The following is a 57,671-nucleotide window of genomic DNA, read 5'->3' as shown; positions in this document are numbered from 1 at the left end:
GGATGTTGACGGACTCTACATCGGCGGAGGATACCCTGAGCTCTTTTCAAAACGTCTCGCAGAAAATGAAAATATGCTTAAAGATATCAAGCAGTTCCACCTTGAAGACCGCCCGATATTTGCCGAATGTGGCGGTTTAATGTATCTTATGAATTCCATCCACGAAGACATGGTTGTAAATGTATATCCCTACAAGTCAGTTTTGACAAAACGTGTCCAGGCACTGAAATATACCATTGCCGAGGTAACCTGCGACAACATCATCTCCAAGAAAGGCGAAAGGTTCAACGGACATGAGTTCCACTACTCAAAGGTAATTGTGGATGACCTGAAACATGATATGGCATTCAAAATATTAAGGGGAAAAGGCTCATATAACCAGCAGGACGGATTCATGGAACGAAACACCCTTGCAAGCTATGTCCACACCCATGTGGCTGCAATGCCTGACTTTGGAGGAAACCTTGCAATCTCATCACGTGAACTTGAAGGATAGGATGAACCTTAAAGAAACTGACCTTTTTCAGCCGCTGATAGTGGTCGTTGCCATCCTTGCGTTTCTGGCAATGGGCTATATCGGATCGTTCAACTACAGATTTGAAGACCCCCTTGATTTGGAAGTGATTTTGACAATACTGTTTGCATGTCTGGCGTTTATGGCAGGCCTTGCTATCGTGAAGTTCAAAGTCAAAGTGGAAAACATTAAAAAAACAGATTTTTTATCTGAAAAATTGCTTGTCATTTGCGTTTTGATAGCCTTAATCCTGCAGGCAGTTAATCTGATTTTGATAGGCGGAATACCTCTTTTCAACAGCGTTTTAAAATCGAATGCAACCACAAACATCTGGAGAGTAGCTTATCCTCTGTTTTTAATAATGATCAACGTTCTTCTTGCAAAATACTATGACAGGAAATATCTTCTGCTGGTTGTTTTGGGTGCGGTGATATTTGCCCTTAACGGCTACAGGACTTCCGTTCTGGGAATTTTGGCCAGCGCATTCATTACCCTCTATTATCTGGGCAGAATCTCAAAAAAAGTGGGAATTGCATTTGTTGCGGCAATAATCATCACTGTTATGGCAATCGGCTATATTGCATCTCAATCAATCGCAACCCAGCAGTGGACATTAAATCCCATCGAATTGGTATTCTACAGAGCAGGATTTACGCTAGAGGTATTTGAAAGGATATTGCCTTTGGCCGGCACCACACACGGCCACATCCTAAGCATGATTTTTTCATCAGGAAGTCCAAGAACATTTGTTGGTCAATATGTATTATCAGATAACGTATGTCTGACATCAACCCTGTTCGGACCTGTAATGCTTGATTTTGGCCTAATCGGCCTTGCAGTTCAAATGTTATTCATGGGACTGTTCTTGGGTATGATGGATAAAATAAAAAAAGGAATCGGTATCGGCATTTATTCAATAATTCTAACACACACGTTGATTTGGATAGAAACCGGGCCGACCGACATCATGATTTGGTTTTTGTATCTGATAGGATTTGTCTTAATAGCGATTAATTTCACTCATATCAATCTAAACAAAGATTAATATGATCAATATTACCAGTGAAATGAAGAATATGAATGTTCCTTTGATTACAAAGTCACTGTTTCTTTCCGTGTATAGGGAAAGACCGTAAGACAGAAGTAACGCCACAATCATCTCAATCATTCCCGCAACTCCGGCATCAACACCTAAAAGGTTTCCGAAAATAAATGCAAGAGCATAGGAAATCACAACTACCATTATGATTAATATGATAGGGTTATTGATTAATGTAAATATTAACGATCCGTAATCCCGGCGATTGGAATATGAATCATAGTTGTAGAGATTTGTTTGGGTTTGTCGAATGCCGCCTGAAGGTTTGAATCTGTTTAAAAGGGATGATACGGAACCTATTCTAGGCTCATCCACCTGCCTGTACAATGAACTCTTGTAGACATGAGGATTTGCATCACGTCTCTGCATGATATATTCCATGTCTGAAGCATCATAGCCTTCATAACCCGGATATTCCTCCTCAATATATGCGGATGCGCCCCCGTCATAAGGGGTGTTATCCAAAGTGGTTTGAGAAGTGGTATCCTGATATCTCTTAGCCATTTCAAGCAGATTGTCTCTGTCTACCAGTTTTATGTTTTTCCTAAGCGCATAGTTCTTTGCCTGATTGGAAAAATAGGAAGAGGAAACAATAGTTACCTTGGATGCTTTAATACTTTGCTGAACATCTTCCATTTCCTTAAGGACATCTACACCAATTTCAAAGTCTTTGTCATAGTTTTTGCATGCTACAACAACACCAAAATCGCCTATTGTTGTTGGCAATACAGCATATATGTCTATGACTTTCTGTGAGGTTTTAAAGTTCTTGTATACTTTGAAACCGGAGTCCTCCATTACCTTTGCTATAAAATTAATCAATTGTGGTTTTTCCAAGTTTCCACCCTCGTGTGTATTTTATCAATAATTTCTAATATTATATTTTATAATTAAAATTATTATTAAAGTTTTTTATGACGTGAAAAATCATTCCATTTTCTAAAATCTGAAAGCATGTAAAAAAATATTCAAGCGCAAAAAGGGATTTGACAGCTCATTTTTTGCAGTTTATGCATCATGAACCGTTTTAAAAAGAAAAAAAAGAGTAGATGATATGACCAATTAGTTTTAAAACATTCCATGTGTAAAAATCACTATCAAAAATTATTTAAAAAAAGCAATACTTTATAGTAATATATGAAAGCATTGATAAGTAACGATGATGGGATAACCGCTTCTGGAATTCTTGCTGCAAAAAAGGCGGTTGACGGTTTATGCGATTCATATGTTGTTGCTCCCGAAGTGCAGCAGAGCGGAATAGGTCATGCATTAACATTATATGAGCCATTGAGGGTAAACGAACATGCATTGAGGGATGGAAGCAAAGGCTATGGAGTAAGCGGAACCCCGACCGATGCGGTAACAATAGGTTTGTTTGAAATTATGGACGAAAGGCCCGACATAATGATTTCCGGAATAAATACCGGGTTTAATATTGGTCAGGCCGAACTTACAACATCCGGAACCCTTGGAGCTGCAATTGAAGCTGCAAGCTTTGGCATTCCAACAATTGCAATTTCAAAAGAAGTGACACAGGACCATATAAAATTCGAAAATGGGGAAAACCAGATAGATTTTGATTTCGCAGGAAAAATGCTTAAAAAATTAGCCAAAATAGTATTGAAAAAAGGATTGCCTGAAGGAATTGATCTTTTGAATGTCAATATTCCCGAAAATCCAATCAATGAAGAATTTGAGGTTGTTCATTTGGGAAAAAGAATGTATACTCCAGTAATCGATACCCGTCTGGATCCCCGAGGAAAGCCATATTACTGGATTGGCGGTGAACTGTACGAATTGGACAAGCCCGGAAGTGATGGCTACGAACTGCGTAAATCACAAAAAACTACAGTAACACCATTAAAACTTGATTTAACTTCAGATATGAGTTTGTTAAAAGAATGGTTGGATTGAAATACTTATAAGTTTAAATCTTTAAGTATTTTTTCTCTTTCTTCTCTTAATTCGTTTAAAATTTTCTCATCAGTGCATCCGTCTTTTTTTAACTGTGCTATTGTACGAGTAATAGCTTCTAAATTACTTTCTAATTGATTAATTGCCATGATATTATTTTGAACATTAAAGTATTTAAAGTTGAAACATCAATATTAATGTAGAATATTCAAGGATTTGAAAAAATGAGTTTTGATAAAGATAATGTAAACAAACTTTTTGCACAGTTTAAAAACAAGTATGTAAGTGTCGATTTGAGAGATAACAATCAAAGCGAAGGAAAAGTAGTTGCAATTGACAACTATTTGAATCTTGTCCTTGAAAATGAAAACGGCCTTGAAACCATCAAAGGCGGAAACGTCGTCTTTGTAAGTCTAAAAGAAGATAAATAGAAGTTCAGATATCAACTTCTATACCTAAAATTTCCTTTTTACCATTGAAAACATCCATCGCTATTTGGGCAGCACCGATTGCTCCGGATTCTTTTGAAATAACTTTCAATTCATATTTGTTTTTGAAATATCTGTTGATTTCATCTTCAAAGTTGAATGGTTCTTTTGCAGAACCGACAGAACCTGTAAGGACAATTCCTTCAATTTCATTTTCACATACCACATCAAGGCCTGCAATTTCCATGGCAACTGTCATAATCAGGGTATCGATAGCCAGTTTTGCCTTTTCATCACCGTTAGTATAATTTTCCAAAAGCTGATCTTTCATATTGGCTACTTTACCATCAATTTCAGCTATCTTAATAGCTCCCGCATGTGAAAAGCATCCGTTGGCAGATGCGCCATTCTCATCAATGTCTCTAAGCATTTCCAAATCGAGAGGACCGTGAACAATACCCATTGCACCAAGACATGCGTCAATAGCTCCCTTGATTTTTCCGTCCTCGATTAGGATATCCACACTGTTTGATGAAATGTCTGCTACAATAAAATTGGACCATCCTGTTTCTTTTACAGCATTATAGGAAATGCTTACCTTTTCCGGACTTGCCTGGTGAGAATAGGCCGCCCTAAACAATTCATTTAAGGAAGTAGAATCCTTGTGAAGACCGGGAATCATTATAGAATCTATGTCCAGCTGTTCCAGCTCTGAAAACACTGATGTTCCACCGCCTGTAACCTTACCGGCTCCGTTGATTGATAAGATTCCTCTGTTTTCAACATTATCTGTCGGCAGGATTTTGCTTATGCCGTCACCCATCGCATAGGTAATTGCCATCAGTTTGACATCACTAAAATCAACACGTTTTTCAAGCTCTTCTGTTGCTGAAACAAGTCCTTTTTTACTTTCCTCTCTTCCGATTTTAAAAACATCGATAACTTCGCCATCATCAGACATTATGCAAAAGGAGATTCCAGTAGTTCCATGGTCCATTCCAATAAATACCACAATAACCACACTGTATAAAAATAATTTAATAAAAAAATAGTAAAAAGGATTAAAAAGACTTAATCGTCTTTTTGTAATCCACAAGCTTTTCTTAATCTTTCACCAACAATTTCAATTTCTTTTTGACCTTCAGCTGCTCTCATTTCTTTGAGGTTAGCTCCGTTGGTTGCGTTTTCATCAGCCCATTGTTTTTTGAAGGTTCCATCCTGGATTTCTTTTAAAACAGCTTTCATACCGTCTTTTGCTTCCTGAGTAATGATTCTGTTTCCTCTGGTTAAACCACCATATTCAGCAGTGTTACTTACATCAGTCCACATTCCGGCGAAACCTTTTTCGTAAATTAAATCCACAATGAGTTTTACTTCATGACAGGTTTCAAAGTAAGCGATTTCAGGTTGGTATCCTGCTTCAACCAAAGTGGTGAACCCTGCATTGATTAATTCTGTGATTCCACCGCATAAAACGGTCTGTTCACCGAAAAGGTCAGTTTCGGTTTCTTCCTGGAAGGTAGTTTCCAAAACGCCCGCTTTGGTTAAACCGCATGCTTTTGCCATACCCAATGCAAGTTGCATTGCGTCTCCTGTTGCATCCTGCTGTACTGCTACAAGTCCAGGGATACCGAATCCTTCTTCGTAAGTTCTTCTTACCATGGATCCAGGTCCTTTAGGTGCAAACATTACAATGTTTACGGTTTCATCAGGTTTGATTAATTCAAAGTGAATGTTGTAACCGTGAGAGAAGGAAATGGTGTTTCCATCTTCAACATAAGGAGCGATTTGTTCGTTGTATACTCTTTGCTGAATTTCATCAGGAAGTAAAATGTGAATAATATCTGCTTCTTTAGCTGCGTCTTCAATGGTTTTTACAGTCATGCCATCTTCTTTTGCTACATTCCAAGAGCTACCATTTTCTCTTAAACCAACAATAACGTTAGCTCCACTATCAGCCATATTTCTGGATTGTGCTCTACCTTGGGAACCATAACCGATTACAGCAATGGTTTTTCCTTGTAAAGCATCAGTATTTACATCTGCATCGTAATACATTTTCATTTAAAATCATCTCCTATAATAATTAAGATATATAATAAAATATCACTTAATAGGTTTGAATTTCAATATTAATAAAAGTAACTTTAAAAGTGGGTAATTTCTACAAAATTAATACACACTATCACCGCAATATTGCTTTTAATTCGTAAAATTGACCTCACAAGAAAGAAAATATATAAATAAAAGACAAAATATACCCTAATTACATCTTTTAAAAAATAATTGATGTGAAAAATGAAAATCACAATAAAAAATGTCAAAAGAGCAGCAGCACCCAATAGTGAACCTCAATTTGAGAATACAAATCTTTTAAAATTAATTGGAGATAACTTCAAAATACACGGCGATAATCCTAATAAGATATATTCTTTCATCAAAAAAGATAACGAGCTTGAAAAAATCATTTTTGATTTGCCAAATTTAATTAAAAAAGAATTTCCCCACGATAAACTCCAAATTAAATTTAATGAGACAGAATTAATCTTGGAAGTGGGTATTTTCACCTCTTTTGGAGAAAAAACATCATTTGAAAAAGAGAAAAAACTGGAAAATCAATTATATGATAATTATAACTGGGATTCTGCAGACAAAATCCTGATTGTTATGGAATACTAAAAAAAATAAATGAATAGATGATTAGTAACCATCTACTAAAACTTTCAACTCACCGGTTACGATGTCGATTATAAGACCGTGCACAGGCACATCAGGAATCAACGGATGGTTTTTGATTTTTTCAACGACATTTTTGACGTTTTCCTCTTCGTCTTCAAATCCGCCAATCCATGCTGCAAGGTCATATTTTGCAATGTCCTCTTCGGCAATACCACGGGCAAGCATCTTTTCTTTTAGTGCTTCAGCATCTGCACCTGCCATACCGCATTCAGTGTGGCCTACAACAAGTACCTCTTCACAGCCCAGGTTGTAAAGCGCTGCACCGATTGATCTGATTGCATCCTCACCTACGATTGAATTTCCTGCATTTCTGACAATTTTTGCATCTCCTCTTTCAAGGCCTAATGCTGGTTCAAAAAAGTCAATCAGTCTGCAGTCCATGCATGTTAGGATAGCTAACTTCTTTTGAGCATGGTGGGACATTTCTTCGCCTTCAAAATTTTCAACAAACTTCTTATTATCTTCCAAAACGTTTTCCAATATAGTCATTTTTATACTCCCCTTGCCATTGCGGTAAGGCCGGTTCTTGAAATCTTTTTGATTCCATAACCTTTCAATAAAGATACGAATGCATTTATCTTTTCCATATCCCCAGTCAGCTCAATCATCAGTGTTTCCTCTGAAACGTCAACGATTTTTGCCCTGAAAATATTAGTATATTGCATTATTTCTGCTCTTGCCTTTTCATTAGGAATGTTAACCTTAATCAGGCACAATTCCCTCTTTACGGCATTATTAGTAATATCTTTAATCTTGATAACGTCAACCAACTTATTCAATTGTTTGGTGACCTGTTCCAGTCCTTTCTTATCGGCATGCACTGAAATAACCATACGGGACAATCCTTCCACTTCGGATTCCCCAACAGTGATGCTGTCAATGTTGAAACCTCTTCTTGTAAATAGGCCTGCCACCTTCTGTAAAACACCCGGCTTGTCTTCAACCAGTGTGGAAATAACGTGATATTCAAGAGCCATCTAAATCACATCCTTTTCAAGTTTATATTCACCAATCATCTCATTGATTCCAGCTCCAGGAGGAAGCATCGGAAGCAGTTCATCAGGATTTACAACAACATCCAGCAATATAGGTTCATTGTCTTTAATAGCTGATTTTAAAGCTTCTCTGGTCTCACCCGGTTTTGTAATTCTAACTGCATTGACGCCGAAACTTTCGGCCAATTTAACAAAGTCAGGACTGTTTCCAAGCAGTGTCTGTGAGTGTCTTTCATTATACAAGAGACTTTGCCACTGATATACCATTCCCAAAGTTCTGTTTTCTAAAACAACTGCTATAACAGGTATATCATATTCACGAACAGTGGCCAGTTCCTGACACACCATCAGAAATCCGCCGTCACCGTTTATTGAAACAACAGTATCATCAGGACAAGCTATTTTGGCACCGATTGCTGACGGGAATCCGAATCCCATAGTGCCCAGACCGCCTGAGGATATGAACTTGCGCGGTTTTTGGGTATCGTAGAAATGTGCCGCCCACATCTGATTTTGACCTACATCGGTTGTCAGGATAGATTCAGGAGTCAATACCTCTGAAATTTCCTTTATGACCGTTTGCGGTTTAAGCGGAACATCATCATAAGTTACCCTTGGAAGCAAATCCTGTTTTCTCTGTTTAATCATGTCTGACCATTTATTAACATCATCAGATGCCTTATAATCATTTAAAAGCTTATTTAATGATGACAATACGTTTCTGGCATCACCTACAATAGGCAAATCAACATCTACATTCTTGCCTATCTCAGCAGGATCTATATCAATGTGAATGACTTTAGTATCGGGAACGAAACTGTCGAGTCTGCCGGTTGTCCTGTCTGAAAACCTGATACCGATAGCTATTAACAAATCAGACTCATTTATTGAATCGTTTGATACTTTTCGCCCGTGCATGCCAAGCATTCCTAAAGCCAAATCGTCAGTCTCATCAATAGCTCCTTTACCCAATAGGGAAGTCATGACCGGAGCGTTGATTGTGTAAGCCAATTTCTTTAACTCGTAGCATGCATTGGATATGATTACACCTGCACCTGCTAAAATTAATGGTCTTTTAGCTTCTTTTATCAAATCACGAGCTTTTTTAATTTGTCTGATATTTCCTTTTGTAGTAGGATTATATCCGGGTGTCTGAATTAATGAATCGTCAAATTTTGTAAGTTCGCCTTCCTGAACCTCTTTGGGAACGTCGATTAAAACCGGTCCCGGCCTTCCTGTCCTTGCTATTTCAAAACTGGTTTTGACAATGGAAGGTATCAAATCAGGATCTTTAGGCTGATATGAATGTTTAACTATAGGCATTGTGATTCCAATAATGTCTGCTTCTTGGAATGCGTCATTTCCAATCAGATGAGTAGGAACCTGTCCGGTAATTGCCACTATTGGAGAAGAATCCATAAAAGCAGTTCCAATACCTGTTACAAGATTAGTTGCGCCCGGACCGGATGTTGCCAAACACACACCAACTTTGCCTGAAGCCCTTGCATATCCGTCTGCCGCATGAGCTGCGCACTGTTCGTGCCTGACAAGTATATGATTGATGTCCGCATCATACAGCATGTCATAGAATGGTATGGTCTGTCCGCCAGGATAACCAAATATTGTGTCTACCCCCATATTCTTGAGGGATTCTATTATCGCTTCTCCGCCTCTCATTTTAAAAACCTTTTTATATATTATACAATTAGATATGAATACAAAAATATATATAATTATCTTAAAATATTAAAAAATGATAAAATGAACATTGGAAAATACCTATGCCATCAAAAGCCCGAGAGAAGTTTTTTCATCAAAGGCCATCAGTTTCCGGTTTGTGCAAGATGCACAGGATTTTATACCGCACTAATCGTGTATCTAATCTGGAATCACTTTTACACACACGGTTATGATTTGAATATGCTCATCATTTCAATGATTCTTCTCATACCCGTGACAGTTGATGGCGTAACACAGTATTTCGGTCCAAGGGAAAGCACCAATCCCATAAGATTCATAACCGGTTTTATTGGTGGAATCGGTCTGATAATATTCATGAAAATAATTTTGAGGATGATTACAAATGTATTGCTATAATTGTGGTGAAAACAATCCTGACGAAGCTACATACTGCAAAAACTGTGGAGCAGTTTTAAGAAAGGAAGAAACAGTTAAAAAAGTAGAGATAATTGAAAATCAATCATCAAACAACAATACCCACCAGGACAGCTCATCCTCCAGCAATGACAGTTCTGATTGGATCGGCTGCTGTCTGTGTTTGATTGGAATCTTCATTGTTTTTGCAATAATAGGTTTATTTTAGATAATAATATAAAACAGCCTTTTGGGCGTGCATTCTGTTTTCTGCCTCATCATAAATCACGGATTGAGGTCCGTCAATAACATCGGAAGTTACTTCCTGGCCTCTGATTGCAGGCAGACAGTGCATGAATATGGCTCCGTCATTTGCAAGCGCCATCAAATCGGAATTAACCTGGAACGGTGCAAAATCAATTTCTCTTTGTTTTGCTTCGGCCTCATCACCCATACTTACCCAAACGTCTGTGTATACCACATCAACATTTTCCAATGCTATGCCTATATCATCACTGACTGTTATTTCTGTACCGTTTTGTTTTGCAAATTCTTCAGCGGTTTTGAGGATTTCCTCATCAGGTTCATATCCTTTCGGACAGGCTACGGACATGTCCATTCCCAAAAGAGGGGCAATCAATAAAAGGGAATTGCATACGTTGTTTCCATCGCCGACAAAGCAAATCTTTTTGTTTTCGAATGTTCCGAAATGTTCCTTGATTGTAAGTGCGTCGGCAAGGGCTTGGCAGGGGTGTTCCAAATCTGTCAGGCCGCTGATTACAGGCACGTCTGAATGTTGGGCCAGCTCTTCAACATCGCTGTGCTTGATGGCTCTTATCATGATTCCATCAACGAAACGGCTTAAGACCTTAGCTGTATCAAGGATAGGCTCTCCTCTACCCATCTGCAAATCGTTTGAAGATAAAAATATGGCTCTTCCGCCTAACTGGTACATTCCAACATCAAAAGAAACTCTTGTTCTGGTGGATGACTTCTGGAAAATCATCGCCAGTGTCTTTCCTTCAAGAGGTTTTTCTTCAACATCTCCCGCCTTAATTTTACTAGCCAAATCAAGAATATATTCTACATCCTCTTTAATATCACAAACAGATAACAGACTGCCCATTATAATTCCCCTTTTTATCGTTATAAAAAAGAATATTTGTAAAGGATATATATTAAATGTTTCTATGATTTCATCTTAAACCAGATATCCCTGAATGTAGAGATTACCGGGACAAGCAAAAACAGATAGATGAAATTGCCTGAAACGTTGAAGTCAAGAAGATTGACAATGACTGTCAGACCCATTAAAATAAGTAAAGTGTGGACAACATGGTTTTTCTCTTCCTTGGACGGATTGTCTTCAAGGAAATTTCTTCTGTCGGCATAATGGTACATCAAAAAGAATGCAACCAGTGCCAAAAATATGTTTAGGCCAAAAAGGGCTTCTGATAAAAAGAAATGTGAATAGTTTCCAATCAGTGAAGTGGAAAACGGAATGAATGATATGCAAATCAGAAAGATTATGTTGAGCCACAAATATGGAATGTTTAGAGTGTTTATCTTGATAAATTCATGATGATAAATCCAAAATGAACTGATTAATACAAAACTGACGATTGTAACACCTATTGTTGGAGTCAATGTTGAAATAAAAGCTACAAAATCAGAATAACTGGCAATCTGAAGTTCAGGTAGAGCAATACCGAATACCAGAAGGGTCATTACCATTCCAAAAATCCCGTCGGTAAGTCCCATCAAACGTCCCGGATCAATGTCGACATCCCCTTCGAAAGCCATTTTGAACCGCTGGTAGTAACTTAAGCCCTTATCGATTTTGGCATATCGTCTAGCTTTTCGGGCATCATCCCAGGATTTGGATTCTGTGAAACTTAACATGGAGTCAAATTTCTCCAATTTCTTGATGTCCTTTTCACTGCCAGTGTTTTCTTTAATGACTTCAATCTTTTCATATATGCTTCTTTTGAGCTCTTCTACCTCTTCGGGATTGACATCTCTTTTAATTTTAATCACCAAAAAAGAAGAAATTTTAGTTTAAAATTTCTTTCATGTGTTCAACACGTTTCGCTACAAGGTCCGCTGTACCGACATCACTTCTGTGATAAACGTTACCTTTAACAAATTCGCATGCCTTTTCAGCTATTTTTTCAGCCTCTTCAATGGATTCTCCACTAGCTACAATGCCCAATGCCCTTGAGCCTGAAAGGTGAATTCCGTCATCTTCCTGTGAAACAGCTGCATAGAATACTTTTGCACCCATCTTCTCAATGGCAGCCTCATCCACTTCAATAAGCTCTCCTGCATGTTCTGTTTCAGGATAGCCGTCAGGCACGATGTATTTGCACACACTGGCCTTGTCTTCAAATTCCACTGAATCGAGATTTCCGTCGACAATTGCCTTACAAACATCGGCCAAAGGAGTTTTAAGTAAAGGCAATACGTTCATTGCTTCAGGGTCTCCGAACCTTGCATTGTATTCAATGAGTTTAGGTCCGTCTGCGGTCAGCATGAACTGACCGTACAGTATACCTTTGTACGGTTCTGCCTCTTTTGCAATGGCCTTTAAGGTTTCCTGCATGATTGCCACTGCCTTGTCATAATCATCCTGAGTTAAAAACGGCAACAGACCGCCGACATCAGAGTATGATCCCATACCTCCGGTGATTGCACCGACGTCGCCTTCAAATGCGTGAGGATGGTCCTGTGCTGCAGGCATTGGAGCCAAGTGTTCACCGTCACAGAATGCCTGGATGGTAAATTCCTCACCTATCAATCTTTCTTCAATAATTACTTGAGCAAATCCACCCATTACATTGTCAATTACTTCACATGAGTATTCTTTTGCTTCCTCATTGTCCTTAAGGTGGTCTCCGACTATTTTAACTCCCTTACCGCCTGTCAAACCGACCGGCTTTACAACGACATCACGGTCAAATTCATCCAAAAATTCAGATACGTCTTTGGAGTTATCGAATACCTTATAGACCAATGACCCCTCGATTTCATAGTCTTCAAACAGCTTTCTCATGAATGACTTATCGGTTTCGATTCTGGCTGCGCTTTGGGTCGGTCCGACGCATGGAATTCCGTTCTTTTGAAGTTCATCCACGATTCCTTTTCCAAGCGGAGCTTCAGGTCCGATAAATGCAATGTCAATGTCATTTTCAAGGGCATATTCAGCCACCTTTTCAACTTCCCCTTCATCACCTTGTCTGAATTCTGCAATTTTGCTCATTCCAGGGTTTATCTTACTCATATAACAGTATAAATCCACATCATCTTTAAGTGCATCAGCAATAGCATGTTCACGAGCACCAGTACCAACAACTAAAACTTTCATAGTAAATTCTCCTATTGTATTTAATTATGTATTTAAAAATATTTAAATTTAAGATGTAATATATAGATAAATTGACAATTACAATGTTACGGTGAAAAAAATGAACAAAAAAATCTTAATGATAGGAGTACTGTTACTTGCAGTATGCATCTCCATCAGTGCCGTAAGTGCTGATGACAGCTAGAACTTTGAATTTTCCACTAGCGACAGCACCAATTCTGATGGCTGATCTGTGCAAGTCAACAACAATGAATTGACAATCCAGGGATTCAAATTCACCATCCCTGACGGATTTAAGGAAAACGAAACCGCCAAAAAAGTAGGCGAAGACTATAACAGTGACGGTTTGAAAATATCAACTGCAGCATTTGACAAAGGCGATGAAAGAGTATTGGTAAGTGTCATTTTTGGCAACACCGAACTTGATGACGACACATACACTCCATCTGAAAATGCTACAGCCAAAAAACTTGCAGATGAAGACGGATGGTATGAAGAATACGATGGAGGAGTCGCATTCGACTACATTGAAGACGGAAAAGTGATTCACATATTTGCTCCTGATGAAGCAACACTCGTTTCAATACTCCAGTCTGCACAGGACTAATTTCAAAAAGATAATTTGTAACTATCTACAAATTATCCTATTTTTTTTAAAACTCATCTTATTACACCCCTTGAACCAAAATCAGAAAATATTAAAATACTTTTTATCATATAAATTATAATTACAAGAGATTATTTTAAAAAATAAATTATGGAGAAGATATTTTGAAATTTTATAAGATAAGCGTCATCTTATTGATTCTATTTGTGTTTTCCATCGGTGCGGTCTGCGCTGAAGATGCCGACAACTAAACACTAGGCGCAACCGACAGCGATGTCATATCCGCCGGTGAGAAAACCTACGATGATTTATCGAATTTGATTAATTCGTCTTCATCACCTACAATAGACATTAAAGATGACTACAAATTTAATCCAACAACTGACACGCAAAACAAAATTGTCATTAAAAACTCTAGTTTAAATTACGTTTTCGAAGGAAACAATCATGTAATTGACGGAAGTGGCAGTGCAGGTCTTTTTGAAATAGCCAATTCCACAGTCACCTTAAAAAATCTCATCATCAGGAACTGCAACAGCACTGCAATAACCCTTAACCATGCAACATTAAATACAATTAACGTGACTTTTGAAAAAAACAATGCTACAGAAAGAGCTGGAGCCATATATGCCCGTGATAGTGCCATTACAAGCACTGGAGATAAATATCTGGACAATTATGCTCCAAGGGGATCTTCAATATTACTGGTTAACAGTAAATTTGACGGGACAAACGATTTGTTTATAAACAGCATTCCCGTCGGTTGGGCGATGGTGTTTGGCTACGAATCCAACATTTCAATTGAAGACAGCGTTTTTGCAAATACAACCTCAAAATATGCAACTGCAATTTATAACAATTATTTAACCTCAGTTAAAAAATCAAAATTCATCAACCTTTGTGCAAACCTCACAGGAGGAGCAATAGCAATAAAAGGAGATAATGAGCTGGGAAAACCGACCAAAACCGTTATTCAGGATTGTGAATTCATTAATTCCATGTCAGCCAAGAACGGTGGAGCGCTTTATCTTGATATTGGAGGCACAAACGGTGCTCAGGGCAATGTTATAGTAAACAACTCCGAGTTTGTTGACTGCGCATCAATGTTTGGAGGAGCAATACTGCAGCTGGGCGGTGCATTAGACATTACATATTCCACCTTTAAAAACAATTTGGCATGGGTCAGCGGTGGAGCGGTTTACACTTCCAATGCAAGCACATTTGTTGGAGGATGCAATTTTACAAATAACACTGCAGTTTTATTTGAAGGAGGAGCCTTATTTGTTGATTATGAAGGATTAGAATGTAAATACAATACTTTTACTGAAAACAATGCAAGCAAAGGCGGGGCTATTTTCATTTATGACAGTTTCTATATAATCCAAAACTGTGATTTTGCAAACAACGGCGAGGCAATCTTTTCCTACTATGACAATGAAGGCTCATATCAAAAGAACAACAGGTTCGCAAGGGATAAGGTTGTCCTTGATGAGGAATACATTGCAACATATGTAGCTTATGAAGGAAAACAGATTGTTTTAAATCCATTAACAATTAAAGGTTCACCTAGCGACTCTTACTTTAACCTTGCAAAACAGGGATTGGTAACCCCAGTCAGAGATCAGGGCAGTATGGGATCCTGCTGGGCATTCGGTATTACCGGTGCTTTTGAATCAGCATTTTTAATCGCAACAAACATCACCCTGGACATTTCCGAAAACAATATTCAAAATTTAGGACTTAGATACTCCCGCTACGGAGATCCTACAAACGTTGAAGGTGGAACCTACTCGACTGCTGTCGGATATTTCCTTGGATGGTTAGGAGCTGTTTCAGCTGAAAACGATGAATATGATGAACTTGGTAAAATATCCCCAATCATATTTGATGAAAATGCATATCATGTCGTGGATGCTGTCTTTGCCAATATCTCATCCGAATCCGAATTAAAAGATGCCTTAACAAAATATGGAGCTTTGGATTTATTTGTTTACGGAGCCGATAAAGATACACCATATTATAATCCAGACACTCATGCAATGTACTATAACGGCGACATAAGCGGAAACCATTACGTTACCCTAGTCGGTTGGGATGATAACTATTCTGCAGACAACTTTAAAATCACACCTCCGCAAAACGGTGCCTGGATTTGTAAAAACAGCTGGGGAACCGAATGGGGAGATGACGGATACTTCTATTTATCATACTGTGACAATTCCCTTAAAGTAGGTATATATGCAATCGGATTTATCATAAACAACACCGAACTATACAATAAACTTTACCAATATGATGTCTGCGGATTTTCCCAGACATACTATTACTTTAAAAAAGGACAGGGCGAATACATGAACATGTACACCTCCCTCGATGAGGATCTTGTTGGTGCTGTCGGAACCTACTTCGAAAAGGCGGATATGGACTACACCATCACAGTCTATGTGAACAACACTGAAATGTACTCACAATCCGGAAAATCCACACATGCAGGATTCAATACAATCAAATTAAACCAGCATGTCCTAATTGAAGAGGGCGACAAATTTTCCGTTAAAATCAAATCAGATAGTGCACCTGCGCTTCAAGCGTCAAGAATGATTTTCCAAAAAGGTGTCTCATACATTGATATCGGTACAGGAATGGAAGATACATCTGACTATTTCCTTACAGTCATTAAAGCATATACTGTTGAAAATCCGACAATGATTGAAAGCATTAAGCAATACTACTCCGAATTCAATCAGTTCAATGTATACAGTGATTATGAAGGTGCAACACTGACCTTAAAACAGAACGGCAAGGATATCGCCAATGCCACTGTTAAAAATGGCGAAGCAGATTTCGGAATTGTTTTAAAACCTGGAACATATGCATTAGTCACACCGGCAAACGGAACATCAGTAGTAAGCCATGTTGAAATATTGAACACAATACAGATTCCTGATGAGATAACTATTGGATACAATACGTTATTAACAATTACTCCAACATTTATAGATGATTGGGGCAATGAACTTGAAGGTGTTGAAGTCAAATACAAATTTGACAATAAGGCGGAAGGCAAAGCCAAAACAAACAGCAAAGGAGAACTTTCCATTGAGGTTAGCCTAGGAACCAGCATCGGAACCACACAAACTGACACTTACCAACCCTATTACAGGTGAAGTGCTTACAATAAAAATAAATATCCTCTCCAGATTTAAAGAAAACAAAAACGTCAACATGTTCTACGATGACGGAACCAAATACCGTGTACGCATTGTTGATGATAACGGTAAATTTGTCGGTGCAGGTAAATTTGTAACCATTAAAGTCGGTTCCAAAACATTCACTGTGAAAACCGATAAGAACGGTTATGCAACACTTACCATTCCAAACACAATAACACCGGGCAAATACACAATTGTGGTGACCTATGCAGGACAAAGCGTTAAGAACACACTTCAGGTAAAACAGATCCTGACATCAGCAAAAACAGTCAACGTCAAAAAATCAGCTTCAAAATTAGTATTGAAAGCTACCCTTAAAGGCAAAACTGTTTTGAAAAATAAGGTAGTCAAATTCAAAGTGAACGGCAAGACCTACTCTGGAAAAACCAATTCCAAAGGAATTGTACAGATTACCATTAAAAAAGCTGATTTAAAGAAACTTAAAGCTGGTAAAACATATACCGTGTCAATCACTTATTCAAAAGACACAATAAAAACAAGTTTGAAAGTTAAACGTTAGAGATTCCCTCTCTAACCCTCTTATTTTTTTACATAAATTATACTTCATGTTCATCAATACCTTTAAATATTAACACTTGCATATACAAGAGTATAGTTGCATATGCAAGAGAGGTATAGTATGGAGAAAAATGAAAACGTTGAAATGATTACAGGAGACCCTAAAAAAGCAATCAACAAGCTATCCTTACCGATTATCGGCAGTATGCTTTTGATTTTTTTAAACAATATTATTGACAGTATTTGGGTGGCTGGACTCGGTGCAGACCCATTGGCAGCACTCGGATACATTACACCACTGTTCATGATTATGGTAGGTTTTGGAAACGGAATTGGAGCCGGTGGAAATTCACTTATATCAAGATTCATCGGTGCCGAGGACCGGGCCTCAGCAAACAATGCGGCAATACACAATCTTATTTTAAGCTTTATCTTTTCAGTTGCCGTTTCAATTGTCTTTATTGTGTTGCTGGAGCCTATGCTTAACATGATGGGTGCATCAAGCGTGATAAACTATGCGATGGATTACGGTTTAATCATATTCGCCGGGACATTTGCCCTTCTGATGCCGCCTATTGTAGGAGGAGCATTCAGGGCAGAAGGAGACATCAAAAGAGCTACAATACCAATAGCTTTAGCGGCAATAATCAATATGGTTTTGGATCCGATTTTCATCTACACATTCGGGATGGGAATCCAGGGAGCCGCATGGGCAACAGTACTGGGACCATTGATAAGTCTGCTTTTAATGTTTTACTGGATATTCGTTAAAAAGGACACATACCTTTCATACAGTCTGAAGGATTTCCACAATGACTTTGGAATGTACAAGGACATTCTGGTTGTCGGTATCCCCGCCAGCCTTGAGCAGCTGGTATTATCCGTCCTGACAATATTTGTCAACTACATGCTTACAATAGTCTCAGGCCCTGTAGCTGTAGCCGTTTATACAGCAGGATGGAGAATAGTTAATGTAGGAATGCTTCCGGCAATCGGCGTTGGAACAGCGGCAATATCAGTTGCGGGAGTTGCATATGGAGCACGCAAATATGAAAACCTGAGAGTTACAGCAAGATATGCCGTTAAAGTTGCACTGATTGCATCAATAATAGTGTGCATTATCCTTTATGTCTTTGCAAATCAGATAGCTTTCATTTTCTCATACTCAGAAAGCAGTGCCCAGCTGGAGCCTTTGATTGCAAGCTTTCTGCAGATAATGTGTCTTTTCATATTATACGTTCCTTTCGGAGCAAGTGCAGGTAACGTTTTCCAGGGCGTCGGAAAGGGAACAATATCACTTGTCCTTACAACATTCAGGGAATTCATACTTGTGCTTATTTTTGCATACCTTCTGGGTTTCACATTCCACATGGGAGAGTTCGGAATCTACTGCGGAATGCTTTTGGGCGGAGGAATAGGTTCGCTTATATGTTACGCATGCATTGAACTTTACGTCAACAGACTGATTAGAGGGGCGGAAAATGTTTGATGAAGACACCCCAACAGTTCCATTCATCTCCATACTTTACAGGGAACACGCAAAATACCTGAATGAAAAGACAAAAGACGATGATTTAAGCTTTGGCCTTTATCCGCTGTTGATTTCAATATACTTCAATGAAGGAATCATACAGGAGGAACTTGCCAAAAGCTTTCGTCTCAATGAAAGTACAATAACAAGAAACCTTAAAAAGCTCGAAGAGAAGGGATTCATAAAAAGGATTCCCGACAAAAGAACAAAAAGAATAGAAATCACAGCCAAAGGTGTCAAGACCGCTCAAAAGGTAATGGATTATGATGACGAGTGGGATGAACAAATTAAAAAGATAATTGGCAGCGAAGAGTATGACAATTTCAAAAATACGCTTGAAAAAATTTCGGAGGCATTGATATGAACCAGACATTAAAATTTTACCTTCAAAATGTTTTTTCCAGGTTTTCATGATTTAAATTATATATTTTGAATATATTAAAATTTACAAAATCAAAGCAATTTTTTAAATAGAATACAATATTGATGTTTAAATATAATTTAAAGAGTTTATAAAGCTTGAAAAACTTTATATAGTGATTAAATCTAATTAAATGTAATGATTAACTCTTGAATTAGGAGGAATTAATTAAACTACCACGGCTTTGTAGAAGCCGTGGATTTTCTAGAATTTTTCTGGAAAAATCCACTAGTTTAATAGACAATGACCCATAAATGGGGTCTACGTTACTCAAGAATAATATTATAGGTACCAGTGGATGTTTAATCCCAGTCTGCTGCTCTACGGTGGTATGGTTAAAAGTTCTGAGATGGTAGGAACGGTGCTGTCCACAAAAAAACCTTGGGATAACATTGTCGAGGGATAACTTTACTCAGGAATAGGAGGTAAACATTACATGTTAGTTTACGTACTAAACAAGAATGGTGAGGCTTTGATGCCTTGTAAACCAAGAAAAGCAAGATTATTATTAAAAGAATGTAAAGCAAAAGTAGTAAATCGCACGCCTTTTACCATACAATTGCTGTATGGTAGTAGCGGTTATAGACAGCCGGTTAATCTGGGTGTTGATGCCGGAAGCAGATATATAGGATTGTCTGCAACAACACAACAGAAGGAATTATTTAAAGCTACAGTTGAATTGCGCCAGGACATTCCTAAATTATTGGAGTCTCGAAAAAGCCTGCGCAGAAGTCGCCGAACCCGAAAATTAAGATATCGACCTAAAAGATTCAATAACCGTGGAAAAAAAGGAAAATTGACACCCAGCATCCAACATAAAATTGAAAGTCATCTAACTATCATTAAAAAGGTCTGCGGATTTATTCCTGTGGAAAACATTATTGTGGAGACTGCTGAATTTGATCCGCATAAACTAAAAAATCCGGATATACAAGGAGTGGAGTATCAGCAGGGTGATGCTATGGGTTTTTATAATGTTAAAGCGGCAGTTTTAAGCAGAGACAATTACACTTGTCAAATATGTGGAGCACAAAATACTCAATTACATGTTCATCATATACGATTTAGAAGCCACGGAGGATCAGATAGCATGGAAAACCTCACAACACTATGCAAAGAATGCCACGAAAAAATACACAAAAACGAAATAAAATTCAACAAGAAAGTAAAATCATTTCATCATGCTTCTCACATGAACATCATGAGGAAAAGATTGGTGGAATTGCTTAAAAATGAGTTTGATAATGTTTTTGAAACTTTCGGTTATCTGACTAAATACACTCGCGAAAAACTAGGCATGAGCAAGTCTCATTGCAATGATGCATATGTAATCAGCCATAATTTCAATGCAGAACAATCCAATGTCGAATTCCTATATCGCAAAGTCAGAAGACATAACCGTCAAATCCATAAAACCAAACCAGGAAAAGGAGGCATACGACAACGCAACCAATCACCCTACATCGTTAACGGATTCAGAAGGTTTGATAAAGTAATGTATAATAATACGGTTTGTTTTATCACAGGCAAACGCAGTAGCGGTTACTTCCAACTGAAAAAATTTGACGGCACTGTAATTAGCCAAGGAGTCAGTAGCAAACGATTAAAATTATTGGAACCTATTAAAGGTTGGTTAGTAGATTGGAGGGCAGCAATTCCTCCTAAACCTAAAGAGGTCGAGGTATCCTTGCTGTAAGATAGATGAAAGTTGATTTTGAAATTTATTTTAAAAGTAACTGGACTATTCGTACTAATTCTATACCTTATCCAATCTGGAGGATTTATAATGGAAACTGAAATTTCCATAGAAATTAGTGTAGATTTAACACATATTGTGGATTTAATCTGCATTATCTTAGTCCTATACTTATTCCTATAGAATCCTAAATTCTCCAGTATCACCTGCAAATAGATGTTAAACCATTTTATTCTTAGGTTTCTTTCGAAATTCAACACATTTCGGTGTTCTCCCCGTGTTTAAAGTACACACAATCTATTTGCAAAATCTTTATATATGATAAATAATTAATAAATAACCAAGAGGATTTATCCTCCACAATTAGGTGATACCTGATTGGATTAGGTATAAATCAATATCACGTGTTGAATTGCAGATTAAATTCTGCAATTGATATTGATTATAAGTCTAGTTTTTCAATACTTATTTTCTTATTATCCGAATAACGCTGATTTATTTTATCTGCAGGAGTTTTTAATATTTCATTACAAAACATTCATTTTAAACAGATACACTTAAAAAAATAATTTTTGTAAAATTTTGTTAATGGTCAGAGTAATATGTGCCTGTTGAAGTTGATGGTTAACTTTTACCATGAAATTCACAAAAAAGAAATTGATTTTATTTGTGAAAAAAATGGTCAACAAATATATTCAAGTATCATATGTGTTATCTGATGAAAAAACAATTAAAAGAGAGTATGAGCCATTTTTTAGAATAAAAGATAAATTCGATGCATATATTATTACAACAGACGAATTTGACCTTTCAAGAGACGGAATAAAACATTTGAATGTTATTGATTTTAATTAGGTGATGAAATTTAATATTTTTAGTAAAAAAATTAAAAAGATGAGTTAAATTACCCATCTACATTTTTTCAGGTGCTGAAACACCTAAAATATCTAAAGCGTTTTTAATGGTTGTTTTAGCTCTGTCAACTAAAATCAATCTGGTGTCTTCTACTTCAGAACCAATTACCTGTTCTGATTTGTAGAATCTGTTAAATGAACCTGCCAAGTCCTGACAATATTGTGTAATGTTGTGAACTCTCTTTTTATTAGCACAATCTTCAACAACTTGCGGGAACTTAGCAATCTGTCTTATAAGATCCTGTTCAGATTCATTTGGAACCCAGTTATCATCAACTTTTAAAGAGCTGATGTCTTTGCCGGCATTATCAAGTAATTTGCATGCCCTTGCATGTGCATACTGAATAGATGCACAACCTCTCTCAAAGCTTAAAGCTTCATCCCATTTGAAAGTTAAGTGTTTTTCAGGGGATAATTTAGCAATGAAGAATCTTACTGCTCCCACACCAATCTCTTCAGCCATCGGTGCGATTTCTTCATCAGTCAAATCAGGATTTCTTGATTTGATTTCATCAGTGGCTCTTGATACTGCCTCATCAATCAGCTCATCGACAGAAACGAATTTACCTCTTCTTGTTGACATTGATCCTTCAGGAAGGGTAATGAATTCATAAAAGATTACTTCAGGCGGAGTCTGTCTTAAAATCTCTTCAAAAATGACTTTGATTTGTTTTGCAGCCAACTTATGGTCTGAACCTAAAATGTCAAGTACTGTGTCTCCTAAAGTAGCTTTGTATTTGTGATAAGCCAGATCACGGGTTGAATAAAGTGAAGTACCGTTTGACCTTCTTAAAACAAATTCCTTTTCGATGTTGAAGTCTGTCAAATCAATGTATAAGACATCGTCTTCACGTGTGAATCCTTCTCTTTGGATGTAATATACCAAATCATCGACTTCGCCATTTCTAATGAATTGGCCTTCCCAGACGAAGTCATCGTGGACAATGTTCATCCTTAAAAGAGACTCTTTCATTCCGGAAATACATTTTGAGACAACATCTTCAAAGACTTTATTCAACTCTTCATCTTCACCCTTTTCGTATTTCTGGATTAATTCGTCAACTTTAGCATTTAAAGCATCATCCTCTTCAACAGCCTTGTTTGCATCAAAATAAAGTTTTCCGATTTTATGGTCAAGCTTTTCGCCTTCATAATCCTCAATCTTAAGGCCGCATTCGGTTATGCCGCAGACGATTATGGCAATCTGTCTTCCCATATCATTGACATAATACTGTGTTTCCACTTCCCTTCCGGCAAGACGCAAAAGCCTTGCAAGGGAATCTCCGAAAATGGAGTTTCTTATGTGTCCGATGTGCAGCGGACCGTTAGGATTAGCTGAAGTATGCTCCAGAATGATTTTTTCACCATATGCCGGAAGCTTTCCGTAATCTTCATCCACCTTTTCCAGAAGCATTTTGGAAAACTTGGAATAGTCAATGAAAAAGTTCACGTAAGGTCCGAAGTTCTGGACTTTTAAAAAAATCTCAGGAACCTCTATCTTTTCAACCAAATCCTTTGCAACTTCAGGAGGTGAAGTCCTTAACTTTTTGGTTAAAGCAAAAGCAATTGTACTTGCAAGATCTCCCAAATTAGGATTTGGAGGAAATTCCAATTTGAAATCCCTGTCAATTTCCACATCATATTGATCCAATGCCTTATTTATGGCATCGATAGCCTGTTTTTCAATTTCAAAATACATTAACTCACCTTAAATAATCATAAACCCCTTAACCAAAGGGAAAGATAACCGATTTTTGGAATTACCACAAGATTGTCACCAAAGGTTACGACCTTTTCTCTTATCTGGTCTTTGGTAACGTAATACGGATCTGGAGAATCGTTGTTGTCCCCCTTAATCACATACATCGTGGTTCCGTTGATATTGACAATATTAATAACCCTATGAATTACCGGCTGGTCAAACCATGCAGCATCATAAACGACTACATCACCTATCTTGACATCCGCAGGGTCAAATTCGTGGATGCCTAAAAAATCCGCCTTTTGAACCATGACAATGTCTCCTCTGTAGAATGCAGGTTCCATACTGCCTGAAACGACCACGTTCAGGTGTTGGGCGGCAATAAGAACAATTACAAGAATTATTATGTATGATGCAATTTCCTTAAAATCTATTTCCATTATATTACCTTCTTCTTTTTCTGAAAGCTGCCTGAAGAGCTATTTCAATGGCGTCTGAAGTCTTCTGCATATCCTCCATGCTGTGTGCATTTGAAATGAAATTGCACTCAAACTGGGATGGAGGGATGAAGACTCCTTCTTTCAAAAGCGCCTTGAAATATCTCAAGAACAGTTTTCTGTCTGAATTTTGAGCATCAGCATAGTTGTAAACCGGTTCGGGATTGAAATAAATCTGAAACATTGACGCAAGCCCTACCGGTTGAATGTTATATTCCTCATCCTCTATGATTGACTGGATATTGCCTCTTAAGTAGTTTCCTTTCCTTTCAAGTTCCTTATAGAAAGCATCATCGAGCTGGGTTAAAGTAGAAATACCGGCCTGAACTGAAACTGGATTTCCTGAAAATGTACCTGCCTGATAGACAGGACCGTTAGGAGCAATCATTTCCATGATTTCCCTTTTACCACAGAATGCACCCATAGGAAGACCTCCGCCTACTATTTTACCTAAAGTAGTTAAATCGGGAGTTACTCCATAATACTCCTGGGCACCTCCTCTTGATGCTCTAAAACCTGTAATGACTTCATCAAATATTAATATGATATTGTTTTCTTCTGTTATTTTTCTTATAAACTCCAAAAAGCCAGGTTTCGGTTCAATGCAGCCGACATTACCCATGACAACTTCCATAATTATACAGGCAATGTTTTCGCCTTCCTTTTCAATCAATTCTGTAAGGGCCTGCTCATCATTGAATGGAACAGATAATGTATTTTTAGTTGTGTCTTCTGGAATACCAGGACTGTCAGGTAGTGTTGCAGCACCAGAACCGCCTTTTACCAATACATAATCGTGTGCACCATGATATGCTCCTTCAAACTTGACAATCTTGTCCCTGCCTGTGAAACCTCTTGCAAGCCTGATTGCACTCATGGTCGCTTCGGTTCCGCTGTTACAGAACCTTACCATTTCAGCAGACGGAATTCTGTCAACCACTTCCTTTGCAAGGGTTATCTCATTTTCTGTCGGAGTACCGTAAGCGGTTCCTATTGTCAATTGGTTTGAAACTTCCCTTACAACCTTAGGGTCTGCATGACCCAATATCAAAGGACCATAAGCCAGACAATGGTCAATATATGTTTTTCCGTCAACGTCTGTGAGTTTGGATCCACCGGCGCTTTTAACGAAAAACGGATAAGGCTTAAAGGCACGTACCGGAGAGTTTACGCCTCCCGGAAAATAATTTTTAGATTCATTGAACAATTCTTCTGAATACATTTTATCACACTATAAATGTTGGATTAATGAATTTACGCATGCAACGGCGATTGGAGTTCCTCCTTTAGGACCTTCAACAATGATGTTTGGAATATCTGAATTTCTTAAAGCTTCTTTTGAATCTGCAGCTCCTACAAAACCGACAGGAACACCTACGATTGCCTTGAGATTCATTTCACCTCTTGCATATAAATCCATTGCTTCAAAAACAGCGGTTGGAGCATTACCTGAAACTACAATTCCTTCAAAATCATTACTTGCAGCATAACGCATAGCTGCAGCCGCTCTTGTAATCTGATTTTCCTTAGCTATCTTTACAACTTCCTCGTTTTTGATGTAACACTCAACTTCCCCCTCATATCTGGTGATACCATACTTGACCATATTGATGTCAGTCAGGATGGTTTCCTTATTTTTAAGGGAGGCCATAGCTGCATCCACAAAATCAGAACTCATATGTACCAATTTGGCATATTCAGGATCGGCAGTTGAGTGAACGATTCTCTCAACGATGTCTCTTTCTATAGGTTTCAAGTCTTTGACATCATCACCAATAAGGCCACGGATAATCTCTCTACTTTTGTTTGCAATATCCAGACCTTGTTTAGTTGATGCACCCATGAACATTTTGTCTGTCATAAGTTAACCTTTGGATTAAATATATGTTAAATATTTTGTTTTTGAAAAAAATTGAGCGGATTGAAAGTGCACTTAAATCGAAAATATGATGAATTATTTTGATGGTTTTGGTTTTGAAGTGGATTAATATTAATCGTGTCCTACATTAACATCAAGGTTTTGGTTTTTGAAATTGATTTGAAATTGGTGATATATATCATCTATCGCTGGCGGACAATCCCGCAAGATAACCTGTTGAAAATGCAATCTTGAGATTATACCCTCCGGTGGGACCGTGCAAATCAAGAACTTCACCTGCAAAATACAATCCGGGAATTAAGGTGGATTCCATGGTTTTCGGATTAATGTTTGCCAGATCAACTCCGCCAATGGTAACCTTAGCCAGATCACTGTTAAATCCGTCAATTTCAAAAGTGAATCTTTTTAAATTTTCAATCAGGCGGTTTTTGCTTTTCTTGTTGATTTTGGACAATTGAATTTCCCCGTCCAAACCTATTTCATCCAAAAAGAAACCTATAAATCTGTTTGTCAAAAACAGTTTCAGATAATTTTTAAGCATTGTCTTTCCCTTTGACTGAAAATCACCTGTAAACCTTTCATTGAGCTGGTCACGTGAAAGCTCGGGAACAAGATCAACTGCAATGTCAATGTCAAAATCAGGACCGCTCTCCAACAAGTTATAACTTAAAACTTCTGAGATTTCATTGCTCAGATTTATGATTCCGGGACCTGTCAGGCCAACATGGGAAAAGAGCACGTTGCCTTTCACCCTGCTTTTCTTATAACTTATAACTACATCATATAGGGTTACTCCAGCAATATCGGACAAGTCTCTTTTTGTCAATAGCGGAACAAGACCGTATTTGATGTCTGTTATGGGCTGTGAAGTCAAAGAATAATTTTTCATGCCGCATCCGGTTTGGGGATATGTTATTCCGCCGGTTGCGATTATAACCTTATCTGCTTTAATCTTATCGTTGATTATAAAACCTTGCCTAATCGATTCGACTTCAAAGTTATAACTTATAACAACATCATCGAGATACTCAGTTAAAACATTTAAAATATCTAAAGACTTTTCGGTTTCGGGAAAAATCCTGTTGTCATCTTCCTGAATAAAACCCAAACCCTTATCCTGAAATAGGGAAAATAAATCTTCATTTGTAAAAGTATAAAAAGAGTGTTTTAAAAAGTTTTTTTGGGAATATGAATTCAATAGCTTTTTTATTGGCTTGAGATTGGTAATGTTGCACCTTCCTCCACCAGTCATTAACAGTTTGCGACCAAGAGAGGAATTTTTCTCAAGCAGTACAACCCTTGAGGAATTCTGGCTAGCCGTAATTGCCGCCATGATTCCTGCCGGTCCTCCGCCAACAACAGCTATGTCATATTCTTCCATATTATCCTTAAAAAAGAAAAAAAGATTAAGGAGTTAATCTTTGCCTGTCTCTTGGGAAGAGTGCACATTCACGGATGTTTTCAGATCCGGTCATGACCATGGTAAGTCTTTCAGCACCTACACCCCAACCTGCGTGAGGAGGCATACCGTATTCGAATGCTTTAAGATAAGTTCCGAATCCGTCAGGATTCAATCCTCTTTCCTCAATTTGCTTTACAAGCAAGTCGTGCTGGTGTACACGAGTGGAACCTGAAGACAGCTCCAAGTTGTTATACATCAGGTCGAATGCATGGGAGTATTTTTCATCTCCGTCTTTAGGCATTACGTAAAACGGCTTGATTGCAGACGGCCATTCGGTGAGGAAATAAAATCCTCCCATCTCTTCACCCAATACCTTTTCTGCCTCACGGGATAAGTCTTCACCCCATGGAAGCTCAACGCCGTTTGCATTGATGATGTCTACAGCCTCATCGTAGGTTACATGCGGGAATTTCTCATCCGGAAGTTCCAGTTCATGACCTAAAATGTCCAATTCATCGCTGCATTTTTCATTGATGTCGCCTATTACTTTAACGAGCATCTTGTTTAAGACGTTCATCATGTCAACGTCATCCACGAATGATGCTTCTGCATCGATGGATACTGCTTCGTTTAAGTGTCTTAAGGTATCGTGCTCTTCTGCTCTGAAAATCTGGCCTATTTCAAATACCTTGTCCATTCCACTGCCCATCATCATCTGCTTGTATAATTGTGGAGATTGGCCTAAAAATGCCTCTTTGTCAAAGTAAAGAATAGGGAATAATTCTGTTCCTCCTTCGGTAGCTGAAGCTACGAGTTTAGGGGTGTTAATTTCATAAAATCCATTATCATAAAAGAAATCTCTGATTGAATGGAACATCTGACCTTTGATTTTGAAAATAGCTGAAACGTTTTCCTTTCTGATATCTAAAAATCTTGAATCCAATCTTGTATCGATTCCGGCTTTAACCTTTTCGGTTGGATCCATCGGTAAAGGCTGATTGGCTAAGCTTAACAGTTTAATTTCTTTTGGTAAAATTTCAACACCGTTTGGTGCTTTAGGAGCTTCCTGTGCCATACCTTTGATAGCTACAACGGATTCTTTTCTCAATTCTCTTAATTCTTCCATTATGTTTTCATCTACTTTTTTGCTTGGAGCAGTAATCTGTACTCTGCCAGTCACGTCACGGATGATGACAAACATGATTCCTCCGAAATCACGGATTTCATGTACCCAACCCATTACAGTGACTTCACTGCCTGCAATTTCACTGTTGCATTGGCTGGCATAGTTGGTTCTCCTCCAGTCTTTTAATAAACCTTGCAAATTATTCACCTCGAGGTCTGTAAAAATAAATTAATTTTAAAAGAAAAATAATTAATACTTTTAAAAATAAGTGTTGTCTAAGTTTATAGGAAATCCTATAAACTACCACCAGATTAGACAACTGTTTTAATTAACTAATTCTTCTGTTTTTTAATAGAAGGTATTGAATATGAATAACTCATATTCTTAAATATAGTGTAGATTTACATAATATATAAAGTTTTCTCAAATTGTTTAAAAATGGGTATTTTAAAAAAATAAGCAATTATAATAGTCTAATAAGGTTGGGAAGAGTTAAGCAAAACTTCCGGCTGGTGGGCCTTGAAAAATCACGAACCAACCTTACAAAAACCAACTATCATACGAGACCATTCAATTAATTATTGAAATGTTTGACTATGACAATAATATCAAGAACGATCAAGACAATGTCAAGCAAAATTAATAATTCGCTCAAATCAACCCCCCATTAAAAAATAGGGGAAAAAATATAATTTAATCCCCAAATTAGTTAATAAAGTTGTTAATTTATCTATTACAAAATAAAATTAGATACAGTTTTATATAAATACTTTATAGACTTATAAATCAAAATTGAACGCATATTATTAGATTAAAATGAAAACGTTGAATTTAGATGTGAATAAAATATTATAATATATTAAAAAATAAGAAAGGTTTATAAGAAATTACTTATAAACTATTTCAATCTTGTTTTAAAGGAGTTTGCATGTGCAAAAAATCCTTCATATTCGGCTATAGGAACGGATGTCTTTGACAATTCCTTTAAACCTTCTTTTGTCAGTCTTTGAACTGTAGGTTTCTTAATGAATGCTTCAGTTGAAAGACCGGAATACATTTTTGCACCGCCGCCTGTAGGCAGAACGTGATTTGTTCCGGATCCGTAATCCCCGGCTGCAACCGGTGAGTATGAGCCTAAAAAGATTGACCCTGCATTGTTAATGTGTGAAAGTGTTTCATCATCATCTTTAGTGGTTATGATTAAATGTTCTGGAGCGTATTCGTTTGTTACATGAATAGCTTCGTCAAATGTGTCTGTGATAATAATTTTTCCGCTTTTAGATAATGACTCTTCAATAATTTCACGTCTTGGTGCAATCTCGGTTAACTGTTTGACAAATTCATCAGTCTTAATAGCCAAATCCTTTGAATCTGTTACCAAAAAGCAGGACGCATTAGGATCGTGTTCTGCCTGCGCCAATATGTCAGTTGCCAGAAATTCAGGATTAGCTGTTTCATCAGCCAATATCAGCACTTCTGATGGACCTGCCGGAAACTCGATATCTACTTGACCATAGACCAGTTTCTTTGCTGCTGTAACGAATATATTTCCGGGACCTACAATTTTTTCTACGCGAGGAATTGATTCGGTTCCATATGCAAGACCTGCAATAGCCTGGGCACCGCCGACCTTATAGATTTCATCAGCGCCTGCAATGTCTGCGGCTACCAAAATGGCATCCAGAATCTTGCCGTCCTTTTGCGGTGGTGTTACACATACAACCTTTTCAACACCTGCGATTTTTGCAGGTATTACAGTCATCAATATTGATGAGGGATAGGCTGCCCTTCCACCAGGTATGTAACATCCCGCTGAGTTAATCGGCCTTACGATTTGACCTGCAACGATTCCGGGGTTCACTTCCATTTCCCACTCGCCTGGAATTTGCTTTTTGTGAAATTTTTCAATGTTGGATGCAGCCTGTTTTAAAGCCGCAAGCAATTCATCATCCAAAGTGTCATAAGCCTCCGCAATTTCATCTTTGGATACTTTCAAATTTTCTATTGTAACACCGTCGAACTTTTCAGTATATTCTCTAATAGCATTATCCTTATTGTTTTTGACATTGTTTAAAATATCTGAAACTATATCAAGGACCTTGTTTACGTCCTCTTCTGACCTTTTGATGGTTTCGGCCAAATCAATCTCTGAATAGTTAAGAATTTCCATTTTAACACTACCTTAAAATAGCTCCGGTATCAGCAGAGTGGACCAGCTTTTGATATATTGCCAGCCATCCTGTAACGTCGCTTTCAGGGTGTTCGACTTCATTAAGTCTGCTTTCGATTTCCTCATCTGTAAGCTCAACATTAATCAATCTGTTTTCAATGTCAATTTCTATTATATCACCGTTTTGAATGGCAGCAATAGGTCCGTTTTCCCTTGCTTCAGGTGATACATGTCCTATACAAGGTCCTCTTGTTCCTCCTGAAAACCTTCCGTCAGTAATCAGACCGACGTCCTTTATGTTCATTCCCGCAAGAGCTGAAGTCGGGTTGAGCATTTCACGCATTCCAGGACCTCCTTTAGGTCCTTCATATCTGATAACAACAATATCGCCTTCACCGATTTCATGGTCGAAAATCGCTTTTGTGACTTCCTCTTCAGAGTCATATACCTTTGCAGGACCCTTAAGATGCATAAGATTGTCTGCTACAGCACCTTTTTTGACTACACTGCCGTTTGGTGCCAAATTACCTTTCAAAATAGCTATACCACCATCTTCATGAACGGGATTGTCAAGGGTATGGATTACATCGGTGTTTTTGTTTTCAACAGTTTTTAAATTCTCTGCAATTGTCTTTCCGGTTACTGTCAACTGACTGGTGTCTATCTTATCACCCAATGTTTTCAAAACAGCCTGAATTCCTCCTGCAAGGTGCAAATCCATCATTGAGTCTTCACCGGCAGGGGAGATGAGCGCAATGTGGGGAACGTTTCTTGAAATTTCATCAAACAGTTCCAAATCAACATCGACACCTTCAACTTCACTTGCAATTGCAGGAATATGCAGTGCGGTATTTGAAGAGCCACCCAAAGCCATGTCAACTGCAATTGCATTGTTGAACGCTTCCTGAGTCAGTATATCAGACGGTTTAATGTCCTCTTCAACCAGCTTAATAATCTGACGTCCGGATTCGAATGCAATATTATCATTTTCCTCTGTTCTTGCATGGGTTGTGGCGCAGGTAGGCAGGGATAAACCAAATGTTTCGGTTATGCATGCCATTGTGTTTGCAGTAAACAGCCCGGAACAGCTTCCGGCTCCAGGACAGGCGCATTTTTCAAGTTCAAGAACTTCCTCTTCAGACATCTTGCCTGCGGAATTTGCACCGACAGCTTCAAAAACTGTAATCAAATCTGCAGGTTTGCCGTTGTATTCGCCTGACTGCATAGGTCCGCCTGTAACCACAATACTTGGCACATTAACACGGGCCGCACCCATAATCATTCCAGGAACTACCTTGTCACAGCTTGGAATCAGTACAAGTCCGTCGAATGCGTGTCCTTTGGTCATGCTTTCAACGGTTGCTGCAATGATTTCCCTTGATGGAAGGGAGTATTTCATTCCTTCATGGTTCATGCTTATTCCGTCACATACTGCCATTGTATCGAATTCGAATGGAATACCTCCGGCAGCTTTGATACCTTCCTTTACAAATTCAACCAGTTCTTTGAGGTGAATGTGACCCGGCACGATATCGGTGAAACTGTTGGCTATTCCAATGAACGGTTTTTTAAAGTCTTCATCGTCAAGTCCACATGCCCTTAAAAGGGATCTGTGTGGAGCCCTTTGAATTCCTTTTTTAATACTATCACTTTTCATTCAATCACACATTTAATCTAATCATTAATATTTATATCATTAATGACTTTTAAAATATTTGAATGATTTGAAAACTATGAATTTGCCTAATCCTATGTAGATTGGCAGACAAAGTTTAGAAAAAAAGTAAGCTTGAATCAATAATTTTAAAAAAAGCATCGATTAAAATGACAGTTAATATATTAACAATAAGTATTATGAAGTCCGGCTTCAATTAAAATTTAGTTTCAAAATAGGCAAAAAATAAAAAAGTATGGGAAATTGAATTCCCATTTTGTGTTTAATTTCTTTTTCTTAAGGTTACTCCAACAATAGCTAAAAGTGCTAAAAGAACCATTACAATCGGATTACCGGTAGCATGCATTACAGGAGCGTTTGGAACGTTGTGTTTTACCGGAGCATCAGGAGTTGGCTTATACACATCAACTGTGGACATGTCGTGATTGTTGTCCTCGTTTGGATCTGGAGTATCACTTTCCACAATAGCATGGTTTACTGCAGGAATATCACTCAATGCTTTGCAGATGAGTTTTAAGCTTACAGTATCTCCAACTTTCATGTCTCCAATAGCCCAAATTCCAGTATTTACATCAAATTCTCCTTTGGATGCAATGACATTCAGCAATTCGAAGTCACCGACAGCCCAGTCGATTACACGAACGTTTTTCGCTACATCAGGACCGTGGTTGGTTACAGTAATAGTCCATATGAAATTGTCTCCAACTTTAACCGCTTTAACATTAGCCACTTTGGTAATTTCCAAATCAGCACTGGTTTCAACAGGTTTTGGATTAGTTACTTCAGTATCATTGTTGTTGGTTTTATTGGAATCGTGTGTGGATGAACTTGCAACGACAATATTTTCAATGGTACCGCCGGAAACGGTTACTTTAGTTGTCAATGTCAATGTTGCCTGTTCATGATTTTTCAACTCTCCAATTGTCCAAATACCGTTTTCATATGCACCTTTGCTTCCTTTTGCTGCCATCAGTTGTAATCCTTCAGGCAATTCCTCTACAACTGCAACGTCTTTAGCCGCATCAGGACCGAAGTTGGTTACAACAATTGTCCAGGTAATCACATCACCTTTTTTAGGAGTTGGGTTGGACACTGTCTTGATTACGCTGATGTCCGCTTCAGGGTCAATGACGGTAGTGTCATTGTCCTTGTTGTTGTCAGTGTTGTTGTCCGGAGTGGTGGAGTTTACAACAGCAACGTTTGTAATTTCACTGTTTGTAATGTCAACCACAGTGGTTATGATTAGACTTGCGGATTTGCCGTTTTCCAAATCACCGACTGTCCATACACCAGTAGCAGGATTATAATTGCCGTTTGCATCTTTAAATATTAATCCTGCAGGCAACTTATCGGTTACTGTTACGTCTTTTGCACTGTCAGGACCATTGTTGGTTACAGTAATAGTCCAGGTAATTGCATCTCCCTTGTGAGGGTTCTTGTTTGAAACCTCTTTAACGATTACCAAATCAGCCAAAGTCTCTTTTACAACAGTAGTGTTGTTGGATGCCTTGTTGTTGCTCATGTCAGGATCATAGACTCCGCTGGTTACGGTAACGTTGTTTACGATTACCATACCGGTAGTGTTTACTTTGGTTATAATGGTTAAAACACGTGTTTCACCACTAGCCAAGTAATCAATAGTCCAGATACCTGTTTGAGGGTTATAATTGCCGTCGGCACTTACGAATATCAGGGTGTCAGGCAAGTTATCTTTTACAACAACGTCTGTAGCTCCGTCAGGACCGTGGTTGGTCATTGTAATTTTCCATTCAACGATTTGGTCTTTTACACATTCAGTTTCATTTACCTCTTTAACAACACCAATGTCCGCTTCAGGAGGAACATCAGTAGTGTTATTAGCTACATTGTTGGTTTTATTTGAATCAGGAGTGTCTGAAGTTACATTAACGATGTTTGTAATTTTAGTGTTAGTTGTATTTACTAAAGTTTCGATTGTTAATGTCTGGGTTTCTCCATTAGCCAATGATTCAATGAACCATACCAATTTGTTTGAATCGAACAATCCCTTATTTGCATTGTGAGCTTTGTAAACCAGTCCGTTAGGCAGGATATCATTTACATAAACTTTTTCAGCTGCATCAGGGCCGTTGTTTGTTACTTTAACAGTCCAGATGATAATGTCGCCTTTGTGAGCAGTGGAGTTGGATACCAATTTGATGATTTCCAAATCAGCTTCTGCAGGCACTTCAGCAGTTTCATTATCCTTATTGTTGGTTTCATTAGGATCGTATGTAGTTGAATTAGCTACAACGACGTTTCTGAGAGTTGCGTTGGTAACGTTGACCAATGTCTTAATTGTAAATTCAGCTGATTTACCTGCATCAAGCTTAGGAATTTCAATGATAACTTCACTTGTAGGTTTGGTCATTGAATCTCCGACAACTAAAAGTCCTTCAGGAATTGTATCAACTATTCTTACATTGACAGCCACGTCAGGACCATTATTGGTTACAGTAATAGTCCAGGTGATAATGTCTCCTTTCTTAGGAGTTGAATTGCTTACTGTTTTTATTACCTCAAGGTCAGCTTCAGGAGCCACATCAGTAGTGTTGTTAGCTACATTGTTTGTCTTGTTTGAATCAGGAGTGTCACTGGTTACATTAGCAACGTTGGTAATAGTCCTGTTGGTAATGTTTACAAGAGTGGTTATTACTAAGGATTTGCTTTCACCATCAGCCAAGTCACCAACAGTCCAGACACCACTTTCAGGATTATAAGCACCGTTTGAACCTTTGAATACCAATCCTTCAGGCAACTTATCGGTTACCTTTACGTTTTTAGCTTCGGAAGGTCCTTTGTTGGTTACTGTTACAGTCCAAGTGATAATGTCTCCCTTGTGAGGGTTCTTGTTTGAAACCTCTTTGACAATGACCAAATCAGCATTTTCATTTACGGTTGTGTTGTTGTTAGCCTTGTTGTTGTCTGTGTTGTTGTCCGGAGTGGATGAATTTACAACAGCAACGTTTTCAATAGTACCGTTTAAAATGTCAACAGTAGTGTTAATAACCAAACTGTATGACTTGCCGTTAGCCATATCACCAATAATCCAAATACCCTGTGAAGGATCATAAACACCATAATCAGCCTTATGAGCCTTATAAGTCAAACCAGCAGGCAACTTATCAGTCACATTAACACCTCGAGCCACATCAGGACCGTTATTGGTAACTGTAATTGTCCAGGTAATGATATCGCCGCTGTGAGGGGTCTTATTGGAAACCTCTTTGACAATGCTCAAATCAGCATTTGAACCTACATCAGTAGTATTGTTAGCCTTGTTGTTGTCTGTGTTGTTGTCCGGAGTGGATGAATTTACAACAGCAACGTTTTCAATAGTACCGTTTAAAATGTCAACAGTAGTGTTAATAACCAAACTGTATGACTTGCCGTTAGCCATATCACCAATAATCCAAATACCCTGTGAAGGATCATAAACACCATAATCAGCCTTATGAGCCTTATAAGTCAAACCAGAAGGCAACTTATCAGTCACATTAACATTTATAGCTGCATCAGGACCGTTATTGGTAACAATAATAGTCCATGAAATAACATCACCGGTCTTAGCTGTAGAATTGGATACCAACTTAATGATTTCCAAATCAGCAATTGAACCTACATCAGTTGTATTGTTTCCAGGAGTATTGTTTCCAGGAGTGTCACTGGTTGCATTAGCAATATTTTTAATGGTAGCATTAGTAACGTTTACAAGAGTGGTTATTACTAAGGATTTGCTTTCACCATCAGCCAAATCACCGACAGTCCAAACGCCAGTAGTTGCATTATAATTACCATTGGATTTAACGAATATCAAACCGGCAGGCAATTTATCGGTTACTTTGGCATTTACTGCCACATCAGGACCTTTGTTGGTTACAGTTACAGTCCATGTAATCTCTTCACCGAATCTTGGATTTTTATTGGACACTTCTTTAACAACAACCAAATCAGCTTTAGGCTCAGATGTGGTATTGTCAGTGCCGTTTGTTTTGTTTCCAGGAGTGTCACTGGTTACGTTAGCAACGTTAATGATAGTCCTGTTTGTAATGTTTACAATAGTCTTGATTGTCAATGTTTTTGAAACGCCATTTGCCAAATCACCAACTATCCAGACACCGCTTTCAGGATCATAATTACCAACATCAGCCTTATGGCCGTTGTAGATTAAATCGCCTTCAGGCAACTTATCAGTTACCCTGGTATTGACAGCAGTATCAGGACCGTTATTGGTAACTTTAATGGTCCAGGTAATTTCTTCTCCAAATTTGGTTACATTTGATGAAACAGTCTTTTCTACAACAATGTTAGCGACAGGAGGCACTTCAACAGTATCATTGTCACGGTTGTTATCCGGATTAGGGTCATAAACATTGCCGATTACAACAACTTCATTTGTCAAATTGACATTTGATGCGTTAATCAAGGTTTTAACATAAATGGTTGTTGACTTACCAGCTTCCAGAGTGACATCAATAACTGCTCTAATACTCTGTTGAGGATTTAACTGACCGCTATGGCCAACAAATATCAATCCTTTTTGAGCCTCATCAAATACATTGATTCGAGTAACTGTATCAGGACCGTGATTGATAATGGTAATGTTCCAAACTACTACATCACCCATTTTAACAGTAGTATTCATTGCGGTCTTGATAACTTCCAAATCAGCTTCAGGAACTGAAGTTGTATTGTCAGTGTCATTTGTTTTGTTTCCAGGAGTGTCACTGGTTACATTAGCAACGTTAATGATAGTCTTGTTTGTAATGTTTACAATTGTCTTGATTGTCAATGTTTTTGAAACGCCATTTGCCAAATCACCTACAATCCAGACACCGCTTTCAGGATCATAATTACCAACATCAGCCTTATGGCCGTTGTAGATTAAATCACCTTTAGGCAACTTATCAGTAACTCTGGTATTTACAGCAGTATCAGGACCGTTATTGGTAACTTTAATGGTCCAGGTAATCTCTTCACCTTTTCTGGTTACATTTGATGAAACTGTTTTTTCCACAACAATGTCGGCTCTTGGAAGAACTTCAACAGTATCATTGTCATAGTTGTTTTCCAGATTAGGGTCATAAATATCTCCTTTTACATCAACTTCATTAGTTAAATTGACATTAGATGCATTAACCAAAGTAACGACATAAATTGTCATTGACTCTCCGGCCTGCAAATTGACTTTAATTTTATCAGTTACTACCTGTCCGTTAATTAATCTACCGTGTAAATCAACAAATACCAATCCTGTTTGAGCTTTATCAGCTATTGAAATCTCAGATACAGTGTCCGGACCGTGATTGATAATGGTAATGTTCCAACCTAGAACATCTCCTTTTTTAACGGTTGAATTCATAGCTGTCTTGATAACTTCAAGGTCAGCTTCAGGAACTACGGTAGTATTGTTGTTTGCTTCATTGTTGGTAGTGTTAGGATCATATACATCGTTTGTAACGTTAGCTGTGTTGACTAAAGTCCTGTTGGTAACGTTTACCAAAGTCCTTAAGGTTAAGTTCTGTGATTCACCTTTAGCCAAGCTAGGAATAAACCAGGTAAAAGTATAGGAATCAAACAATCCTTTGGTTTTTGAATAGCCGTTTAATACTAATCCTTTAGGCAGTTCATCCCTTACATATACGTTCAATGCAGTATCAGGACCGTTGTTTGTTACAGTTATTGTCCAGGTTATGATGTCGCCTTTCTTAACAGTAGCGTTGGATACCAATTTGACGATTTCCAAATCAGCTTCAGGAGCTACGGTTGTGTTATTGTTCACTTTGTTGTTTTCCTCATTAGGGTCAGGAGTAGTTGAGTTTACATTAGCTACATTAGTAATTGTAGTGTTGGTAATGTTTACCAAAGTGGTAATAACCAGACTTACAGATTTTGTATTTGCCAATTCTCCAATAGTCCATACGCCTGTTGTTTGATTGTATTTGCCGTTTGAATCATCGGTTTTATAAACCAAACCTGAAGGCAACTTATCGGTTACAGTTACATTGTATGCAGTATCAGGACCGTTATTTGTTACAGTAATAGTCCATGTAATTGTGTCTCCTTTGTGAGGAGTCTTGTTTGAAACCTCTTTAATGATTGACAAGTCAGCTTTCGGATCTGCAGGAACATCAATGGTATCATTGTCTTCGTTGTTTGACTCATTGGTATCGTGAGTGTCTGTGGTTACATTAGCGATGTTAGTGATTTTTACACCGGAAGTGTTCACCAAAGTCCTTATTAACAAGGTCACGTTATTGTTGTAAGCCAATGTTCCGATATTCCAGACTCCGGTAATATGGTTATATGCACCGTTACTGTCATCTCCAATCCATACCAAACCTGCAGGCAACTTATCCCTTACAACGGTTTCAACAGCATCATCAGGACCGAGATTGTAAACGGTAATGTTCCAGGTAATTTCATCTCCGGATTTTGGAGTGGAATTAGATACTGTTTTAACAATTTTTAAGTCAGTTTCGTGGCCTACATCAATGGTTTCATTGTCTTCGTTGTTAGAATCATCAGGATCAGGAGTGTCTGAAGTAACATTAACAGTGTTGGTAATTACTGCTTTAGTAACATTCACTTTTGTTGTAATATATAATACTCTTGTTGCCTTATTTTCAATGTCGCCTATAGTCCATAAATTAGTTTTATTGTCGTAACTACCATCACCAGTAGCACTAACGAAAATCAATCCGTTAGGTAGAACATCAGTTGCAACAGCTTTAACCGCTACATCAGGACCGTTGTTGGTTACAATAATAGTCCAGACAATCTCGTCTCCTTTTTTAGGACCGTGGTCATTTACCAATTTTTCAATAGCCAAATCAGCTACAGGACCTACGGTAGTGGTATTGTTAGCCTTGTTGTTGGTTTCATTTGAATCAGGAGTAGTTGAAGTTACAACAGCAACATTAGTAATTGTAGCGTTGGTAACATTTACATGAGTAGTAATGATTAATTTCACTGTATCAAAGTGTAATACATCACCGATTTGCCAGATTCCCTGTGCTGAATCATATAAACCTACGGTAGCATTATGAGTTACATAAATCAATCCTTTAGGCAATTTATCATTAACGACAACATTTCTTGCATTGTTAGGACCGTTGTTGGTAACTGTAATTGTCCAGTTAATCAAGTCACCGAATTTAGGAGTCTTGTTTGAAACCTCTTTGGTAATAACCAAATCAGCGATTGCAGGTACATCGATTGTTTCGTTGTCATAATTGTTTTCGAGGTTAGTTTCATAGGTTGTAGTGGTTACGTTCACTTCATTAGTGATTTTGCCTGTGTCAACAACCTTTGTGGTAATTTTTAAAGTTTGTCTTGAATTTACTTCCAGATATCCAATGTCCCAGGTGCCTGTATTGTGGTGGTACATACCTTTTGAGGCAGGTTCATGGGAAACATATTCCAATCCTTTAGGCAAAATATCTTTTACTACAACATTTTCAGCTGTATTACGACCAGTATTTATAACAGAAATTGTCCAAACAACATTTTCCCCCTTATTAGGAGTTAAATTACTGACTGTCTTAATTACTTCAACATCAGCTTCCGGAGGAACGTAAGTGCCGTTTTCAGCCCAATTGTTTGATGTGTTGGAATCATAAGTTGAAGTGGTTACATTAGCAACATTAATGATAGTCTTGTTTGATGCCTGAACTTTTGTGTAAATTATAATCTTTGCAGTCTCGCCGACAGCCAAATCACCGATAGTCCACAATCCGTTTTGACCCAAGTGTGAAATTTGACCTTTGGTTATGTAAGGCTGTTTGGTCTGAATCAAATCAGCTGGCAAAAAGTCAATAACATAAACGTTTTCAGCGGTATTAGGACCATTATTTTTTACAATTACTGTCCATTCAATTTCATCACCATAGTGGGAAGTCATGTTGGAAACCAATTTTTGAATACTTACATCCGCTACAGTTGAAATCTGAGTGAAGTTTTCATCATAATTGTTATTTGGATTTGTATCAATGGAAGTGCTGTTAACGATAGCGCTATTTGAAATAAATCCGTCGTAAATGTTTACTCTGGTGTTTATTGTCAGTGTTGCAGTCTCACCGTTAGCCAAATCACCGATATTCCATCTGCCGGAAACAGGATTATAATTACTTCCTTTTGTTTTTGTTGAATTGATATATGTCAAACCTGCAGGTAATTTATCAATTACATATACTCCGGTAGCCTTATCAGGACCGTGGTTTGTAACGTTGATTGTCCAAGTTACAATGGAGTTATGGGAAGCAGTCTGAGTGGATACAATCTTTTCGACTCCAACATCTCCTTCCGGAGTTACATTGGTTGTATCATTGTCAAAGTTGTTTTCCGGTTTTGGATCCGGAGTGGATGAATTTACAGTAGCATTGTTGGTAATTGATTCGCCGGATATGGTTACACGAGTAGTTATAGTTAAATTCTGCATTTCACCGACAGCCATATCACCGATAGTCCATCTACCAGTGTCTCTATTGTAACTGCCTTTTGAAGCAACTGTCATTCCGTAAATTTCCAATCCTTTAGGCAATATATCATCAACATATGCGTCCATAGCTATACTTGGACCTTCATTTTTAACAAAGATTGTCCAGTCAATTAGATCTCCTTTTTTGGTATTTTTAACTGAAACCTCTTTAACAACACGTAAATCGGCACTGGAAGATACATTAACGGTTGCATTTACTGGAGGTAAATTCCATACATACATGGTATTGTTCCATACACCGTCTTTAAGTGCTTTAACCTTAATGGTAATTTTAGCACGGGTACCTGATGAAATGTTGGTAATCTCCCAAATCTGTTCAAATCCATAATTAATATATTTGATTAAGTCAGCATCCTGCAAATCATAGATGCCAGTATATTGAACACCTTCAGGTAAAACATCACGAACTCTTAAAGTCTGGTTATATGTGGAATCACCGACATTGTAGACTCTTAAATAATATTCGAAATATTCACCAGCTGAAGTGTTGGTTACATTAGCTTCCTTGGTGTAGTATATATCTACCTTAATGGTTTTGTTTGCAACGTTATTTGATAAATTCCAATCTTTTTCATTGCTGGTTACATTAACAACATTGTCAAATCTGCCTATTTCTGTGGTTGTAACTGTTAAAGTTAAAGTTTTAGATGATCCGTTTGTCATGTCTCCAACTGACCAGATATTTGTTGAAGGATCATAAGTTCCCTGAGTAGCTACCGCTGAAACAAATTTTAAAGAATCAGGAAGAATATCCCTTACAGTTACATTGGTTGCATCACTTCCCACATTTCTAACAACTATTGTGAATATTGCCTCTTCACCGACAATATAAACCTCCTTATTACTGGTTTTTGTAACACTTACATCAACATGAGGAAGAATTTCAAAGTGAGTTGTATTTGAAATAGCAGTATAGTTTTCATCATCAGGGTGTTCTGCAAAAATTGTATAATTTCCAGCGAACAATATAGGGTCCAATGTTACAGTAACATTACCATAAAGACCAGTTCTTAAATCATCTCCAGTAGTATTAAGAATTACTTTATTATCACTATCACGAGTTACAACAACATTAATAACCTGTAAATCCTCACGGTCATCCTGGTATAAATATTTTCCACCTTCACTATTTTCAACACCGTCTCTAGGGTGAATTTCATCTTTAGAGGTGGTACGTGTAGTGTTGGTTGTGGAATGATAATAAGTTACATTGTAGAGATAAATCTGGTTTGGATCTTCAGCATTGTGAATAGCGTTGATAATATTGTCTCCACCAATCATTGTTAAATTGACTTTTACCTCTTGAGTTTCATTGTAATACATAGGTGAAGGAGGCTCTGTAATTGTAATGATAACATAACTCCATGCCTGGTTGTTTAGGAAATTACCTTTTTCAATAGTTAAATTATCCCCATTATTATAGATTGCAGATCCGTTACGGGCTGTGTTTCCTGTGAAATTGGAGTTGTAAATTAAATTATGATCTCCATGGATATATATAGCTCCACCTAACCCCTGAGATTTGTCAGTGACATTAGGAAGTGCATTGTTATTTGTAAACACTGAATTTGAAATTATTGCATTGTTACCGTAGGTGTGAATTGCACCACCGTGAATTGTAGCATTATTTCCGTTAAAGACATTATTATCCAAAAATGTATTGTTTCCAAAAATATAAACACCAGCACCGCCTTTGGAAGCAGTGTTGTTTTCGAAAAGGGAACCCTGAATGGTTGAATTTTCACCATATATATAAACAGTTCCTCTTGCACAGTCGTGATTGGTGAAATTTGAATCATAAACAGAAGCATTCATACCATGAACATAAATAGCTGAACCATTACCACTATGAGCAAAGTTATCATCAAAAACACAATTTATAGCTTCATTATTGTCACCGGTAATGTGAACTGCACCACCTTCTTCAGTAGCAATGTTATTGAAGAAAGAACAATTATTTAATAAATTATTGTGACCTTCGGAATTATCTCCATCTAAACCATGTGTGATACCTCCAACCATAATAGCGCCTCCTTTTTTAGCACTATTATTATAAAAATCACAATTTTCAATATTTAAATAATCCTGACTAGAACCAATTGCACCACCATATTCTGTAGCTTTACAATCTATAAATGAACAGTTAATAATATTACTGTGACGATTTTCTGTAAGTCCTGTACCATGTAAATAAATTGCTCCACCTACACCGGATGAACAATTATAAAATACACAATTTGTAATATTTGCAGTGTTGCCCGGACTTCCAGCTACACAAATTGCACCGGAATGTCTATTTGTTGAACAATTAGTAAAATAACAGTTATTATAATTAGAACCATAAGTAACAATCATTACACCTGTTTCAAAGTCTTCTCCTTGTGGATCAGCAGGCATTAATGAATGACAATTAGTAAAGTTAACACTTTCCAAATTACAGTATCTAATTGCAAAGGTACAACCTTTGTCTGTTAAAAAATTATTGAAAGCAACATTATTTAATGTACAATAATTAATTGATGCACCCCAGCTCATATGGAAGTTTGATAATGTTAAATTTTCCAACTTACAATTTTGGAAAGTATATGCGGCCAAATAATCATTTCCATCCAAATTACCATTAGCTATAATAATATTTTTATTACAACTCAATGATCTGTATCCGGATATAGTTTTGCCCTGTAAATCAATTATATCTCCAGCCTGTGTATTATTTATTGCATTTTGAAGATCATCGAAAGTATCACCAGACAAATAGCGGATAGCACTTAATACTTCTTCATCATTAGATGCTCCCAACAATGATTCTCCCTTTTTACTCTTTAAAGATTCTTTTGAATTAGAATCAGTTACATTTTTGTCTGAACTTATTGATATTTCATTATTAATATCATTAGCAGACGTCTCATAATTTGTCGTTTCAACTTCCGGAACTGTTGGCTCAGAAACTGAAACAACCTGTTCATGTGGAACTTGAGTTAATTCGCTTGATTCTAGAGTAACGTTTTCATTAGCTGCAACAGCACCTATTGAAAAGATCGCCAGAATAAAAGCAACGACTAAAAGTTTCGCATTAATTTTCATGTTTTTACCTCATATGAGTTTCGGCTTGAAACTCTCATTTTCACGAGAAAAAACACGTATACAAATAATATAAAAATAGAATTTATGAAAGAAGTGTACTTCTACACTACTTTATAATATATAATTACTCCATATATAAATGTTTCGGAAAAATAGCAAAAAATAGAAAAATTTGGGAAAATTCTAAAAAATAAATTTAGAAAATCTACCCCTGACTAGCCCTAGTCAAATAGAACTAGTATAAAATATACTTGCATATAATATATTTCCTAATATATTATATTTGAATTGAAATAACTTTAATAAACCAGCCATATAAAAACCATTTTACCGATTTGAAATAACTGATCCGGCAACAACCGAACTCCTATAATCAACCACTTGAAATCATCCCATGATTTAAAACAATTGAATTGGTTATAGTTATTTAATTATTATCAGATTGACCCCTGATTGAGGTACATCCATCATCAAAGATAGAGTATCTACACATTCAACCACAAAATTACACAAAAAGCCGAAGCGATTCACGAAAAATCACCACGCAAAAAAGTTTCAACAGTTAAAGGTTTACAACAAAAAATAGCATCAAAACAAGGATAAAATTTTAAAAAACAAGAGTTACCAATGAAAAAGATCCTGCATTCATCACCAACAATGGAATTGTCGATACTGTATGCAAAATCAGTGCTGGTATTGGATATACAAACTATAAAGTCATCTGCTTCATCAATTTCATTATCATCTAAAAACGTCTGCATATCCTGTTTCGTTAAAAGATTATTTTTCAATTCCAGTACCTTAAGTGCACTGCGATTCAAGCTCGTTGACTTGAATGTCGTCGTCATTCCAGTATATAATATCTGATTAATTAAATTATAATTAAAAGTTGTATCATATTTTGAAATAAAAATTGAACCTTGATAATTAACACTAATTGTTTCATATGTCAATTCATCACTACTAGTCTCATCGACATTATTTATTATATTATCAATATCCTGGGAAGTCACTCCAAAGTCAACTTCATCGATATTTTGATCAATAATATCATGAGTTTCCTGAACAGAATCCAAGTTCAATTCTGCAATTTCGACTGCATCTTCACTGTCTGAGCCTGCCTGCTGACTAATATCCGAATCGTCAATCAGGTCATCCTCTTCATAACAGTAGTCGGAAGATACGTCAACCTGAGTATCCACAACATCATAGCTGCCATACTCTTCGACAATTCCCTCATCCTCCGGGACTTCATACTCCTGGTAAAAAGACCCTTCTGAATCCATAGCACTAGCTGCTGGGATCAATACTAAAATTAGCATTATTATAAGTGATAATTTTAATATTTTAGAGTTTAAGTTCATCATCGACACCTTTCATTCAATTCAATTTTATTTATTATATTAATATTGTACAACAATATTTTTCCTCAGCGTTATTTTTGATAATGTCATCAATAATAACTACTGTTATATAAGAATTTTAATAGTATATAAAGTTTACAGTTTAACTAAATTTTTTAATAAAAATATACAGTTAGATATCTATTTGATATTTATTATCAGTCTATTCAATATTTTTGAAATATTTGAAGATTTGTATAAATTACCATATTTGTTTGAAACATATTCAACAAATTAAAAAAAGTATTAAAAAAAATAGAATATTATCAATTTATCGTAAATTGTCAAATATCTGCATGGAAAATATATTGTAAAACTAATTTTTATTTAATATAATATAATAATATATATTTATGAGTACATTAGAGAAGATGAAAATCCTAACTGATTCCGCACAGTATGACCTTTGTGACTATGTAAGCCACAATAAAAGCTCTCAAATCAATCTGCCTGGAATATATGAGGCTATAGGTCATAACGGATGTAAGATTCCTCTTTTCAAAACACTTTTGACAAACAAATGCAAAAATGACTGCAAGTACTGCATAAACCAGTCAAAAAGAAACTTTACCAGACTTGAACTGTCACCTGAAGAGCTTGCAAGGGCATTTCTTGGCTATTACAATAGAGGTCTTGTCAACGGACTGTTTTTAAGCTCAGGAATAGCTGGGGATGTTGATGAAACAATGGAAAAACAGATTGAAACAGTCCAGCTTTTAAGGAAAAAGTACGGCTACGATGATTATATACATTTAAAAGTCGTGCCTGGAGCAAGCAAGGACTCCATCAAAAGGGCAATGGCTTTAGCAAATAGGGTCAGCATTAATATTGAAGCTGCAACCCCGTCAGGTCTGGCCGAGCTGTCATCAACAAAGGACTACAACAAGGACATATTGAAAAGGCTTTCCTGGATCAACAGCCTGCAGCACAAAAGTACAACATATCCAAATTCCACCCATACCACACAGCTAATTGTCGGTGCAAACAATGAAAGTGACAAGGAAATTCTCCAGAGAATGGAAAAAATATACAAGAAATCTGATTTGAAAAGGACATATTTTTCTGCTTTCACCCCAATTGAAGAAACCGAATATGCAAATAAACAGGCATGTTCAACAGACAGAACAGCTAAACTGTATAATGCCGACAGTCTGCTTAACGATTACCATTATAGCGTGAAAGAATTGATATTTGATGAAAACGACAAGTTGTCACTGACTCAAGATCCAAAGATTCTTGCCGCAAAAAACATGGACATATTCCCTGTAGAAATCAACAGAGCCCCGCTGATAGAACTGATTAGAGTTCCTGGAATCGGTGTAAAATCTGCCCGCCAGATAATATCTATTAGGAAAAAAACACCATTTACAAATAAGGAAGAATTAAGAAAATTGGGTGTTGTAGTCGATAGGGCTGAACCATACATCAAAATAAGCGGTGAATTTCAAACCACCTTTGATTTCTAGATGTTAAAGACAATATTTAAACCATCAAAGAAAATTTGATTTTAATATTTTTAGTGTAAAATCAATTAAAACAATAGAAAATATTGATGTCAAATAGATTTTTAAAAAATATCGAATAACAGTTTCAAGTGTAAAGTATAATCTATTTTGACACGAAAAAAATATTGTAAAAAATTAGTATTGGTTGAATAATTCCCATATTTCAGGGTATTTTTTGGAAACGGCTTCGTCAATCAAAGTGGAAGCTTCCTTTGAAATACTGAATTCCGGCTCGGTTTTTCTTAAATATCTTAAAACAGCCGCAGATCTTGAAGACCAAAGTGTAATCCTTGGATTTTTATCAACAATCTGGGTAACCTCATCTATATGGGATGGATCTACCTGGATTTCCGGTACTGTTTGTACGCTTTCTTCGCCAGAAATATCGCTGCTGTCCTCTTCGGGTGAGTCGCCATCTTCAGCAATTTCATCTTCTTGGATTTCTTCTTGTGCTTCATCCGGGCCATCTGAAACTCCAGCGGTATTTGAATCATCTTCCTTATCATTTTCTTCCTCGATTTCTTCAAATATGTTCTTTTGTTTTTCGCCAGATTCCTTTTCTTCAGCTGGAGATTCTACCTGTTCATTCAACATGTCTTCAAGAGACTGTGGTGAATTGCTGTCAAAATCCTCATCATAAAATTCAGGAATCAGTGAATCCAAACCTCTTCCAAGTCCTTTACCAGCCATTTATTGACCCTCCTCGTCTCTTTTGAGAATCTCTTTAGCTAACTTCAAATAAGCTTTTGTTCCTGTACTGTCAGGATCATAAATCAAACAAGGCTTACCGAAACTTGGCGCTTCAGCCAGTCTGATGTTTCTTGGAATGATTGTCTTGAACAGCAGGTTACTTTCTCCAAAATGATTCTTGAGTTCCTTGTGAACATCCTTACTGAGTCTAGTTCTCTTATCATATAGAGTTAGGAGAATTCCTTTGATTGGAGTTGGGCTTCTGAGTCTTTTTTCAACTAATTTAATAGTATTTATCAAATCAGCTACTCCTTCCAAGGCATAATACTCAGCTTGGATAGGTATCAGAACACTATCTGAAGCTACTAATGCATTGACAGTAAGAACACCTAATGAAGGAGGCAAATCTATGAATATATAGTCAAATAATGGTACAACATCTTTAAGGGTTTCTTTCAATATAATGTGATAATTTTCACGTTTTGAAAGCTCCATACCAGCACCACTGAGGGATATATTACTTGGGATAATAAACAAATTTTTAATAAACGTAGGAATTGTTGCTTTTTTAACACTTATATCCCCTATGATAGCTTCATAGATAGAATTTTCCACTTTAGTCTTATCAATCCCAAAACTAGTTGTCGCATTAGCTTGAGGATCCATATCTACAACTAAAACAGATTTTCCCATTACCGCTAGAGATGTTGCAGTATTTACAACAGTAGTTGTCTTACCACAGCCCCCTTTTTGATTCATCACCGCAATTACTTCACTCATTAAAGAATTCTCCTATTTCTGATAAGTTTTAAGTTATCAGTTATGAATTATAACTTAAAAATTACTAGTTCTAAAGAATAACGAATAAGTTATTCAGTATAAGTTAAAAGGATTAAGTTAAAACTTTTATGTGAAAACTTAAAGGAAATAACTTCTAAGTTTTAACTTCTAAGGGATAGGAATTAAGTTTTAAGTTAAAACTGCAAAGTTATAAAAAATAAGTTTTAAGAAATAACTTATCATAACTAACTTTTAACAAATAAGTTATATTTTATAACTTCTTCCTTATAAATTATTTGTTTTCACATCTAAGTTAACACTTATTTGTTAACATTAATAAGTTATAAGTTATAACAAAAAAAAGTTATCACTTATAACTTATAACTAAAAAATTATAAAAAAAATAAATGAAGGATTATTTTGCGTTTTGCATTGTTCCTTCAAAATAGCTGGCATAACCTTTAAGGTCCAACATACCATGACCTGAGAAATTAAACACGATGGTTTTTTCCTCACCAGTCTCTTTACATTTAAGAGCTTCATCAATTGCAACTTTGATTGCATGAGTGGTTTCTGGAGCAGGCAATATACCTTCATTACGGGCAAAGGTAATTCCGGCTTCGAAAACATCTCTTTGATGAGCTGTTCTAGGTTCAATATAGCCTTCTTTAGTTAAAAGGGAAACTTGAGGTGACATACCGTGATATCTCAATCCGCCTGCGTGAACACTAGGAGCAACAAAGTCATGGCCTAATGTAAACATCTTAAGCATTGGAGTAAATCCGTTTACATCTCCAAAGTCATATTCATAGCTGCCTTGTGTTAAAGTAGGACATGCACTAGGTTCAACTGCAATGAATTGTGTATCTGAATTTCCGTCAATCTTGTCTTTAATGAATGGGAATAAAGATCCTGCAAAATTACTGCCTCCTCCTGCACAGGCAATCATTACGTCAGGCTCTTCTTCAGCAATTTCAAGCTGGGTTTTGAGTTCCTGACCGATTACAGTTTGATGGAGCATTACATGGTTCAAGACACTTCCAAGTGAGTATTTGACTTCATCATTTTCAAGAGCCTCTTCCATAGCTTCAGAAATAGCAACTCCCAATGAACCAGGGTGGTCAGGATTTTCAGCTAAAATCTGACGGCCGATTTTGGTATTTTCACTTGGAGAAGCGTAAACGTTACCGTTGTAAATGTTCATAATATTTTTTCTGTCAGGCTTTTGGTTGAATGAGACCTTAACCATATAAACTGTACAGTCCATATCAAGGAGATTACATGCAAGAGAAAGTGCAGTACCCCACTGGCCAGCACCGGTTTCAGTAGTCAGTCTTTCTACACCTTCTTTTTTGGCAAAATATGCCTGAGGAATAGCAGAGTTTAACTTATGTGAACCCGTAGGCGAAGTATCTTCCCTTTTATAGTAAATTTTGGCGGGAGTATTCAAATATTCTTCAAGTTTTGTAGCTCTAAACAATGGGGAAGGTCTTCCCATCTGCATATATAACTGGCGAACTTCTTTTGGAATTTTGATATATCTTTCGGTTGAAAATTCCTGTTCAAGACCTGCTTTTGTGAAAGCTTTTTGTAGTGAACCAATCTGATCTTTTCCTTCACTGTTTTTAGGCATAGGAAGTTCAACTGGCAAATCAGCGTTAATGTTGTACCATTGTTTAGGCACTTCTTCGGATGATAAAGTAATTTTATAATTCATAATAATAGTTATAAAAATGTACTATTTAAAGCTTTGTTGTACAAAAATGTACTATACAATTATTAATATTATAAAGTACAATTTAAAATCATGAGAATATTAGCAATTGATGTCGGAACAGGAACTCAGGATATAATGATTTATGACACCGAAAAGGAACTTGAAAACTCAATTAAATTAGTTTTGCCATCCCCGCACCTGTATATATCCCAACAGATTAGAGAAATCGACAATGACATATATCTTAAGGGTGAAATAATGGGCGGAGGAAAAATAAAAAACACCCTTCTCGAACATAAGAAAAAGGGGTATGATGTTGTATTGGAAGAAAAATGTGCAAAAACTATCCGTGACAATCTAGAACAGGTCAAATCATTCGGATTTGAAATAGCCGATGGTGAAAAAGACTACAAAGACTATACTAAAATTACCTTAGGCGACATTAACATTACCAAATTATCCGAATTCCTTTTAGGCTATGATCTTGAATTTGACTTTGATGAAATTGCAATCGCAGTTCAGGACCACGGCTACAATGAAAATATGGGAGACCGTGACTTCAGATTTGAAAAGATTAGACAAAAAATTTCACATCCAATTTCACCGCTGGAGTTCGGCTTTAGAGATGATCTGCCTGAATACTACACAAGAATGCAAGCTGTAAGAAGAACAATAAAAGATGAGGGAATTGAAGACGTTCCACTGATAATGGATACAAAATTCGCTTCAATTGCGGGAATGTGCTATGATGAGATAGCCAAAAACCTAAAAAGTTTCATTGTAATAGATATAGGAAACGGACACACAACAGCCGCATCAATAGAGGACGGAAAAATTCAGGGAGTGTTTGAACACCACACATCAAGTCTCACCGGCGAGTCACTTGAAAGATACATGAAAAGGCTTGCTTCAGGTGAAATTACAAATGAAGAGGTCTACAATGACCATGGTCATGGCGCACATGTCCTAAACCCGATATCCAAAATAGAAAAAGTGATAGTAAGCGGTCCGAAAAGAGAACTTATTGAAAAAACCAATCTCGACTGGCATCATGCATGTCCCGGAGGAGATGTTATGATGACCGGAACTATAGGGCTGATAAAAACTGCATTAGGATAGATAAAATGCTTAAAATGGATTCCCATATACACAGTGAATATTCTCCAGACTCACAATCCAAAATTGATGACATCTTAAAGGTTGCACAAAAGAGAAATATCGACATCATTGCAATCAGCGACCACAATACCGTAGACGGAACAAGCGAAGTTTTGAAAAAAACCAGAAATACAGATATACTGGCAATTCCATCTATTGAGATTTCTTCATCACATGGCCATATTCTTGGTTTTGGATGTGAGGAAATCATACCTCGAGACCTATCACCTGCTGAAACAATAGACAGAATTCATGATTTGGGTGGTCTTGCAATTATACCCCATCCGTATTGCTTTTACCGGCATGGACTATTGCATAAAACTGACTATAAAAAGTTGAACATTGATGCAATCGAGACAAAAAACGCAAGATTTATTGTAGGATACTGCAATCATAAGGCAAAAAAGTTATCAGTTAAAGAAAATATTCCAGCACTTGGTGCAAGTGATTCACATTACTGGAAATTTGTCGGTGACTGCTACAGTCTGATTGACTGTGAAAAGGATATTGACAGTGTTTTAAAAGCTATCGTTAAAAACAAGACAGAAGCGCATGGTAAAGGCACTTCAAACATATATCTTTCAAAATATCTGTTTGAAAGAAATATATTAAAGAAATTTGATTGAAAAGAGCTATTCACCATTTTCAATTAAAATTTCAATAATAGAAACATTAGTTTTTTCTCCGTTATAGTTTTCAATTTCTTCAGTGGAAATCTGAATGTCTGTAACATCGGATTCAGGTACAAACCTATTTCTTACAATTTCGGCAGCATCAACTGCACGGCTTATAGCTTTACCTCTAGCTCTGAGAAGTACACTATCAGATCCTTCATTGAATTGAGTAACTACTGCCAAAACATAGTTCATGACAGGTTTGCTACCTACAAATATAGTATTATTTTCCATGAAATCACCATATAAGATTTAAGAAAGTAGATGTATATAAAATTTTACATAATAATTAACATTAAACTCTGAATATTGATTAAATATCTAAAATATTATTATAATAATATTCAAATTAATTTATAAAGAAATTAAAAAACAGTATGAAAATTAAAAATAATTAAAAATAAATAAAAAAATTAAAAAAAGTTAAATTATTGTGCTCTTTGAATTAACAATAATTTATTTATTGAGTCAAGAACTGCCAAAATACTTGCCATGACTATGTCCTGATTTGTTGACCTGCCGGTTGACTTGTTGCCGTGGGAGTCTGAACTTATTACAAATACCTCAGCCAAAGCATCTGTACCGCCGGTAATAGCTTCAAGATTATATTCCTCAAGTTCAATATCCATAGTGTCCTTAATCAAAAATCGAATAGCATTTAGTGCCGCATCAACAGGACCCACACCGGTACTGGCTGTTTCTTTTTCCTCACCGTCAATTTCAAGTCTTACAGTAGCCGTAGGTGAAACTCCGCTTCCTGACGATAAACCCAAACCCTTCAAAACTATCGGGGTTTCACGGGCAGAAGACAGCTCAGTGATTGCAATAGCTATCAGGTCATCATCGGTAACGCATTTTCCACTGTCACCCAAAGCCTTAATATCGTCAAAAACCTTACAAAACTGATCATCATTTAAATCAATGTGGTATTCCTTCAGTTTGGATTTTAAAGCATTAGCACCAGTGTGTTTTCCTAAAACAATACGGCGGGAATGGCCTACCATCTCAGGTGACATCGGCTCATAAGTGGATGAGTTGTTTAAAATTCCATGGACGTGAATTCCGGACTCGTGAGCAAACGCATTGTCACCAACGATAGGTTTGTTGACAGGCATCTTAACACCTGTAAGGCGTCCGACAAGATTGGATAAACTGTAAAGTCTTGTAGTGTCAAGGCCAAGATCAATTCCATATGCAACCTTTAATGTAACTACAAGTTCCTCCAAAGAGCAGTTACCGGTTCTCTCACCCAAACCGTTGATGGTAACGTGAGCCTGATTGGCTCCGCATTCAATGGCTGTAAGGGTATTTGCCGTTGCCAAACCGAAGTCATTGTGGAAATGAACACTGATTGGAGTCTTAAAATTATCCTTAATGTAGGTTATCAGCTCACGAGTAAATACAGGAGTCAGAACGCCTACTGTGTCTGGGACATCCAGAAAGTCAGCTCCGGCATCAACAACACCGGAAAATATATCCAATAAGAAATCTTGCTCTGTTCTTGTTGCATCTTCTGCTGAAAACTCGACAGACAGACCATGATCTTTTGCATATTCAACAGCGCTGACGGCAGTGTCAATGATCTGTTCTTTACTCATCTTTAATTTGAAGTCACGATGCAACGGGGAAGTGCCTATGAAAGTATGGACATAATCCAGACCGGAATCGAGAACTGCATCAATGTCATTTGTAAGGGAACGTGAAAGTCCGACCAATGTGGAGTCCAAATCCATGGATTTGATTTTTTTTGCTGATTCTATTTCACCTTTGGAAGAGGCCGGAAAGCCAACTTCAATTTTATCAACGCCCAAATTGTTAAGCTTTTGGGCAATCTGAATCTTTTCTTCAACTGTCAGAGCAACACCGGGTGTCTGCTCACCGTCCCTTAAAGTTGTATCAAAAATATAAATCTTATCGGCAAGATTCATATTCGCCTTTTTTAGCACTTCCATATTCTGCATATCAATACTTCCATTTATTGTTTATTATGATTATTTATTGTCTAAAAAAATATAAAAATTTTATATATTAACTACAAATCATTAAACATGAAACTCGGATTTACAACACTGGCACTGTTCATGCAACCCAATGAGAAAATCATCAATCTGGCAAAAAAGCACGGGTTTGAGATGCTGGAAATATTGGGTGAAGGACCTTTTTTTGAAAAGGAAAATCCGGAATACATTGACTGCGGACTGGACGTAAGAATTCATGGCCCTACAGTTGATTTAAACATAGCCAGTATTAACAAGGAAATAAAGGAAGTAAGTGTCAATCAGATGATTCGATGCGCCGAGTTTGCAGAAACAATAGGTGCAAAAACAGTAACCGTACACCCCGGAAAAATCGGCAGAAATGATCCGCAGTTGAGAAACTGGGCCATGGAGACAGCTATCGAAAGTGTAGGAACAATTATGGACAGCACAAATGTGGAAATATCAGTTGAAAACATGCCTGTGCGACAATCATTTCTTGCAAATACAGTTGAAGAACTTGAACGCATCCAGCAGGAAACCGGCTGTGCACTGACAATCGATACAGGCCATGGAAACACATGCAATAACCTGGAAGAAATGCTTGAGCTTAAAAACATCAGCTACTGTCATCTCAATGATAATGACGGTGTTAAAGACCAGCATATTGCATTGGGCGATGGTACGCTTGATTTGAACTTGCTTAAAAAGATAGATGTCGGAATTATTGAGCTGAATAACTTCGATAACATATTAAAGAGCAAAAAAGTCATTGAAAATCTTTAATTTATATTATTTTTTTATAAGTTATTATTTATAAGTTATAACTTATAAGTTATTAGAAGCAAAAAAATAATATCAGAAATCAATCATTGTAACCTCGAATATGTCTTCAATGACATAATCAGTCTTGTCCATCATTTTAGGGGATACTTCCTCCTGCTGTTCGATGGTTAAGACACTGACGTCGGCATTTTTAAAAGCAAGTATGTCATTAAGACCGTCACCGACCATCATGACCTTATAGCCGGCATCCTTTAAAATGGATACTACTTCACATTTACCTCTTGTTGAAACTGTTCCGTAGGCATTGTCTTCGGGAACATCCAACATGTTCGCAAGCTTGTTGATAGCACCTTTTCTGTCTCCGGAGGCAATGAATATTTCAATACCCCTTGACTTTAAGGTTTCTACAGTTTCGAAAACCTTTGGGAAAAACTTGCCAGCTGAAGTAATTGTATAAGCCACAATGCCCAAATCCATATCAACGATTAATGCAGATCCGTTGCACAGCTCCATATGGGGAATCTTTTCGCGAAGAATGTCAAAGCCGTCGGTAATGTCTGAAATAGTGGAAGTCTTTTCATTATCGAGGATTTCCTTAACTTCAGCCTTAGAAACCTGTTTGGTAGAAAAGCTAATGTCAAAATCGATGTTATATTGTTTGATGACATCTGAAATTAAGGTATCCGAATCAAGCTTCAGCAATTTGTTTGTGTTGAACTGAAGGACAACCAAAGCAAGAGCATCAGCCTGGTCAATCAAATCTAAAGAGTTGATGTCTGTGAAAATGTTACCGTTAATGACATCCTTAATTACCCTATATCTTTCTATTAATGTTCCTGAATTATCAAATACGACCGCTTTTTTCATTTAAACCACTAAACAATGAACAATTTAAACTCCGGAATTTCACTTTTGCCGTCGAGCCAATTGAAGATTAATTCCTTGATATTAGGAGTTTTAGCTTTAACTTTTGATTTATATTCTAGGAAATTTTCATAATCATCGGGATAAGTTTCTTCGAGATATTTTTCATACTCTCTCCGGTTTTCCATAGATATTTTCTCTTCCCTATAAATATTAAATAAAATACCAACATTACCAATCCTTAATCTGCTATCAAAAGATTCTAAAATTTCAGTCATTATCATCACACTTAATTATAATTTGTAAAAAATAAACATTATATTTTTCCATTCTTAGATTAAATTCTTTAATAAATTTTGAAAGATTTTTTGAAATATATTTTTCAAAAAGGATTTGCTCTTTTACTCGTTTATCCAAAATAAAGGGATGAGTATTTTGGAGTTGTTTAATTTCGTTACTCCTCTCATTATTAAAACACCAATTAATAAATGCCAAATACAAATTCCAATCCTGTTTAAAAAGATTAAATAATTCAGCATCAAACTCTTTATTGTCATTTATAATAATTCCTATTTTTCCATGGGAAGTAATTACCATAAACTTCAAAAATGGTAAAATAGTATTTTCCAAATCATTAGACGATGGAATAATAGCTCCTTAAAAATGATTATGGAAAGTAGCCAGAACATTTCCGTCTAAAATTTCTTTTTTAATAATTTCCGGAATAATAACATGCTCCTCATCACCTTCAATTAAATCAGCAATAATTTCAAAATTTAGATCTAATACAGTTAAAAACTCTTTAGAAGAATCAAATGTATTTAAACAATGATAGATAGCCACCCAAATAATCTCCTTAAGTTCATAATGTTGTGAAATCAAATTTCTAAATAAATCAATGTTGTTAATATGATAATCCCCTTCAAAATCTTCAGCCATCTCAAAATTATCAACAGGATTTAATTTCTCAAAGCGAAGTAAATTTTTAAACTTAAAGGTTATTTTATCAATCAAAGTCATTATTGACACCAAAATTATGTTAAATAGCTATTTTTTATTTTTAATTTGAATTTTAAAGTATTTAAATCGTTTAGTTTTAAATAAAAGCAATTTTACAGTGTTAAAGCAATTCTACAAAGTCAAAGCAATTTTTAGTTAAATAAAAAAACAACTTTATAAACCTTAAAAAATAGAATATTAATATTATAAATTACGATTATTAGGTGTTTTAATGAACGTTATTGAAAAGTTAAACTCCATTAAAAATGGAGAAATGACAGCTAAAGAAAATGTAGAAAGCTTCATTAAAGTTATTGATGAAAATAACGAAAATATTAATGCATTCATTGAATTGAACTATGAAAATGCATTAAAACAGGCTGAAGCTATTGATGAAAAGATTGCCAACGGCGAAGAAGTTGGTGCTTTAGCTGGTTTAGTATTTGGTATAAAAGCAAACATTAATGTTGAAGACATGATTATTTCAGCAGCTTCTAAAACTCTTGAAGACTACATCGGAAGCTATAACGCTACAGTAGTTGAAGATATATTGGCTGAAGACGGAATAATTATCGGTATTTTAAATATGGATGAATTTGCAGCAGGAAGTTCAACTGAAACCTCATACTATGGTCCGACCCAAAACCCTGCGGCGATGGGCAGAATCCCTGGAGGCTCATCAGGCGGTTGTGCTGCGGCAATTGCAGCTGAAATGTGTGACATTTCAATCGGTTCCGATACCGGAGGATCCATCAGAAACCCTGCATCACACTGTGGAGTCGTCGGATTCAAACCGACCTACGGCGCTGTTTCAAGACAGGGTCTTCTTGACCTGTCAATGAGTCTTGACCAAATCGGACCATTGGCAAAGGACGTAAGCGGTATTGCACTTGCATTAAATACAATTGCAAAATATGACGAAACCGAATGTACCACCCTCAACTGGGAAAAGCCTGACTTTACCGAAGTATTGGATGACACCAGTCTTGAAGGCATGAAAATTGCGGTATGTAAGGAAT

General features: G+C 36.8%; 48 protein-coding genes (2 of these 48 cut by a window edge). 19 read left to right on the top strand and 29 right to left on the bottom strand.

Going from position 1 to position 57,671, the window contains the following annotated elements; translation table 11 throughout:
• Both cfbB and Q0W04_RS01190 read left to right on the top strand, forming a co-directional pair.
• Positions 1 to 496 carry the final stretch of a Ni-sirohydrochlorin a,c-diamide synthase gene (gene cfbB, locus Q0W04_RS01195; RefSeq protein WP_298499191.1) on the top strand. It extends 854 nt beyond the left edge of the window, so the window shows 496 of its 1,350 coding nt (coding positions 855-1,350); its start codon lies off the left edge, out of view; the stop codon is at positions 494 to 496.
• Positions 432 to 1,559 carry an oligosaccharide repeat unit polymerase family protein gene (locus Q0W04_RS01190; protein ID WP_298499188.1) on the top strand — a complete coding sequence of 376 codons (1,128 nt, stop codon included), beginning with the start codon at positions 432 to 434 and terminating at the stop codon, positions 1,557 to 1,559. Before cfbB ends, Q0W04_RS01190 begins: the two co-directional genes overlap by 65 nt.
• Here the strand turns inward: Q0W04_RS01190 and Q0W04_RS01185 are convergent.
• Positions 1,545 to 2,450, bottom strand: a complete 906-nt coding sequence (locus tag Q0W04_RS01185; protein ID WP_298499185.1) for a restriction endonuclease — start codon at positions 2,448 to 2,450, stop codon at positions 1,545 to 1,547. The genes Q0W04_RS01190 and Q0W04_RS01185 overlap by 15 nt on opposite strands.
• Positions 2,451 to 2,750: 300 nt before the next feature.
• Between Q0W04_RS01185 and surE the strand changes: the two genes are divergently transcribed.
• Positions 2,751 to 3,527: a 5'/3'-nucleotidase SurE gene (gene surE / locus Q0W04_RS01180; RefSeq protein ID WP_298499182.1), complete on the top strand. Its 777-nt coding sequence runs from the start codon at positions 2,751 to 2,753 to the stop codon at positions 3,525 to 3,527.
• A gap of 5 nt (positions 3,528 to 3,532) precedes the next feature.
• Here the strand turns inward: surE and Q0W04_RS01175 are convergent, their stop codons facing one another.
• Positions 3,533 to 3,676 (bottom strand): hypothetical protein, encoded by a 144-nt coding sequence (locus tag Q0W04_RS01175; protein WP_165814077.1) that lies wholly within the window; start codon positions 3,674 to 3,676, stop codon positions 3,533 to 3,535.
• A 75-nt stretch (positions 3,677 to 3,751) separates the two neighbouring features.
• On the opposite strand from Q0W04_RS01175, the gene Q0W04_RS01170 reads away from it, so the two are divergent.
• Positions 3,752 to 3,958: an LSM domain-containing protein gene (locus Q0W04_RS01170; RefSeq protein WP_298499179.1), complete on the top strand. Its 207-nt coding sequence runs from the start codon at positions 3,752 to 3,754 to the stop codon at positions 3,956 to 3,958.
• Positions 3,959 to 3,962: 4 nt separating this feature from the next.
• On the opposite strand, the gene Q0W04_RS01165 is transcribed toward Q0W04_RS01170, so the two are convergent.
• Together Q0W04_RS01165 and ilvC are read right to left on the bottom strand one after the other, a co-directional pair.
• A complete protein-coding gene (locus Q0W04_RS01165; protein WP_298499177.1) occupies positions 3,963 to 4,967 on the bottom strand; it encodes a methanogenesis marker 12 protein in 1,005 nt (334 codons plus the stop codon).
• A gap of 59 nt (positions 4,968 to 5,026) precedes the next feature.
• Positions 5,027 to 6,019, bottom strand: a complete 993-nt coding sequence (ilvC, locus tag Q0W04_RS01160; RefSeq protein WP_298499174.1) for a ketol-acid reductoisomerase — start codon at positions 6,017 to 6,019, stop codon at positions 5,027 to 5,029.
• 234 nt (positions 6,020 to 6,253) lie between these two features.
• On the opposite strand from ilvC, the gene Q0W04_RS01155 reads away from it, so the two are divergent.
• Positions 6,254 to 6,634: a hypothetical protein gene (locus tag Q0W04_RS01155; RefSeq protein ID WP_298499171.1), complete on the top strand. Its 381-nt coding sequence runs from the start codon at positions 6,254 to 6,256 to the stop codon at positions 6,632 to 6,634.
• A gap of 21 nt (positions 6,635 to 6,655) precedes the next feature.
• On the opposite strand, the gene Q0W04_RS01150 is transcribed toward Q0W04_RS01155, so the two are convergent.
• From Q0W04_RS01150 to Q0W04_RS01140, 3 genes are read right to left on the bottom strand one after another with little or no spacing between them, the layout of a single operon-like run.
• On the bottom strand, positions 6,656 to 7,183 hold the full coding sequence (locus tag Q0W04_RS01150; protein ID WP_298499168.1) for a carbonic anhydrase: 528 nt from the start codon (positions 7,181 to 7,183) through the stop codon (positions 6,656 to 6,658).
• A gap of 2 nt (positions 7,184 to 7,185) precedes the next feature.
• Entirely contained in the window at positions 7,186 to 7,671 is a 486-nt protein-coding gene (ilvN, locus tag Q0W04_RS01145) for an acetolactate synthase small subunit (RefSeq protein WP_298499165.1), read from the bottom strand.
• The gene (locus tag Q0W04_RS01140; RefSeq protein ID WP_298499162.1) at positions 7,672 to 9,366 is read right to left on the bottom strand and encodes an acetolactate synthase large subunit; all 1,695 of its coding nucleotides are present in this window, start codon (positions 9,364 to 9,366) and stop codon (positions 7,672 to 7,674) included. It abuts the gene before it with no gap.
• An 84-nt stretch (positions 9,367 to 9,450) separates the two neighbouring features.
• On the opposite strand from Q0W04_RS01140, the gene Q0W04_RS01135 reads away from it, so the two are divergent.
• Both Q0W04_RS01135 and Q0W04_RS01130 read left to right on the top strand, forming a co-directional pair.
• The gene (locus Q0W04_RS01135; protein ID WP_298499159.1) at positions 9,451 to 9,786 is read left to right on the top strand and encodes a DUF2085 domain-containing protein; all 336 of its coding nucleotides are present in this window, start codon (positions 9,451 to 9,453) and stop codon (positions 9,784 to 9,786) included.
• Positions 9,773 to 10,012 carry a zinc-ribbon domain-containing protein gene (locus Q0W04_RS01130; protein ID WP_298499156.1) on the top strand — a complete coding sequence of 80 codons (240 nt, stop codon included), beginning with the start codon at positions 9,773 to 9,775 and terminating at the stop codon, positions 10,010 to 10,012. Before Q0W04_RS01135 ends, Q0W04_RS01130 begins: the two co-directional genes overlap by 14 nt.
• Here the strand turns inward: Q0W04_RS01130 and argF are convergent.
• The 3 genes from argF to purD all read right to left on the bottom strand — a co-directional run bounded on the left by argF (position 10,004) and on the right by purD (position 13,147).
• The gene (gene argF, locus Q0W04_RS01125) at positions 10,004 to 10,909 is read right to left on the bottom strand and encodes an ornithine carbamoyltransferase (RefSeq protein ID WP_298499153.1); all 906 of its coding nucleotides are present in this window, start codon (positions 10,907 to 10,909) and stop codon (positions 10,004 to 10,006) included. The two genes, Q0W04_RS01130 and argF, sit on opposite strands and share 9 nt — an antisense overlap.
• A gap of 62 nt (positions 10,910 to 10,971) precedes the next feature.
• On the bottom strand, positions 10,972 to 11,820 hold the full coding sequence (locus Q0W04_RS01120; RefSeq protein WP_298499150.1) for a TMEM175 family protein: 849 nt from the start codon (positions 11,818 to 11,820) through the stop codon (positions 10,972 to 10,974).
• Between the two features lie 16 nt (positions 11,821 to 11,836).
• The gene (gene purD, locus Q0W04_RS01115) at positions 11,837 to 13,147 is read right to left on the bottom strand and encodes a phosphoribosylamine--glycine ligase (protein ID WP_298499146.1); all 1,311 of its coding nucleotides are present in this window, start codon (positions 13,145 to 13,147) and stop codon (positions 11,837 to 11,839) included.
• 232 nt (positions 13,148 to 13,379) lie between these two features.
• On the opposite strand from purD, the gene Q0W04_RS01110 reads away from it, so the two are divergent.
• The 7 genes from Q0W04_RS01110 (at position 13,380) to Q0W04_RS01080 (ending at position 21,988) form a co-directional block, all read left to right on the top strand.
• Positions 13,380 to 13,754, top strand: coding sequence for a hypothetical protein (locus Q0W04_RS01110; RefSeq protein WP_298499143.1), 375 nt, complete (start codon positions 13,380 to 13,382; stop codon positions 13,752 to 13,754).
• Between the two features lie 317 nt (positions 13,755 to 14,071).
• Positions 14,072 to 16,921, top strand: coding sequence for a C1 family peptidase (locus tag Q0W04_RS01105; RefSeq protein WP_298499140.1), 2,850 nt, complete (start codon positions 14,072 to 14,074; stop codon positions 16,919 to 16,921).
• A gap of 1 nt (position 16,922) precedes the next feature.
• Positions 16,923 to 17,486, top strand: a complete 564-nt coding sequence (locus tag Q0W04_RS01100; protein WP_298499138.1) for a hypothetical protein — start codon at positions 16,923 to 16,925, stop codon at positions 17,484 to 17,486.
• Between the two features lie 120 nt (positions 17,487 to 17,606).
• On the top strand, positions 17,607 to 18,974 hold the full coding sequence (locus tag Q0W04_RS01095) for an MATE family efflux transporter (RefSeq protein ID WP_298499135.1): 1,368 nt from the start codon (positions 17,607 to 17,609) through the stop codon (positions 18,972 to 18,974).
• Positions 18,967 to 19,380, top strand: a complete 414-nt coding sequence (locus Q0W04_RS01090) for a MarR family winged helix-turn-helix transcriptional regulator (protein WP_298499132.1) — start codon at positions 18,967 to 18,969, stop codon at positions 19,378 to 19,380. Before Q0W04_RS01095 ends, Q0W04_RS01090 begins: the two co-directional genes overlap by 8 nt.
• Before the next feature lie 493 nt (positions 19,381 to 19,873).
• Positions 19,874 to 21,133 (top strand): RNA-guided endonuclease IscB, encoded by a 1,260-nt coding sequence (gene iscB, locus Q0W04_RS01085; protein WP_298499129.1) that lies wholly within the window; start codon positions 19,874 to 19,876, stop codon positions 21,131 to 21,133.
• A 636-nt stretch (positions 21,134 to 21,769) separates the two neighbouring features.
• Entirely contained in the window at positions 21,770 to 21,988 is a 219-nt protein-coding gene (locus Q0W04_RS01080) for a hypothetical protein (protein WP_298499126.1), read from the top strand.
• Positions 21,989 to 22,045: 57 nt separating this feature from the next.
• Here the strand turns inward: Q0W04_RS01080 and argS are convergent, their stop codons facing one another.
• From argS to Q0W04_RS01030, 10 genes are all read right to left on the bottom strand, one after another.
• Entirely contained in the window at positions 22,046 to 23,746 is a 1,701-nt protein-coding gene (gene argS / locus Q0W04_RS01075) for an arginine--tRNA ligase (protein ID WP_298499123.1), read from the bottom strand.
• A gap of 17 nt (positions 23,747 to 23,763) precedes the next feature.
• Positions 23,764 to 24,189 (bottom strand): signal peptidase I, encoded by a 426-nt coding sequence (locus tag Q0W04_RS01070; protein ID WP_298499119.1) that lies wholly within the window; start codon positions 24,187 to 24,189, stop codon positions 23,764 to 23,766.
• Positions 24,190 to 24,193: 4 nt separating this feature from the next.
• Positions 24,194 to 25,468 carry a glutamate-1-semialdehyde 2,1-aminomutase gene (hemL, locus tag Q0W04_RS01065; protein WP_298499116.1) on the bottom strand — a complete coding sequence of 425 codons (1,275 nt, stop codon included), beginning with the start codon at positions 25,466 to 25,468 and terminating at the stop codon, positions 24,194 to 24,196.
• A gap of 9 nt (positions 25,469 to 25,477) precedes the next feature.
• A complete protein-coding gene (locus tag Q0W04_RS01060; RefSeq protein ID WP_298499113.1) occupies positions 25,478 to 26,107 on the bottom strand; it encodes a cobalt-precorrin-8 methylmutase in 630 nt (209 codons plus the stop codon).
• Between the two features lie 196 nt (positions 26,108 to 26,303).
• On the bottom strand, positions 26,304 to 27,506 hold the full coding sequence (locus tag Q0W04_RS01055) for an aminoacetone oxidase family FAD-binding enzyme (protein WP_298499110.1): 1,203 nt from the start codon (positions 27,504 to 27,506) through the stop codon (positions 26,304 to 26,306).
• A gap of 25 nt (positions 27,507 to 27,531) precedes the next feature.
• Positions 27,532 to 28,851 carry an aspartate--tRNA(Asn) ligase gene (gene aspS / locus Q0W04_RS01050; protein WP_298499107.1) on the bottom strand — a complete coding sequence of 440 codons (1,320 nt, stop codon included), beginning with the start codon at positions 28,849 to 28,851 and terminating at the stop codon, positions 27,532 to 27,534.
• 700 nt (positions 28,852 to 29,551) lie between these two features.
• The gene (gene hisD, locus Q0W04_RS01045) at positions 29,552 to 30,823 is read right to left on the bottom strand and encodes a histidinol dehydrogenase (protein WP_298499104.1); all 1,272 of its coding nucleotides are present in this window, start codon (positions 30,821 to 30,823) and stop codon (positions 29,552 to 29,554) included.
• Between the two features lie 7 nt (positions 30,824 to 30,830).
• Positions 30,831 to 32,480, bottom strand: coding sequence for a dihydroxy-acid dehydratase (gene ilvD / locus Q0W04_RS01040; RefSeq protein WP_298499101.1), 1,650 nt, complete (start codon positions 32,478 to 32,480; stop codon positions 30,831 to 30,833).
• Positions 32,481 to 32,760: 280 nt separating this feature from the next.
• Complete coding sequence (locus Q0W04_RS01035; RefSeq protein WP_298499098.1) at positions 32,761 to 44,100, bottom strand: hypothetical protein; 11,340 nt, start codon at positions 44,098 to 44,100, stop codon at positions 32,761 to 32,763.
• Between the two features lie 527 nt (positions 44,101 to 44,627).
• A complete protein-coding gene (locus tag Q0W04_RS01030; protein ID WP_298499095.1) occupies positions 44,628 to 45,386 on the bottom strand; it encodes a hypothetical protein in 759 nt (252 codons plus the stop codon).
• A 470-nt stretch (positions 45,387 to 45,856) separates the two neighbouring features.
• Here Q0W04_RS01030 and Q0W04_RS01025 point away from each other — a divergent pair, with 470 nt between their 5' ends.
• On the top strand, positions 45,857 to 46,969 hold the full coding sequence (locus tag Q0W04_RS01025) for a radical SAM protein (RefSeq protein ID WP_298499092.1): 1,113 nt from the start codon (positions 45,857 to 45,859) through the stop codon (positions 46,967 to 46,969).
• Positions 46,970 to 47,143: 174 nt separating this feature from the next.
• Here the strand turns inward: Q0W04_RS01025 and Q0W04_RS01020 are convergent, their stop codons facing one another.
• The 3 genes from Q0W04_RS01020 to Q0W04_RS01010 form a co-directional block, all read right to left on the bottom strand.
• The gene (locus tag Q0W04_RS01020; RefSeq protein WP_298499089.1) at positions 47,144 to 47,698 is read right to left on the bottom strand and encodes an AAA family ATPase; all 555 of its coding nucleotides are present in this window, start codon (positions 47,696 to 47,698) and stop codon (positions 47,144 to 47,146) included.
• Positions 47,699 to 48,478, bottom strand: a complete 780-nt coding sequence (locus Q0W04_RS01015) for a ParA family protein (RefSeq protein WP_298499087.1) — start codon at positions 48,476 to 48,478, stop codon at positions 47,699 to 47,701.
• Between the two features lie 415 nt (positions 48,479 to 48,893).
• A complete protein-coding gene (locus Q0W04_RS01010) occupies positions 48,894 to 50,195 on the bottom strand; it encodes a TrpB-like pyridoxal phosphate-dependent enzyme (RefSeq protein ID WP_298499084.1) in 1,302 nt (433 codons plus the stop codon).
• A 90-nt stretch (positions 50,196 to 50,285) separates the two neighbouring features.
• On the opposite strand from Q0W04_RS01010, the gene Q0W04_RS01005 reads away from it, so the two are divergent.
• Positions 50,286 to 51,314: a DUF1786 domain-containing protein gene (locus tag Q0W04_RS01005; RefSeq protein ID WP_298499081.1), complete on the top strand. Its 1,029-nt coding sequence runs from the start codon at positions 50,286 to 50,288 to the stop codon at positions 51,312 to 51,314.
• A 5-nt stretch (positions 51,315 to 51,319) separates the two neighbouring features.
• Positions 51,320 to 51,979, top strand: coding sequence for a PHP domain-containing protein (locus Q0W04_RS01000; RefSeq protein ID WP_366938606.1), 660 nt, complete (start codon positions 51,320 to 51,322; stop codon positions 51,977 to 51,979).
• 6 nt (positions 51,980 to 51,985) lie between these two features.
• Here the strand turns inward: Q0W04_RS01000 and albA are convergent, their stop codons facing one another.
• Positions 51,986 to 52,261, bottom strand: coding sequence for a DNA-binding protein Alba (albA, locus tag Q0W04_RS00995; RefSeq protein ID WP_298499075.1), 276 nt, complete (start codon positions 52,259 to 52,261; stop codon positions 51,986 to 51,988).
• Positions 52,262 to 52,455: 194 nt separating this feature from the next.
• A complete protein-coding gene (locus Q0W04_RS00990; protein ID WP_298499072.1) occupies positions 52,456 to 53,979 on the bottom strand; it encodes a 2-isopropylmalate synthase in 1,524 nt (507 codons plus the stop codon).
• A 96-nt stretch (positions 53,980 to 54,075) separates the two neighbouring features.
• Between Q0W04_RS00990 and Q0W04_RS00985 the strand changes: the two genes are divergently transcribed.
• Positions 54,076 to 54,789, top strand: a complete 714-nt coding sequence (locus Q0W04_RS00985; protein ID WP_298499069.1) for a sugar phosphate isomerase/epimerase — start codon at positions 54,076 to 54,078, stop codon at positions 54,787 to 54,789.
• Between the two features lie 72 nt (positions 54,790 to 54,861).
• Here Q0W04_RS00985 and Q0W04_RS00980 read toward each other — a convergent pair whose 3' ends face one another.
• The 4 genes from Q0W04_RS00980 to Q0W04_RS00965 form a co-directional block, all read right to left on the bottom strand.
• Positions 54,862 to 55,656, bottom strand: coding sequence for an HAD family hydrolase (locus Q0W04_RS00980; RefSeq protein ID WP_298499066.1), 795 nt, complete (start codon positions 55,654 to 55,656; stop codon positions 54,862 to 54,864).
• Between the two features lie 8 nt (positions 55,657 to 55,664).
• On the bottom strand, positions 55,665 to 55,841 hold the full coding sequence (locus Q0W04_RS00975; RefSeq protein WP_298499062.1) for a hypothetical protein: 177 nt from the start codon (positions 55,839 to 55,841) through the stop codon (positions 55,665 to 55,667).
• A gap of 82 nt (positions 55,842 to 55,923) precedes the next feature.
• On the bottom strand, positions 55,924 to 56,283 hold the full coding sequence (locus tag Q0W04_RS00970) for a hypothetical protein (RefSeq protein WP_298499059.1): 360 nt from the start codon (positions 56,281 to 56,283) through the stop codon (positions 55,924 to 55,926).
• A 27-nt stretch (positions 56,284 to 56,310) separates the two neighbouring features.
• On the bottom strand, positions 56,311 to 56,673 hold the full coding sequence (locus Q0W04_RS00965; protein WP_298499055.1) for a hypothetical protein: 363 nt from the start codon (positions 56,671 to 56,673) through the stop codon (positions 56,311 to 56,313).
• A gap of 211 nt (positions 56,674 to 56,884) precedes the next feature.
• Between Q0W04_RS00965 and gatA the strand changes: the two genes are divergently transcribed.
• Positions 56,885 to 57,671 carry the 5' portion of an Asp-tRNA(Asn)/Glu-tRNA(Gln) amidotransferase subunit GatA gene (gene gatA / locus Q0W04_RS00960; RefSeq protein ID WP_298499052.1) on the top strand. The gene runs 584 nt beyond the window's last position, so the window shows 787 of its 1,371 coding nt (coding positions 1-787); its start codon is at positions 56,885 to 56,887; its stop codon lies beyond the right edge, outside the window.

The sequence above is a fragment of the uncultured Methanobrevibacter sp. genome (assembly GCF_947170395.1).
In the GTDB taxonomy this organism is placed as follows: Archaea; Methanobacteriota; Methanobacteria; order Methanobacteriales; family Methanobacteriaceae; genus Methanocatella.
Note: the sequence above shows the minus strand (reverse complement) of the source record. Positions and strands in the feature narration are given on the sequence as shown.

Excerpts from the sequence above, each read along its gene's own strand:
- Q0W04_RS01190 (WP_298499188.1), top strand. The coding sequence starts at position 432 with ATGTGGCTGCAATGCCTGACTTTGGAGGAAACCTTGCAATCTCATCAC.
- surE (WP_298499182.1), top strand. The coding sequence starts at position 2,751 with ATGAAAGCATTGATAAGTAACGATGATGGGATAACCGCTTCTGGAATT.
- Q0W04_RS01175 (WP_165814077.1), bottom strand. The coding sequence starts at position 3,676 with ATGGCAATTAATCAATTAGAAAGTAATTTAGAAGCTATTACTCGTACA.
- Q0W04_RS01170 (WP_298499179.1), top strand. The coding sequence starts at position 3,752 with ATGAGTTTTGATAAAGATAATGTAAACAAACTTTTTGCACAGTTTAAA.
- ilvC (WP_298499174.1), bottom strand. The coding sequence starts at position 6,019 with ATGAAAATGTATTACGATGCAGATGTAAATACTGATGCTTTACAAGGA.
- Q0W04_RS01155 (WP_298499171.1), top strand. The coding sequence starts at position 6,254 with ATGAAAATCACAATAAAAAATGTCAAAAGAGCAGCAGCACCCAATAGT.
- Q0W04_RS01150 (WP_298499168.1), bottom strand. The coding sequence starts at position 7,183 with ATGACTATATTGGAAAACGTTTTGGAAGATAATAAGAAGTTTGTTGAA.
- ilvN (WP_298499165.1), bottom strand. The coding sequence starts at position 7,671 with ATGGCTCTTGAATATCACGTTATTTCCACACTGGTTGAAGACAAGCCG.
- Q0W04_RS01140 (WP_298499162.1), bottom strand. The coding sequence starts at position 9,366 with ATGAGAGGCGGAGAAGCGATAATAGAATCCCTCAAGAATATGGGGGTA.
- Q0W04_RS01135 (WP_298499159.1), top strand. The coding sequence starts at position 9,451 with ATGAACATTGGAAAATACCTATGCCATCAAAAGCCCGAGAGAAGTTTT.
- Q0W04_RS01130 (WP_298499156.1), top strand. The coding sequence starts at position 9,773 with ATGTATTGCTATAATTGTGGTGAAAACAATCCTGACGAAGCTACATAC.
- argF (WP_298499153.1), bottom strand. The coding sequence starts at position 10,909 with ATGGGCAGTCTGTTATCTGTTTGTGATATTAAAGAGGATGTAGAATAT.
- purD (WP_298499146.1), bottom strand. The coding sequence starts at position 13,147 with ATGAAAGTTTTAGTTGTTGGTACTGGTGCTCGTGAACATGCTATTGCT.
- Q0W04_RS01095 (WP_298499135.1), top strand. The coding sequence starts at position 17,607 with ATGGAGAAAAATGAAAACGTTGAAATGATTACAGGAGACCCTAAAAAA.
- Q0W04_RS01090 (WP_298499132.1), top strand. The coding sequence starts at position 18,967 with ATGTTTGATGAAGACACCCCAACAGTTCCATTCATCTCCATACTTTAC.
- iscB (WP_298499129.1), top strand. The coding sequence starts at position 19,874 with ATGTTAGTTTACGTACTAAACAAGAATGGTGAGGCTTTGATGCCTTGT.
- Q0W04_RS01080 (WP_298499126.1), top strand. The coding sequence starts at position 21,770 with ATGAAATTCACAAAAAAGAAATTGATTTTATTTGTGAAAAAAATGGTC.
- argS (WP_298499123.1), bottom strand. The coding sequence starts at position 23,746 with ATGTATTTTGAAATTGAAAAACAGGCTATCGATGCCATAAATAAGGCA.
- Q0W04_RS01070 (WP_298499119.1), bottom strand. The coding sequence starts at position 24,189 with ATGGAAATAGATTTTAAGGAAATTGCATCATACATAATAATTCTTGTA.
- hemL (WP_298499116.1), bottom strand. The coding sequence starts at position 25,468 with ATGTATTCAGAAGAATTGTTCAATGAATCTAAAAATTATTTTCCGGGA.
- Q0W04_RS01060 (WP_298499113.1), bottom strand. The coding sequence starts at position 26,107 with ATGACAGACAAAATGTTCATGGGTGCATCAACTAAACAAGGTCTGGAT.
- Q0W04_RS01055 (WP_298499110.1), bottom strand. The coding sequence starts at position 27,506 with ATGGAAGAATATGACATAGCTGTTGTTGGCGGAGGACCGGCAGGAATC.
- hisD (WP_298499104.1), bottom strand. The coding sequence starts at position 30,823 with ATGGAAATTCTTAACTATTCAGAGATTGATTTGGCCGAAACCATCAAA.
- ilvD (WP_298499101.1), bottom strand. The coding sequence starts at position 32,480 with ATGAAAAGTGATAGTATTAAAAAAGGAATTCAAAGGGCTCCACACAGA.
- Q0W04_RS01035 (WP_298499098.1), bottom strand. The coding sequence starts at position 44,100 with ATGAAAATTAATGCGAAACTTTTAGTCGTTGCTTTTATTCTGGCGATC.
- Q0W04_RS01030 (WP_298499095.1), bottom strand. The coding sequence starts at position 45,386 with ATGGATTCAGAAGGGTCTTTTTACCAGGAGTATGAAGTCCCGGAGGAT.
- Q0W04_RS01025 (WP_298499092.1), top strand. The coding sequence starts at position 45,857 with ATGAGTACATTAGAGAAGATGAAAATCCTAACTGATTCCGCACAGTAT.
- Q0W04_RS01020 (WP_298499089.1), bottom strand. The coding sequence starts at position 47,698 with ATGGCTGGTAAAGGACTTGGAAGAGGTTTGGATTCACTGATTCCTGAA.
- Q0W04_RS01015 (WP_298499087.1), bottom strand. The coding sequence starts at position 48,478 with ATGAGTGAAGTAATTGCGGTGATGAATCAAAAAGGGGGCTGTGGTAAG.
- Q0W04_RS01010 (WP_298499084.1), bottom strand. The coding sequence starts at position 50,195 with ATGAATTATAAAATTACTTTATCATCCGAAGAAGTGCCTAAACAATGG.
- Q0W04_RS01005 (WP_298499081.1), top strand. The coding sequence starts at position 50,286 with ATGAGAATATTAGCAATTGATGTCGGAACAGGAACTCAGGATATAATG.
- Q0W04_RS01000 (WP_366938606.1), top strand. The coding sequence starts at position 51,320 with ATGCTTAAAATGGATTCCCATATACACAGTGAATATTCTCCAGACTCA.
- albA (WP_298499075.1), bottom strand. The coding sequence starts at position 52,261 with ATGGAAAATAATACTATATTTGTAGGTAGCAAACCTGTCATGAACTAT.
- Q0W04_RS00990 (WP_298499072.1), bottom strand. The coding sequence starts at position 53,979 with ATGGAAGTGCTAAAAAAGGCGAATATGAATCTTGCCGATAAGATTTAT.
- Q0W04_RS00985 (WP_298499069.1), top strand. The coding sequence starts at position 54,076 with ATGAAACTCGGATTTACAACACTGGCACTGTTCATGCAACCCAATGAG.
- Q0W04_RS00980 (WP_298499066.1), bottom strand. The coding sequence starts at position 55,656 with ATGAAAAAAGCGGTCGTATTTGATAATTCAGGAACATTAATAGAAAGA.
- Q0W04_RS00975 (WP_298499062.1), bottom strand. The coding sequence starts at position 55,841 with ATGGAAAACCGGAGAGAGTATGAAAAATATCTCGAAGAAACTTATCCC.
- Q0W04_RS00965 (WP_298499055.1), bottom strand. The coding sequence starts at position 56,673 with ATGACTTTGATTGATAAAATAACCTTTAAGTTTAAAAATTTACTTCGC.